This window comes from Mycobacterium sp. NGS69, from assembly GCF_059812165.1.
The window spans coordinates 1-56,197 of the sequence record NZ_JCALCD010000002.1 but is presented as its reverse complement, the minus strand read 5'-3'; the positions used below and the strand labels follow the sequence as shown (position 1 = coordinate 56,197).

Sequence of the window (56,197 nt, the reverse complement as noted above, 5' to 3'; positions counted from 1 at the left end):
GGCGTTGTCGCAGACGGCTTCGCTGGACGGGCCGATCCCCCGCGACCACGTCGCCGACCAGATCCTGCGCGAAACCCTGCTCACCGTGTCCAGCGACTGGCCGTTCATGGTGAGCAAGGACTCGGCCGCCGATTACGCGCGCTACCGCGCCCATCTGCACGCGCACGCCACCCGCGAGATCGCCGGTGCGCTGGCCTCGGGCCGGCGTGACGCAGCGCAGCGGCTGGCGGACGGCTGGAACCGCGCCGACGGCCTGTTCGGTGCCCTGGATGCGCGTAGGCTGCCCCGGTGAACGCCTCCCCTTGCCGCGAGGGTCCCCAAACGTACGGCGACACGCCGGTGTGTGCGGCATTTTGGGGCCCCTCGCGCCACCGAATGGGGGCCCACGCGTGAAGATCCTGATGGTGTCGTGGGAATACCCGCCGGTGGTCATCGGCGGGCTGGGCCGCCACGTCCATCACCTTTCGACCGCGCTGGCCGCCGCCGGCCACGACGTCGTCGTCCTGTCGCGCCGACCGTCGGGCACCGATCCCAGCACGCACCCGTCGTGCGACGAAATCAGCGAGGGCGTCCGGGTGATCGCGGCCGCACACGATCCGCACGAATTCACGTTCAGCAACGACATGATGGCCTGGACCCTGGCGATGGGTCACTCGATGATCCGCGCCGGTCTGCCGCTGAAGAAGCACGGCAGCGACCGGTCGTGGCGCCCCGACGTGGTGCACGCGCACGACTGGCTGGTCGCCCACCCGGCCATCGCCCTTGCCCAGTTCTACGACGCGCCAGTCGTTTCCACGATCCACGCGACCGAAGCCGGCCGGCATTCCGGATGGGTGAGCGGGCCCATCAGCCGGCAGGTGCACGCGGTCGAGTCGTGGCTGGTGCGCGAATCCGATTCGCTCATCACGTGTTCGGCGTCGATGGCCGACGAGATCACCGAGCTGTTCGGCCCGGGCCTGGCCGGGATCACGGTGATCCGCAACGGCATTGACGCGGCGCGCTGGCCGTTCGCACCCCGCCGGCCGCGCACCGGGCCGGCCGAGCTGCTCTACCTCGGGCGCCTCGAGTACGAGAAGGGCGTGCACGACGCCATCGCCGCGCTGCCGCGGATCCGGCGCAGCCACCCGGGTACCACCCTGACCATCGCCGGGGAGGGCACCCAGCAGGATTGGCTCATCGAGCAGGCCCGTAAACACCGGGTGCTCAAGGCGATTCGGTTCGTCGGGCACCTCGAGCACGCCGAGTTGCTGGCGCTGCTGCATCGGGCCGACGCCGCGGTGCTGCCCAGCCACTACGAGCCGTTCGGGCTGGTGGCCCTGGAGGCCGCCGCGGCCGGCACCCCGCTGGTGACCTCGAACATCGGCGGCCTGGGCGAGGCGGTCATCAACGGGCAGACCGGGGTGTCGTTCCCGCCCCGCGACGTGGCGGCGCTGGCCGCGGCCGTGCGCACCGTGCTCGACGATCCCGACGCCGCGCAGCGGCGCGCCCGCGCGGCCCGCGAACGGCTCACCTCCGACTTCGATTGGCGGACCGTGGCCATCCAAACCGCGCAGGTGTATCTGGCGGCCAAGCGCGGCGAGCGGCAGCCGCGGCCGCGGCTGCCCATCGTGGAGCACGCGCTGCCCGACCGCTAACGTCGAAAGATGGGCCTGGAATATTCGAGCGTGGTCGATGCACCGCTCGACGAGGTCTTCGCCTGGCACGCCAGGCCGGGCGCCTTTCACCGGCTGTCGCCGCCGTGGCAACCCATGCGGCTGGTCAGCGAGGCCGCCTCGCTCGAGGACGGCCGCGCCACGCTGGCGCTGCCCGGCGGGCTGCGGTGGGTGGCCGAGCACCAAGCCGATTCCTACGATCCGCCGAGGCGATTCGCCGACGCCATCGGCGGCGCGGGACTGGCGTCGCTCCCGGCCCGAATGGTGGTGCGGTGGAAGCACACCCACGAATTCGAGGACCTCGGCGGCACCCGGACCCGGGTCATCGACCGGGTGGACACGCCGGTCCCCGGGTCGTTGTTGCGCCCCATGTTCGCCTACCGGCACCGTCAGCTGGCCGACGACCTGGCCGCACACCGGGTGGCCGCCGCGAACGGCCTGACGCCGAAGACCGTCGCCGTCACCGGATCGTCGGGGCTGGTCGGCTCGGCGCTGACGGCATTCCTGCGCACCGGCGGGCACCGCGTCATCTCGCTGGTTCGCCGAAGCGCCACCGGCGACAACGAGCGTCAGTGGAATCCCGATGACCCCGACCCGGAGCTGCTCGCCGGGGTCGACGCGGTGATCCACCTGGCCGGCGCCTCGATCGCCGGCAGGTTCACCGAGGCGCACCGGAATGCGATACGCGACAGCAGGATCGGACCGACCCGCCGCCTGGCCGAACTGGCGGGCCGTACCGGACCCGCGCCGGCCGCACTCATCTCGGCTTCGGCGATCGGGTACTACGGCTACGATCGCGGCGACGAATCCCTCACCGAGGAGAGCGATCGCGGCGACGGGTTCCTGGCCGACGTCGTCGCCGAGTGGGAGGATGCGACGGCGCCCGCGGCCGCGGCCGGGGTGCGGGTGGTCCGGGTGCGCACCGGCATCGTGCAATCGCCTCGCGGCGGCACCCTGCGGTTGATGCGTCCGCTGTTCGGCGCGGGGCTTGGCGGCCGCCTCGGCGACGGCCGGCAATGGCTGTCGTGGATCGCCATCGATGACCTGGTCGACGTCTATCACCGCGCGCTGTGGGACGGCGAACTGTTAGGCGCGGTGAACGCCGTTGCACCGCAACCGGTTCGCAACTCCGAATACACCCGCACCCTCGCCCGGGTGCTGCGCCGGCCCGCGGTCTTGCCGGTGCCGGCGCTCGGTCCCCGGCTGCTGCTGGGCGAACAGGGCGCCCGCGAACTCGCCTGCGCCAGCCAACGCGTGATTCCGCGCAAGCTCGCCGCGGCCGGGCACCGGTTTCGCCAGCCCGACCTCGACGCGGCCCTGCGTCACCTGCTCGGGCGTTAGCCCGCGTCCCTGCCCTCGCGGCTGCGCCGGTAGGCGCGGGCCCGCAGATCGGCGAGCCATTCCGGGTAGAGGCTCACCCCCGGCGCGGTGTTGGCGACCGGATCGAACGACACGTCCGGATCGGGGTCGCGGACGCCGGTCAACTTCAGCCGCGCCAGCGGCGCGAAATCGGCCCTGCCGCAGGCCTGGTCGATCGCAAAGTCGACGCCGCCCGCGCTGATCGCCTGCTCGACACTGCCCAACGCCAGCCCAAAGCCGTCGACATCGCTCATGCCCCGGGCCCTCAGCCACCACACGCTGCCCTGGTAGGAGAACGGCATCAGGCTGGTCAGCGTCTGCCCGGCCCACGACGTGGTCGGCCGCAGCGCCACGGCCCGCGCCAGCACACCCGAACCCGCCGAGACGAGCAGGATGTCCCACGGCGTCGCCGCCACCTGCCGGGGTGCGACGCGGATCGCCAGGCCGATGAAGTCGGGCAGCGCTGCGGGCGTGCCGGCGGCCTTGGAGATTCGAGCGACAACATCGGACGACGGGATCGGCAGCCCCTCGGCCGCCGGCGCAACGCGTTCCAGCGAGCCTTCCGCGAGGACGCCGACCGGATGGAAAAACCTGCGGCCGCGCAGAGCGGATCCCCAGTGAAAGGGCCTGGCCAGGAGGTCGGAAACGTTCACCGGCGGTGTGTTCCCGTTCTGCGCCGGCAGAAACACCGACCCAGGAAGCCGGAAAACGAAGAGGGCGGGCTCGGACCCCGGGTGTAACGGCTGGCCGCGCGGACCGGCCCGAAATACGTGGTCGCATTCGGCCACCTAGGCGCGGCTTCGGGGCTAGCATCTAAAGCAGGTTGAGTTCACAGCTTCTTTCTTGGAGCGGTGCGTAGCACACGTGTCGTCCCTTCACCACAGCCGATTGGCGCACCACATGACTGCTCACCAGTCCACGGATTCACCGGACAAACACCAACCCGCCAGCTGCCGCTACATGACCGATTTCAACGGTGCGCGGCTCTTTGTCTACGCGCGCAGCCTGGGCACCGTCCTGCGGGTCGATGGCGAGATCGACGCATCGAACGCCGACCAGTTCGCCCCCGCGATCCGTCGCTTTTCCCGCTTGAAGACCCCGCTGATCCTGGACATGAGCCAGCTGGACTTCATCAGCCTTGACGGTTTCCGGGCGCTGCTGGCGCTCAATCACGAGCATCAGCAGGCGCGGGTGCACTGCAGCGTCGTGGCCGGCGCCGCGATGCGCCCGATGCTTCAAATCGTCAGCGACCACGGTTTGCCCGTGGTGGGATCGGTGGCCGAAGCCCTCCAGCTCATCGACGACCTCGTAAAAGCCAGGCGTCAGTTGCTCTCGGGAATAGTCCGGGATCGGCGCTACCGGCACGAAGCGACGCGAGCCGCCGCCATCCCCTCCTGACGCCATCGGGCATCGGCGACGCATACCTCACCCCCACCGGCGACCGCCGGGCAGTCAATGGCGCCCGGGCACTGGCGAACCGGTCGATCATTCAGTAAGTTAATGTTTCAATAACTTAAACTAGCGTGCATCGACCGGGTGTCCCGCCCGACGCATGTTCGCCGTCGCCACGTGTTTTGTTTCGTCACAAAAGGGGTACCGCGCGTGAATCCGAGCCGTTCGAGCCAGCGGCTGACCGACCCTGCGAGGGAGGCTTCGGTGGGAGCTGTGCACGCATTTCCGGGTGTGCGCCTTGCCGAAGCCACCCTGCCCGGGCCCGCCGCCCTGCCCCCTTCCGGCCAACTCGAGGCCTGGCGAGCGGGTTTGCGGCAGGCGGTGCTCTCCCGCGTCGTCGAATTCGTCGCCGACCGCTGCGTCGAGGCGCTGGGCCCATCCGGCCTCGACGTGGCCGGCGACATGTTGATGGAATTCGTCAACGGCGGCAAATGCCTGCGGTCGACGTTCATGTATCTGGGCTGGCTGTGCGGCGCGCCGGCCAGCGATGCGGCGCTGTCGGCCGCGGCCAGCCTGGAGCTGCTGCATGCGTTTGCGCTCCTGCAGGACGACGTGATGGACGAGTCGACCGCGCGACGGGGGCGCCCCGCCGCGCACGTCCAGTTCGCCGCGTGGCATCGCCGGCGCGGATTGTCCGGCCCCTCGCGCCGGTTCGGTGAGTCGTCCGCCATCCTGCTCGGCGACCTGTGCCTGATCTGGGCCGAACAAATGCTGCGCGACAGCGGCCTTAAGCACCATCAGTTGCAACGCGCGTGGCCACGCTACGACGCCATGCGCACGGAGCTGGCGGTGGGCCAATTCGCCGATCTTGCAACGGATATGCGCGATCTGCCCACGCTGGAAGCCGTGCTGGAGGTGGCCCGGCGGAAGTCGGGAAACTACACCGTGCGCCGGCCCCTGGAGATCGGCGCCGCGACGGCGGGCTGCGACGAGCGGGTGCTGGCGGCGCTCGGCGCCTACGGCTCGGCCATCGGCGAAGCGTTCCAGCTGCGCGACGACGTCCTCGGCATCTTCGGATCCCCCGCGACGACCGGCAAACCCACCAACGACCTGATCGAGCGCAAGGCCACCAGCGTGGTGGTGGCCGCCCACCAGTTGGCCGACCCGTCGACGCGGCTGCAGTTCCGGGAACTGATGACGACCGACCGGCTTGACGAATCAGCCCTCGACCGCTGGCGAAATCTGATACTCGCCACCGGGGCCGTGCATTACATCGAAGAACTGATCGCTGAGCGCGTCGACGAAGCGGTAAACGCCTTGGATTGCACCGCCTTTGGCGACCACCTCACGGCCGCGCTGGTCGACATGGCGGGCCTGTGCACGCGGCGCGCGGCATGAGCGCCCGCACCGTGCCCGGGCGAACCGACCACGTCGTCGTGGTCGGCGCGGGATTCGCGGGGCTGGCCGCCGCGCTGCACCTGGCCGGGCGGGGCCGTGAAGTCACCGTGGTGGAGCGCCAACCCTGGCCCGGCGGGCGGGCGGGCCGGCGCGACGTCGACGGCTACCGCATCGACACGGGCCCGACGGTGCTCACCATGCCGGACCTCATCGACGAGGCCTTCGCCGCCGTGGGCGAAACCTTCACGGACAGGGTCGAATTGTTGCCGGTCGACCCGGCCTACCGGGCGCGATTCGCCGACGGCAGCACCATCGACGTCCACACCGACGCCGATGAGATGGCCGCCGCGGTGCGCGAGTTCGCCGGGCCGCAACAGGCCGACGGCTACCGGCGGTTGCGCGACTGGCTGAACCGGTTGTACCGCACCGAATTCGACGGCTTCATCGCCGCCAACTTCGACTCCCCGCTGTCGCTGCTGAATCCTCGGCTGGCTCGGCTGGCCGCGCTCGGCGGCTTCCGCCGCTGGGACACGATGGTCAAGCGCCACATCAGCGACCCCCGGCTGCGCCGGGTGTTCACCTTCCAGTCGCTGTACGCCGGCGTCGCACCGCAACATGCCCTGGCGGTCTACGCGGTGATCGCCTACATGGACACGGTCGCCGGCGTGTTCTTTCCACGCGGTGGCGTGCGGGCGCTGCCCGACGCCCTGGCGGCGGCGGCCGCCGACGCCGGAGTGCGGTTCCGCTACGGGTCAACGGTCACCAAGCTGGAGCGCAGCGGCCAGCGGATCACCGCGGTCCACACCGACCTGGATCGACGCATCGCCTGCGACGCGGTGGTGCTGACGACCGAGCTGCCGCAGACCTACCGGCTGCTCGGCCGCCAACCACGCCGGTTGCTTCCGCTGCGCGCGGCGCCCTCGGCGGTGGTGCTGCACGTGGGGTGCCCCGCCGTGGCCGCGCAAACCGCGCACCACACCATCCTTTTCGGCGCGGCGTGGGAGCGGACGTTCACCGACATCATTCGCGACGGCCGGCTCATGGCCGACCCGTCACTGCTGGTCACCCGGCCGACGGCCACCGACCCGAGCCTGGCGCCCACCGGCCGGGACCTGCTCTACGTGCTGGCCCCGGCCCCCAACCTGGCGCGCCGCGCCATCGACTGGATGGCCACCGGCGACGCGTACGGGGCCTCCCTCCTCGAGGTCGTGCAGGACCGGCTCCTGCCCGGGTTGCGCGACGACGCCCGGTTGCTGCATGTCGACACCCCGGCCGACTGGGCCCGCCAGGGCATGGCGGGCGGCACGCCGTTCGCGCTGGCCCACACGTTCGCCCAGACCGGCCCCTTCCGGCCGGCCAACACGGTGCGCGGCATCGAGAACGCGGTGCTGGCCGGGTCGTCGACCCTGCCCGGTGTGGGCGTGCCCACCACCCTGATCTCGGGGCGACTGGCGGCCGATCGCATCACCGGCCCGACCGATCGGACGACGACGCGGACGCTCGACCTGAAAGCCGGATCCCGATGATCCGCACCGAGCTGGACGCCGCCGGGATCGACGAAGACCGCCTGCGCGCGGCATATCGGCGGTGCCGGCGGATTGCCGCCGAAAACGGTCGCACGTATTTCCTCGCCACCCGATTGCTGGCCCCCGACCAGCGCCCGGCCGTCCATGCGTTGTACGGCTTCGCCCGCCACGCCGACGACATCCTCGATGAACTCAATCCGGCCCTGGACGTCGCCGAGCGGGCGGACCGGCTGCAGCGGCTCTCGGATCGCTTCTTCGACGGCGGTGAGCACCACAACGAGCCCGTCCTCGCCGCCGTCGGCCACACCGCGCGCCGCTACGGGATCCCCGCCGAGCTGTTCGCCGACTTTCTGGACTCCATGCGGATGGATCTCACCGTCACCGATTATCCCGACCGGGGCGCGCTCAACCGCTACATGCGTGGCTCCGCGGAAGTCATTGGGCTGCAGATGCTTCCGATCCTGGGGACCGTGTGTCCCGTCGACGAGGCCGCCCCGTACGCCGCGGCGCTCGGCCGTGCGTTTCAGCTCACCAACTTCCTGCGCGACGTCGACGAGGACCTGGCGCGGGGCAGGGTCTACCTGCCCGCCGACGAACTCGCGGCCTTCGGCGTGGACCGGGAGCTGCTGGCGTGGTGTCACGTTCACCGGCGCACCGATCCCCGCGTCCGGTCCGCGTTGGAGGCCCAGCACCAGATCACCCGCGAGATCTACCGTTTCGCCGCCGATGGCATCGCCCTGCTGGCGCCGCGTTCCCGGCCGTGCGTGGCGACCGCCCTGACGCTCTACTCCGAGATCCTCGATTGCATTGAAGCCAGCGATTTCTCGGTGTTCACGCGGCGCGCCACCGTCGGCACGACGCGTCGGCTTCAGGTCGCCGGCGGCGCCCTGGTGCGGTCGTGGCGGGCCCGGATGAGGGGCGCGTCGTGAGCGATCGGTGGCAGTACCTGATCGTGCTCGGCCTGTGCCTGGCGATCACGGCGCCGCTGGAGCTGTTCGGCGCCGGCGTGTATCGCCAGCCGCGCCGGCTCGCGCGCGCCGTGCTTCCGGTCGCGGCGGTGTTCCTCGTCTGGGACGCGGTGGCGATCGGCGCCGGGGTGTGGACGTATTGCGACAGCTACATCGCCGGCATCCACATCCCGTTCGGGGTGCCGATCGAGGAAGTGTTGTTCTTCCTGGTGATTCCGGTGTGCGCTCTGCTGACCTACAACGCGGTGACCGCCATCCTCGAACGAGTCAGGCACCGATGACCGGCCTCGGCTACACGGTGCCGGCCGTCGCGGCCGTCCTGGTCGTCATCGCGCTGGAGCTCGCGCTGTTGCACACGGGGTTGTTCCGGCGGCCGGCCTACTGGTTGTCGATGGTGATCGTGCTCGGCTTTCAGGTTCCCGTCGATGGCTGGCTGACCAAACGCAGCGCGCCGATCGTGATCTACAACGAGCGGCAGACCAGCGGCGTGCGATTTCCGTTCGACATTCCCGTCGAGGACTTCCTGTTCGGCTTCGCGCTGGTCACCGCCGTGCTGCTGTTGTGGGAGCGACAACGTGCGCGTCGATAAGGCGGGCCTGCCCCGCGACGAGGTGCCCGGCGCCTTCGACGTCGGCGCCGCGGCGTACGACCGGTTGGTCGGCGCCAACCCGTACTACCACGCGAACCTGGCGCGCTCAGCGCGCCGCATGCGGCTGCCCGGACGGGGACGGGGACTGCGCCTGCTCGACGCGGGCTGCGGCACCGGGGCGTCGACGGCCGCGCTGCTGGCGGCGGCTCCCGAGGCGGAGATCGTCGCCGTCGACGCCGCCAAGGGAATGCTCGATGCCGCACGGGCAAAAGCGTGGCCACCGTCGGTCCGGTTCGTGCATGCCCGCATCGAAGAACTCGACGAGCACGGCGTCACCGGACCGTTCGACGGCATCCTGGCCGCCTATCTGCTGCGCAATCTCGCGGACCCGGACCGTCAACTGCGGGAGTTTCGCGCGCTCCTTGCGCCCGGCGGCGTCCTGGCGGCGCACGAGTACTCGGTGCGCGATTCGGTTGCCGCAACCCTGATTTGGCACGCAGTGTGTTGGGGCATCATCATCCCCGCCGGCTGGTGGCGCACCCGCGACAGCACGCTGTACCGGCACCTGTGGCGCAGCGTCCTCGCGTTCGACGGGGCGTCGCGATTGCGACGACGGGTGCGCGACGCCGGATTCATCCGGGTGCGAAGCCTCACCATGCCCGGCTGGGAACACGACGTCGTGCACACCTTCCTCGGGGAGGCGCCCCGATGACCGACCGCCGCCGCCACATTCACCCCGCCCCGCCGGGGCTGCCCGACGCGGGCGCGCTCGCGTCGCGGCCGCGCGCCGTTGTCGTCGGGGCGGGCATCGCCGGCCTGACGGCCGCCACCGCCCTCGCCGAACGCGGCGTTGCCGTGGACGTGGTGGAACGCGAGGGATACCTGGGCGGCCGGGTGGGCGGCTGGACCGAGCACGTCGACGGCGCCGAACTCGCGATGAACCGCGGGTTCCACGCCTTCTTCCGGCAGTACTACAACCTGCGGGCCCTGCTGCGCCGCGTCGACCCGCAGCTGGGGATGCTCGCCGCCGTCGAGGATTACCCGCTGATCGACGGCGCCGGACGACGGGACACGTTCCGCGGCCTGCCCCGCACCCCACCGTGGAACGCGCTGGCGTTCGCGCTGCGCAGCCCCACGTTTTCTCTCGGCGACCTGGCGCGCATCAACGCGCGGGCCGCCGCACCGCTGGCCGCGGTGTCGGTGCCAGACATCTACCGGCGGCTCGACCACATCGACGCCGAAACCTTCTTGAAGAGCATCAACTTTCCCCAATCCGCGCGCCACCTCGCGTTCGAGGTGTTTTCCCGCAGCTTCTTCGCCGAGCCGGCGCAACTGTCCGCCGCCGAACTGGCGACCATGTTCCACATCTACTTCCTGGGCTCCAGCGAGGGCCTGGTCTTCGACGTGGCCACCGCGAACTTCGATGTGGGCCTGTGGAATCCGCTGGCGGACTACCTGCGGGAGCGGGGCGTTCGGATGCACCTGGGCGCGCGCGTGTCCAGCGTCACCCCCGGCAGCGCGAAAACGCTTCGCGTCCAAGCCGATTCGGGTGAGCGCTGGGACGCCGACGCCGTCGTCCTGGCCCTCGACGTGGGTGGCCTGCAGCGGGTGGTGGGCGCGTCGCCCGGGCTCGGCGGCGATCCGTGGCGCGCGCGGATCCGGCGGCTGCGCACCGCACCGTCGTTCGTGGTGCATCGGCTCTGGCTCGACCGGCCGGTCGAGTCGCACCGGCCGGCGTTCCTCGGCACCGCCGGTCACGAGCCGGTCGACAACATCAGCGTCCTGGAGCGCTACGAGCGCGAGGCCGCCGCGTGGGCGCGGAGCCACGGTGGATCCGTCGTCGAATTGCACTCGTACGCGGCCGGTTCCGAGTCGCCCGCCGGGGCGGCGCTCGGGCCCCTGCACGAGCTGTATCCCGAAACCGCGCCGGCGCGTGTGGTTTACGAACGCGAACTGCGCCGCAGCGATTGCCCGCTGTTCGCCCCCGGAACGTACGCGCTGAGGCCGACCGTGGCCACGCCGCAGCGCGGGCTGGTGCTGGCCGGCGACGGCATCCGGGTCGACCTGCCGGTGGCGCTGATGGAGCGCGCGGCCACCACCGGGTGGTCGGCCGCCAACCGGCTGCTGGCGTCGTGGGGGCTGGCCGGTCACCAACTGTGCACGGTTCCCGTCCGCGGACGGTCGGCGCTGCTGCGCTCGCTGGCCGAGCGCCGGGGACCCCGTCGATGAGCGTCGGGGACCGCCTGCGCCGCCGGTGGAAAGACTGGCCCGTCGGCGTGATACGGCCTGTGCCGTGGACACAGCAGCGCCCGACCTACCGGGACGCGCGGCCGGCGATCATCGACGCCGCCTTGGAACGCTCGGGGCGCCGGCCGACGGGAAACTGGTTTGTGTTCGCGGCCAGCCGCGAGGTGGTCGCCGGTCGCGCCTACGGCGCGCGGGTCGCCGGTATCGACCTGGTGGCCTGGCGCGACAAGCGCGGCAGCCTGCGGGTCGGCCCCGCAACCTGCCCCCACCTGGGCGCCGACCTCGCGACGGGCCTGGTGCGCGGGGGCGTCCTGTACTGCCGATGGCACGGGCTGGCCCTCGACGGCGATGCGTGCGAACTGCGCTGGAAGCCGTTTCCCAGCCACGACGACGGCGTGCTGGCGTGGGTGCGCCTGGATTCGGCGGGCGCGGAGGCTCCGATGGACGAGCCGGTGGTCGTGCCGAGGCCCACCACCGACACGTTGGCGGCGGTCACCCGCATGGTCGGGCACTGCGAACCGACCGACGTCGTCGCCAACCGGCTCGACCCGTGGCACGGCGCGTGGTTTCACCCGTATTCGTTCACCCGGCTGGAGGTGCTCGCCACGCCCACCGAGGAGGACGACCGCTTCCTGGTCTCGGTGACCTTCCGGATGGGTCGCTTCGGGGTGCCGGTCATCGCCGAATTCACCGCCCCCGAGGCGCGCACGGTGGTCATGCGCATCATCGAGGGCGAGGGAACGGGCAGCGTGGTCGAAACGCACGCAACGCCAATGGGTTTGGGGCGCGACGGCCGGCCACGCGTCGCCGTGATCGAGGCCATCGTCGCGACTTCGCGGCGCCCCGGTTTCAAGGCGGCGCGCCGCGCCGGCCCGTTGATCACGCCGCTGATGCGCCGTGCCGCGACCCGGCTGTGGCGCGACGATCTGGCCTATGCCGAACGCCGCTACCAACGACGCACCGGTGGCTAACATGGACCTACCGCAGCACGTGCCAACGGCGGAAGTCCGAACCAGCGATGAAGAAAGCGCACTTCGCCTTCTTTAAAAACCTCGTGATCGTCAGCGTCGGCGCGCACTTCGCCTACCTGTGCTACCTGCCCAGCGGCGGGTTTTTGGCGCTGCGCTGGCCGCGCACCATCTGGCTGCACCTGGCGAGCGTGGCCTGGGGTCTGCTGGTCGTGACGCTGCCGGTGCCGTGTCCGCTGACGTCGCTGGAAGATTGGGCGCGCGCGAGAGCCGGGATGGAACCACTGCCGAACACCGGGTTCGTCGACCGCTACGTCGCGGGTGTGCTCTATCCGCCGGGCCGGACCGGCACCGCGCAGGCCGTCGCCTTTCTCGCCGCCGCGACGTCATGGATCGCCCTGGCGAGGAAGGCGCGGGCCACCTCGCTCTCCGCCGGGAATGATTCGTGAAAGCCTTGCGCCCACGGGTCGGACATCGAGAAGTGGCGCGGGACCGCCGGGTTCGATCCGGGCGCGCGGCAGGTCGCGCTAGGTCCTCGGTGAGCGCACCGATACGCTGGTTGGCCTGATGAAGGATGCGGGTAGGTGAGCAAGCGCGGCGCACAGGATCCACCGGCGCCCCGGGCCGAGCTGGAGCGGCAGCTGTCGGCCGACATGCGGTCGATCACGGCGCAATCGGATCGCATCGGCCGACACTTCGCGCGCACGAACGAGGTGGGCAGCAGCGATTTCCACGCGCTGCTGCACATCATGGTCAGCGAAACCGCGGGAAAGCCGTTGACCCTGGCCCAGCTGAAGCAGCGCATGGACGTGTCGCCCGCGGCCATCACATATCTCGTCGACCGGATGATCGAGGCGGGCCACATTCGGCGGGAGCCCGACCCCGCGGACAGGCGAAAGTGGCTGCTGCGCTACGAGGAAAGCGGCATGACGTTGGCGCACGCCTTCTTCCGGCCGCTCGGGATTCACCTCAGCAAGGCGATGGCGGACCTGAGCGACAAGGACCTCGATGCCGCCCATCGGGTTTTCACGGCGATGATCACCGCGATGTCCACGTTCGAGGACGAGCTCGCCAACGAGACGTCGAAACCCTCAGCACAGCCCGGGCGGGACGCCGCGGTCCCCCGGCGCCGGCGATCCCCCCGGTAGAACCCGACCCAGCAGCCGCTGCTCGATCAGGTCGGCGCCACGGGCCACACCGCCGGTCGCGGCAAAGCCGGCGGCGACCCGGCGGGCACCCTCGGCCATCGTCGTCGCCTGGCAGATGGCGGCGCGCAGGCGCGCCGCGGTCAGCCTCTTGGCCGGCAGCCGGGTGCCACATCGCGCCATCTGCACGCGGCGCGCCACTTCGGCCTGATCGCGCGCAAAGGGCACCGCGCAGACCGGGACACCGCGGTCCAGCGCCTTCACGGTGGTTCCCATCCCGCCGTGGGTGACGGCGCAGATCGCACGGTCGAGGACCGCGCCGTGCGGCACGAAACGGCACACCGTGGCGTTCGGCGTCCGTGGTAGGCCGTCGGGCACGCCGGCCGGGAACGTCGCGACGACGTGGACCGGTTCATCGGCCAACGCCTGCAGGGCGATTCGGCCGAGCCACGCGTCGGCCTGCGCGATCGAGGAGGTGCTGACCAATACGATGGGCCGGTCGATGTCGGCCACCCAATCGGGGACATCCGCGGGGGCCGTGTCGAATTCACACGCACCGATGAAGTGCACGTCGCGCCAATCGGGATGCGGGTACTCGAACGGCTCGCCGCCGACGGCCAGCAGCAGCGGCGCGCGGCGCATCAGCCCATCCACCGATTTCACTTTCGGCACACCTAATTCCGCGCGGACGGCGTTGACCCGCGGCACTACCCGGCGGTCGAAGAGGTGGTTCACAAACGGGCGCATCGACGCGTCGCGGACCATGCCGACTACTCCCGGCAGCGGCCGCAGGCCCGGACCGAACGGAGGCGCCGCGCGGGACCGCAGGTAGGGCGTGAACGGGGAGAACACCAGCCACGGAACACCGCTGGCCTCCGCTGTCGATATCGCTCCCCAGCAGTTCGCGTCGACGATGACCGCGTCGGGCCGCACCCGCGCCAGCGTGCCGCGCAGGTCGCCGACCTCGATCACCGCGCGACGGCACAAGACGTCGATCGTCTCCGCGAGGACGCCTAACGCGTTGGGCGCCAGCCAATCCCGGCCGGCGATGGCCTCGATCCGCGGGTCGACCGGCTCGGTGTCGATGCCGACCGCCCGCATGGCGTGCACGCCGGCGGCCAGGGTGACCAGGTGAACCCGGTGCCCGCGCCGCCCCAGTTCCCGCAGCAGCGCGGCGAGGGGATAGAGGTGGCCCAGCGCGGGCGACCCGTAAGCCAGAATCACTGCCATGGGCCGGTCGCTCTTATGAAACGGCCGTCACGCCAACGTCTCGCAGTGCACCCAGGTCGGCCGCCCCGCACCCGTGCAGGCAGATGCGCAGCTCGTCGATGAATCGCTGCAGCCAGGCCGCCGCCGCGGCCGCCGATTCGATCGCCGCGGGCAACAGCGGCCGCGCCACGGCTACCACGTCGGCGCCCAGGGCCAGCGCCTTGGCGGCGTCCATGCCCGTCCGGATCCCACCCGAGGCGACCAGCGGGATGTCCGGCAGCGCCGCGCGCACCTCGGCGATCGCCTGCGCGGTGGGTATGCCCCAGTCCGCCAGGTCCGGGTAGCGCACTTCGCCGTAGCGGACCAACTGCTCGACGCGTGACCACGAGGTTCCGCCGGCGCCGGCCACATCGACGGCCGCCACCGGCGGCTCGGAGGACAAGCGCAGCAATTGGCCGATCGCGGCGGCGCCGATCCCGTGACCGACCTCCTTCAGCAGCACCGGGTAGCCCAGCGCGCCGGCCACGTCATGCAGCCGGTCCAACGATCCCGCGAAGTCGGTGTCGCCGCCGTGCTGGATGGCCTCCTGCAGCGGATTGGTATGCACCGCAAGCGCATCCGCACCCACCCGATCGAGCGCTCGAACGATGTCCGGCACCGCATCCTTGGTCAGCTGGGACAGGCCGATGTTGCCCAGCAACAGCACGTCCGGTGCCACGTCGCGCACGGCGAAGCTGGAGGCGGCACCCTCCCCCAGGACGCTGTCGAGCATCACCCGCTGCGAGCCCAGCATCATTCCGATGCCGAGCCGCTGTGCCGCCGCGGCCAGATTCCGGTTGATGGTGCCCGACAGCTTCGCCCCGCCGGTCATGGCGCCGATCAGGATCGGCGCCCGCAACCGTGCCCCGAGGAATTCGGTGCGCAGGTCGACGTCGTCGAGGTTGGTCTGGGTCAGGGCGTTGTAGGGCAGGGCGTAGCGTTCCAGGCCGGTCGTCACGCCGTGGTAACCCACGTCGCCGTCGAGGCACACGTCGATGTGGCGACGCTTGCGGGTGGTCATCTCGCCGCGGTCGGCGGTCATGGCGCGTCAACCCCGCGCCGGCGGTTCAGCAGCCAGATGTGGGCGGACAGCACGTCGATCAAGCCGGCTCGACCGGCACGGCAATCTCGTTGCGGCGCAGGGCCGGGACGGTCCAAGGCGGATCGTAGAACCAGGCCGCCGGCGTATCGACGGCCTGGAATCCGTACTCGCGCAACGTGGACATCAATTTATCGGTGTGCGCCGCGAGGGCACGGCGACTGCGGCTGCCCGTGAAGCGGTGCACCGCGACCGTCTCCGCCGGCACGGCCGCCAGCCTGACTTCGCCGTCGTCGGGATCGGGCAACGAGTCCAGCGTCTTTTCGGCGGGCATGAAAAACCGGATCACCCATTTGCGGTCGCCCGCCGCCTCCTGGGCCACCGGGGCGGTCATCGCGATCTTCTCGTGACCGCCGTTGCCGCCGAAGATGTAACCGGCGAGCCGGCGAAACCCGGTATAGCGGGCGGCCTCCTCGTCCGCCACGACCGTCGTCTCCGCGGCTATGCGGGCGCCGTAGTGCCGGATCTCGACGTCCCGGGTCAGCTGCTCCGCACGGTAGTCCGGCTCCTTGGTGCCGTGGCGGTAGCCGACCACCGTGCCGGCCGCATCGATTACCTCGCCGAGCAACGCTCCCATCGACCCGAACACATCCCTCACCTCTTCCTGCCACATGTCCTTAGGTGGTACCCCGCCTGCAGGCAGCCTAACGGAATTAGCACATTTAGTTAAGTGCTTGAATGTTTAAGAATCTTAACATAACCTCGGAGGGACGTCAGCCCACACCACCGACCGCGGCCGGCCGGTGCACCGCGGATCACCCTAAGGGCGGTACATGCTAGCGAGAATGGCCCGACTCGCCGTCGCCGCGCCACGACGCATCGTCGCCATCACCGCCTTGTTCATGATCGCCGCCGCCGTTTTCGGCATACCCGTCGCGACCAGGCTGTCCGCCGGGGGATTTCTCGACCCGGCATCCGAATCGGCTCGCGCCGCCGCGACGCTGTCCGAGAAGTTCAATCAGGGTGGCATGGATTTGGTGCTGCTGGTGAATTCGGCGGGCGGCGCCGGAGGCGGGCCCGCACAAGCCGTCGGCACCGACATCGCCCGACAGCTTTCCCAATCGCCTTACGTGGCGCGGGTGATTTCACCCTGGGACGCGCAAGCCAGCCCCGGCTTGTTCAGCGCCGACGGAAAGACCGCGATGATTCTCGTCGCACTCACCGGCGACGAAAACAGCGCGCCCCGGCATGCCCGGACGCTGGCGGAGCGGTACGCGCACGACCATCAGGGCGTCACGGTGCAAGCGGGAGGGTCGGCGCTGGTCTACGAGCAGATCAACCGGCAGACCGAGAAAGACCTGCTGCGGATGGAATTGATCGCGATACCGCTGAGTTTCATCGCGCTGGTGTGGGTCTTCGGCGGGCTGCTCGCGGCGGCACTGCCCGTGGCGGTCGGCGGAGTCGCGATCCTGGGTTCGCTCGCCGTGTTGCGGGTGATCGCTTCGATCACCAACGTGTCGAGCTTTGCCCTCAACGTCACGGTGGCATTGGGTTTCGCCCTGGCCGTCGACTACAGCCTGCTGATCGTCAGCCGGTACCGCGACGAACTGGCCGCCGGTGCCGGACGGGACGAGGCGCTGGTGAAGGCCCTGACGACCGCCGGCCGAACCGTGATGTTCTCGGCGATCACTGTGGCGCTGGCGCTGACCGCGACCGCGCTGTTTCCCATGTACTTCCTCAAGTCCTTCGCCTATGCCGGGACGGCGGTGGTGGGGTTCGCCGCCTTGGCCGCGGCGGTCGTCGCGCCGGCCGCGATCGCATTGCTCGGAGAACGCCTCGACGCCTTCAACGTGTGGGCGCTGGGCCGCAGGCTCTTCCGGCGGCCGGCACCGCAGGGGCGGACGTTGGAAGCCAGCTTCTGGTACCGCACGACGAAAGTGGTCATACGGCGGGCGATCCCGGCCGGTTTGGCGGTCACCGCGGTCCTGCTCGCGCTGGGCGCACCCTTCCTCGGCGTCAGGTGGGGCTATCCCGACGACCGGGTACTGCCGACGTCGTCGTCGGCGCGGGCCGTAGGCGACCGAATCCGCGGCGACTTGCGCACGACGTCCGAGATCAAGGTCGTCCTCCCCGAAACCGCCGGCCTCACAACCGCGGACCTGGACGACTACGCCATGCGGTTGTCCCTCGTTGCCGACGTGGCGGCGGTGTCCGCGCCAACCGGCACCTTCGTCGCCGGTCAGCCGCAAGGCCCGCCATCGGCCGCGGCCGGAATGGCAGGCGGCAGCGCCTATCTGACCGTTGACAGCGCCGCCCCCCTTTACGGTCGGGCGTCCGAGGCGCAATTGGCCCGCCTGCACGAAATCGCGCCGCCGGGGCACCGACCGGCGCAGTTCACCGGTACGGCACAAACCAATCGTGATTGCGTGAACGGGATTACGAGCCGCTTGCCGATTGTGTTCGGTTTCATCGCGGTCGTGACGCTGGTGCTGCTGTTCCTGCTCACCGGCAGCGTGCTGCTCCCGATCAAGGCGGTTCTGCTCAACATGCTCTCGCTCACCGCCGCATTCGGCGCCCTGGTGTGGATCTTTCAGGATGGCCACCTGGGGGCGGTAGGCACCACGCCGACAGGCACGCTGGCCGCGAACGTCCCGGTGCTGATGTTCTGCATCGCCTTCGGTCTGTCGATGGATTACGAGGTTTTCCTGCTTTCCCGGATCCGCGAGTACTGGCTCGACTCGGGCCGAACGCGTGCGGACAACGACGAAAGCATCGCGCTCGGCATCGCCCGCACCGGCAGGGTGATCACCGCCGCGGCGCTGCTGATGTCGATCTCTTTCGCGGCCCTGATTTCCGCGGGGGTGTCCTTCATGCGGATGTTCGGGCTGGGCCTGACCGTTGCCGTCCTGGTGGACGCGACGCTGGTGCGGATGCTGCTCGTGCCGGCGTTCATGCACGTGCTCGGCGGCCTGAACTGGTGGGCGCCCGAACCGCTGGCGAGATGGCACCAGCGCACCTTCAACGGGGCGAGCCCAATTCGCCCTGGAAGTGGCGCATTGCGCTGATCAGCGCGGCGAAGACCCGGTGCGCCGCGGCCAAATCCGCGTCGGGTAAGTCGTTGAGCGCGGCGCGGGTGTGCACCCCCAGCGGGGTGAAGAACGAGCGCGCGGTGTCCAGCCCGGGATCCGAGTAGCGCAGAATGACCTTTCGCCGGTCCTCGGCGTGGGTGTCGCGCCGGATGTGGCCGGAATTGATCATCCGCTCGACGAGATAGGTGATCGCCGCCGCGGACAGGCCCATCTTCTGACGCAACTCCCCCGATGTCAGCGGAGCACCGGCCGTTTCGGCCACCAGGATATGCAGCAGGGCGCGAAAGTCGCTGGTGCCCAACCGATGCGCCGCGGCGAAGACCCGACCCATTTGGTCGGACTCGGCGGTCAGGGCGCGCGCGTCGGCCGCGATCAGCGCCTCGAGCCCAACACGCTCGGTGGTGGCTTCCATCAGAATCGCAGCATACCGCGTCAAAACGGGATTGTTAATTTGATTAATGGTTAAGCGACTGAAATAATTGCTGTCGTGGGCTGGGACGCTGTCGCCGCTGCCGTGACGGGCCGGCGTTCGTGGCTGCCCGGATTCGGCGCGCTATTGCTGGGTATTGGCTTCATCGTGTTCATCGGCGGAAACGCGGCGGCGGGCCGCGCGCCGCTGTCGGTGCCCAGCGGCTCGGATTCCGCCAAGGTCGACGCCCTGGTCCGCCAGTTCCCCGGCGGTGACCGGGCTCCGCTGATCGTCGTGGTCAGCCGCGCCGACGGCGCGTCGCTGGACCCCGCGGACCTGGGCGCCGCCCACGCGGCCCGCGACCGGATGCTCGCGCTCAACCACGATGCCGACGCGGCACCGGTGACGGTCTCGGGCGACGGCAAAGCGGCCATCGGCGTGGTCTCCGTGTGTGCCGACCTGTCGGGTCTGGAACTCAACGACACGGTCGCCGGCCTGCGCACCGCCGCCGACGCCGGGCTGCCCCCGGGCCTGCGGGCCCACGTCACCGGCGGGCCGGCCTTCGGCGCGGACATCGCCAACGCGTTCACCGACGCCAACGTCGCCCTGCTGGCGGTGACGGCGTCCGTGGTGGCGCTGCTGCTGATCGCCACCTACCGCTCGCCTGTGCTGTGGCTGACACCGCTGCTGGTGATCGGGTTCGCCGACCGGGTCGCTGCGGCGCTGGGCACGGCGGTGGCGTCGCTGACCGGGCTGAGCTTCGACGGCGCCACATCCGGGATCACCAGCGTGCTGGTGTTCGGCGCGGGTACCAACTACGCGCTGCTGCTCATTTCGCGCTACCGCCAGGAACTTTCGCGTCACCCCATGCATCGCGACGCGCTGCGCCGGGCCGTGCGCATGGCCGCGCCGGCCATCGTGGCCAGCAACGCCACCGTGGTGCTGGCGCTGCTGACCCTGCTGTTCGCCTCCACCCCGAGCACCCGCAGCCTGGGCGCCCTCGCGGCGTGCGGACTGGTCGTCGCCGCGGTGTCCGTCCTGGTGGTGCTGCCGCCGGTGCTGGCGCTGAGCGGGCGGCGGTTGTTCTGGCCCTTCGTCCCGCGCGACGATAACGGGGCCGCAATCGATTCGGGGCCATGGCACCGGGTGGCCGAGCGGGTGGCCCGGCGCCCGGCCGCGGTGGCGGCGGTCGCGATCGCGGTCCTGGCGGCCCTTGCGACCGGTCTGCTGGGGACCCGAATCGGCCTGTCGCAGACCGAGCAGTTCCGGGTCCGCGCGGATTCGGTGTCCGGCTACGACGTTGTGGCCGCGCATTTTCCGGGCGGCCTGGCCGGCCCCACGGTGGTGGTCGCCCCCTCCGGCGAGGCGGCGCGGGTGCAGCGGGCGATCGCTGCCACGCCGGGCGTGGTCTCGGCGACCGAGACGGGCCGGTCGGCAACAGCACTGACGAAGTGGTCGGTCTTGATCGACGCCCAACCATCCTCCGGCGCGGCGTTCACAATCGTTGCCGCGCTGCGGCATTCGACCAGGGCCGTCGCCCCCGGCGCGCTGGTCGGGGGCCCCGACGCGCAGGCACTCGACATCCGCGACGGTGCCGCGCATGATCGACTGGTGCTCATCCCGGCGATCCTGGCGGTGATCCTGGGCGTGCTGTATGCGCTGCTGCGCTCTGCCCTGGCTCCGCCAATCCTGCTTGCCGCAACGATTCTCGGCGCGCTGGCCGCGCTGGGCGTCGGCGGCTGGGCCAGCATGCACGTCTTCGGGTTCCCCGCGCTGGACAACAGCACGCCGCTGTTCGCCTTCCTGTTTCTGGCCGCCCTCGGCGTGGATTACACCATCTTCCTGGTCACCCGCGCCCGCGAGGAGGCCGCGCGTCATGGCGCGCGGGACGGCATGGTGCGCGCGGTGTCGGCCACCGGCGGCGTCATCACCAGCGCGGGCATCGTTTTGGCCGCCGTGTTCTGCGTGCTGGGGGTGCTGCCGTTGATCGTCCTGACGCAGCTGGGCATCATCGTGGGCCTCGGCATCCTGCTGGACACCTTCGTGGTGCGCACCCTGGTGATACCCGCGCTGTTCGCCCTCGTCGGCGACCGCATCTGGTGGCCCACCGATCCCACCCAACCGGAAGGAAGCAGAGCGTGAAACCCTCGATTCTGGCCGCGACCACCGTCGCCGTCGCCGTAGCCGCCGGCACCGGAAGCATCGCCAGCCCAAAGCGCGTGCCCGCCTGGTACTCCCGGCTCCGCAAGCCGCCCTATCAGCCGCCCGGCATCGCGTTCCCCCTCGTCTGGACCACGCTCTACGGAGACATCGCGGCGACGTCCGCGGTGGCCATCGACCGGTTGCGGGCCGCGGGACAGACCGGGGCCGCCCGCCGCTACGCCGCGGCGCTCGGCGTGAACCTGGCGCTGAACGCCGGCTGGAGCTGGCTGTTCTTCCGCTATCACAAGCTCGGCGCTTCCGCGCTGGTCGCCGCGGCACTGACGGCCAGCAGCGCCGACCTCGCGCGCCGGGCCGCGCAGGCCGACCCGCGGGCCGGCCTGGCGCTGTCCCCCTACGCGCTGTGGTGCGCATTCGCCACCGTCCTGGCCACCCACGTGTGGCGGCTCAACCGCTGAATCATGCCGACGCTGTTGTGGTTTCGCCGAGACCTGCGGTTGAGCGATCACCCCGCCCTGGCCGCGGCCGCCGAAAACGGCGCGGAGGTGCTCGCCTGTTTCGTCCTCGATCCGCGGCTCGAGGCCTCGTCGGGCGCGCGCCGGCTGCAATTCCTGGGCGACTCGCTGCGCGTGCTGGGCGAGGACCTCGACGGCCGGCTGCTAGTGGCCCGCGGGCGGCCCGAGACGCTGATCCCGCGCATTGCCAAGGAAATCGGCGCGACGTCGGTGCACGTGTCGCAGGACTTCGCGCCGTACGGAAGGCGCCGCGAAGAACGGGTGGGCGCGGCGCTGAATTGCGTGCCGTTGGTGGCGACGGGGTCGCCGTACCTGGTTTCACCCGGCCGCGTCACGAAGGCCGACGGCTCCCCCTATCAGGTGTTCACGCCGTTTCTGCGCCGGTGGCGCGAGGTCGGCTGGCGGGCGCCGGCGAAATCGACCGCCGACTCCGCCCGCTGGCTCGATCCGGCGCGGGTGGGGATCGAGCGGTGCGAGATCCCCGACCCCGGCGCCGCGCTCGACGTGGCGGCCGGTGAGGGCGTGGCGCGCACGGCCTGGAAGTCGTTCGTGGACAACGGCTTACAACGCTACGACCGCGACCGCGACCGGCCCGACCTGGCGGGCACCAGCCGGATGTCGGCGCACCTGAAGTTCGGGTGCATCCATCCCCGCACCATGGTCGCCGACCTCGACCTGCGTGGCGCCGGGGCGCAAGCCTTTCTGCGGGAGTTGGCATTTCGCGACTTCTACGCCGACGCGCTGTACCACCGGCCGGCCAGCGCGTGGCGCAACTGGAACAGCCGGTTCGACGACATCCCGACCGACACGGGGCCCGAAGCCAGGCGGCGCTTCGAGGCGTGGAAGGCCGGCCAGACCGGGTTTCCCTTCGTCGACGCCGGGATGCGTCAGCTTCGCGAGACCGGCTTCATGCACAACCGGGTGCGGATGATCGTCGCGTCGTTTCTGGTCAAGGACCTTCATCTGCCGTGGCAGTGCGGCGCGGAATGGTTCCTCGATCAGCTCGTCGACGGCGACATGGCCAACAATCAGCACGGCTGGCAGTGGTGCGCCGGATCGGGCACCGACGCCGCGCCGTACTTCCGGGTCTTCAACCCGAGCGCGCAGGGCGAGAAGTTCGATCCGGCGGGCGACTACATCCGGCGCTGGGTTCCCGAATTGCGCGGGGTCGACGACGCGCACCTGAGGAAAGGCGAACGGCCGCACGGATACCCGGCGCCGATCGTCGACCACGGCGCCGAGCGCGCCGAGGCGCTGCGCCGCTACCAGAGCATCTGAGCGATTTCTTGGACCCGAAGCTGGTTGGCATGCAATTATCAGCCGACTCACAGTTCTCGTCGATCTCGCCCACGGGAGGCGCCATGGCTCGCTCGGTCGTTCGGACGTTGTTGGTTGCGGGTGCTGCCGCGGGGCTGATGGCCAGCGCCGGCGCCTGTTCGTGTTCGGTCTCATCGAAGCACGCGGTGAGCAAGGGCGACGTCGCCAACCAGATCACCTCCAAGCTGACCGACGCCGCGGGCAACAAGCCCGAATCGGTGGACTGCCCGAACGACCTGCCGGCCGCGGTCGGGGCGCAGCTGAACTGCACGATGAAGGTCAAGGACCAGACGTTCAACGTCAATGTGACCGTGACCAGTGTCAACGGCAACGACGTCAAGTTCGACATGGTCGAGACGGTCGACAAGAACCAGGTCGCCAAGATCCTCAGCAACAAGCTCACCCAGCAGGTGGGCCGCAAGCCCGACTCGGTGACGTGCCCGGACAACCTCAAGGGCGTCGAGGGCGCGACGCTGCGGTGCGAGCTCACCGACGGCGGGCAGAAGTACGGCATCGCCGTCACCGTCACCAGCGTCGACGCGGGCGACGTCAGCTTCGACTACAAGGTCGACGATCACGCCGAATAAGGCGAACTAACGGGCCGCCTTCTTGCGTTCGATGTCGGCCAGCGCGGCGGCCAGCTCGGCGCGCTGCGCGGCCGAACTCTCCCAGGACAGCTGCCGGTTCTTGACCACCTTGGCCGGCGCACCGACCGCGATCGAATAGTCGGGGATGACACCGCGCACCACCGCGTGCGACCCCAGCACGCAGCCGCGCCCGACGGACGTGCCGCGCAGCACGGTCACCTTGACCCCGACCCACGTGTCCGGCCCGATCCGCACCGGGGACTTGACGATGCCCTGATCCTTGATCGGCATGTTGATGTCGTCCATGCGGTGGTCGAAATCGCAGACGTAGCACCAGTCGGCCATCAACACCGAATCGCCCAACTCGATGTCGAGGTAGGTGTTGATCACGTTGTCGCGGCCGAGCACCACCTTGTCGCCGAACCGCAACGAGCCCTCGTGTGCGCGGATGGTGTTCTTGTCCCCGATGTGCACCCAGCGGCCGATCTCCAGCTCGGAGAGTTCCGGTGTCGCGTGGATCTCCACGCCCTTGCCCAGGAACACCATGCCGCGGGTGATGATGTGCGGGTTGGCGAGCTTGAACTTCAGCAGCCGCCAGTAGCGCACCAGGTACCACGGGGTGTAGGCGCGGTTGGCCAGCACCCACTTCAGCGAGGCCAGCGTGAGGAACTTGGCCTGGCGAGGGTCCCGCAGGTTCGATCCACGCCAACGGCGGTGAAGCGGAGCATTCCACATGCTCGTCATGGCCGGAAAGCCTATCGGAGCCGCCACGCGTTACCCTCACCTGGACTCGACCGTCGCCCCCGCGTAGAAGGATTTGGAAACCCGAGGTGCTTGCCCGACATCTCCTGCGTGGGCTTCGGCGCGGCTCGTGCGCGGCGCTGGCCGCCGCGCTCGCGGTGGGGCTGGGCGGCTGCGGCAACACCGACTCGTGGGTGGACGCCTCGGCCGCGCAGGGCTGGCCGGCGCAATACGGCGACGCCGCCAACAGCAGCTACACCGCGACCGGCGGGGCCACCAAGCTGTCGCTGCAGTGGACCCGGTCGGTCAAGGGCGCCCTGGGCTCCGGCGCGGCGCTCAGCGCGCGCAGCTATCTCGCGCTGAATGCTCAGACCCCGGCCGGGTGTTCGCTGATGGAGTGGGAGGCCGATCACAACGGCCGCCAGCGCTGGTGTGTGCGGCTGGTCCAGGGCGGCGGCTTCGCGGGCCCGTTGTTCGACGGCTTCGACAACCTCTACGTCGGCCAGCCGGGCACGTTCTTCTCGTTTCCGGTCACCCAGTGGACGCGGTGGCGTCAGCCGGTGATCGGGATGCCCACCACCCCAAGATTTTTGGGGCACGGCCAGCTGCTCGTCACCACGCACCTGGGGCAGGTGCTGGTTTTCGACTCGCACCGCGGCGAGGTGGTCGGCAGCCCGCTCGATCTGGTGGAGGGCGTCGACCCCACCGACGCGGCGCGCGGGCTGGCCGACTGCGCGCCCGCCCGGCAGGGCTGCCCGGTCGCCGCGGCGCCGGCCTTCTCACCGGTCAACGGGACCGCGGTGGTGGGTGTCTGGCAGCCGGGCGCACCGGCCGCGGGGCTGGTCGGTCTGAAGTACCACCCGGGCCAGACACCGCTGATCACCCGGGACTGGACCAGCGACGCCGTCGGCGCCGGTGTCATCGCCAGCCCGGTGCTGTCCGCGGACGGGTCGACGGTCTACGTGAACGGCCGCGACCAGCGGCTGTGGGCGCTGCACGCCGCCGACGGGAAACCGAAATGGTCTGCGCCGCTGGGCTTTTTGGCCCAGACGCCGCCCGCGGTCACCCCGCAGGGGCTGATCGTCTCGGGCGGCGGCCCCGACACGCGGCTGGCGGCGTTCAAGGACGCCGGCGACCACGCCGACGCGGTCTGGCGCCGCGACGACGTCACCCCGCTGTCGTCGTCGAGCCTGGCGGGCGGTGGCGCCGGATACGCCGTCGTCGGCGGTCCACCCGCGGACGGCGCGCCCGGGATGTCGGTGCTGGTCTTCGACCCGGGCAACGGACACACGCTGGGCAGCTACCCCCTTCCGGCCGCCAGCGGGTATCCCGTCGGGGTGTCGGTCGGCAACGATCGCCGGGTGATCGCCGCCACCAGCGACGGCCAGGTCTACGGTTTCGGGCCGGCATGAACACGCGCAGCCGCCCGGCGAACGTCGCCGCGACCGTCGTCCTGCTGATCGTCCATGGATTCCTGCTGGCGGCGACGGTTGTGTTGCTCGGCCTGTTCGTCATGGGGACCGACCCGTGTGGGGCCGTTAAGTGTGGCGATCCCGCCTGGATCGACCGCGCCATGATGCTGGGCATTTGGGGCGGCGCCGCCGTCCTGGTCGTCGACGTCGCGGTCGCGGCGTTCCTGCTCATCCGGCGCCGAACGGCCTTCTTCGTCTCGCTCATCGGGTGTGTGGTGCAGGTCGGGCTGACGATCGGCGCCGCGGCGATGGAGTCGCTGGCCGGCCCGGTGTGAGTCCGGCTAGATCGCCAGCGGCGGGATGGCGCTGCGGGGCACCTGCGCCTGGGTCGGGCCGCCGAACGCCGGCAGCATCTCGCCCGGGGCGAAGTAGAAGATCAGTTGGTCGTCGGTGATCGCGAAGTTCTGATAGTGCGACGGGTCGAGCCCGGTCGACGGCAATATCACCGCGCCCAGCGGGTTTTGCCGGTTCAGGTCGCGCTGGACGATGGGAAAGATGCTGTCCAGCGGCGGCGGGCCGGGCGCGAACAGGTTGTCGAAGGTGATGGGTTGTTTGGTCCCGAGGTTGTAGTTGAACGCCTTGTACCAGGTGGTCGGCCGGGAACCGCCCAGGTCCTGGAAGAACTTCAGCACGACGCTGCGGGTGTTGTGGGGCGGCTGGCCGGCGGTGTGTTGCTCGGTGGTGGCCTCCATCTGGTAGGGCTGGTCGCGCGTCCCGGATCCCTGCGCGACGTTGACGAACCCGTCGCGGTTCTGCGTGATGTAGTCGGCCAAGGCCTGCTCGTCGGGGTAGTCGGCGGGGAACGTCATGTTGAGCGTGTAGGTGGGGCCGGTGGCGCGCACCTGGCACAGCTGCCCGGCCTCGACGGTGCCGCCCAGGCTGGCGCACGACGCCGGCTCGGAGACCGCCCGAGGGGCGGCCGGCAAGCCCAACATGACCGGGGCAGCCAGCACCGCGGCAGCTATCAGGAAACGCATCGTCGAATTGTCCTCGCAGATCAAGGGCGGGGCGCCTACCAGGGGTGACCCCGTCAGCCTACCGGGACGCCCGGCAGACGAAGGCCGTCGCACGACCGGCGGCCCCGGAGCCGATGCGGGTGATGACCACCGACAGCGGCCGGTCACCGCGCGGCCGCAGCCGTCGCCGCAGCGCGTCGGGGTCGACGCGCACGCCGCGGACCAGGATCTCGAGCGCCCCGCAGCCCAGCGCCGCCAGGGCGTGGCGCAGCCGGCGCTCGTCGAACGCGACCTGCTCGAGCACCTCGAAGCCCCGCAGCCCCGCCGGCAGCCGATCCCCGGACAAGTACGCGATGTCGGGGTCGAGTTGCCACAGCCCGTGCCGGGCGCCGTAGTGGCGCACCAGACCGGCCCGCACCACCGCCCCGTCGGGGTCGACGATCCAGCGCCCGGGCGGGGCCACCGGGCACTCGTCCGGTTCGGCGTCGGTGATCTGTTCCCCGCGATCGAGGACGCTCGCCCGCCGACGCACCCCCGGTCGCGACAGCCCGGCCGACCACAGGCACGCTTCCCGGACCGATCCGTGATACGACGTCACCTCGATCTCGCCGTCGAAACCGCTCAGTTCATCGAAATCGATTCCGGGAGCACACTTTACGACGAGGTCGCGGTCGGAGTAGGTGCCCAGCACCCGGCCCAGGGCGGGCGCGTAGTCATCGATGCGCAACCGCCGCCGCCCCCCGAGGCGGCGCGCCGGGTCGACGAGGACCACCGCGTCGCGGGTCACCGGGTGCAGCGCGTCGGCGCGGCACAGATAGGCCGCGGCGCCCAGGTTGTGGCGCGCCATCGCCAGGCGCACCGCGTCGATGTCGCTGCCCACCGCCCGCACGCCGGCGCGGCGCAGCGCGGCCAGCTCGGTGCCGATCGAACAGGTCGCGTCGTGCACGAGACGGCCGACAAGCCGCCCGGCCCGGTGCAGGGCCACCGGCGCGGCGGTGGCCTGCTGCAGCGCCTCGTCGGTGAACAGCCAGCCGGAGACGTCCAGCTCGCCCAGCTTCTCTGCGGCGCGGCGGCGCAGCAGCGTCGTCTCCACCAGCACCGGCGCCCGATCCCCGAACCGGGCGCGGGCAGCCGCGATGTCCGCGACCCGCGTCGCGTCGGTCAGCGCGAATTCGGCGACGGCGGCCAGCGCCGCGGCACCCGGTTCCGACCGCAGGTAGGCGACGTCGTCGGTGCCGAAGGTCAGCCCGGCACTCAGGAGGGTTTGACCCCGGTGACCATCACGTTGTAGAACCAGCCCTTCGGCACCACATGCCGCCACATGTTGGCGTCCACCCAGCTCAGCGTCTTCCAGCCGGTGAAGGCGAATTTCGCCCAGCCCCAGCCCAGCCGCCCTGGCGGGACCGCGCACTCGAACGTGCGCAGCGGCCAGCCCAGCATCGCGGCGGTGAACTCGACCGTGGCGGTCTGCACGTCGATCGCGCCGGCGCCCTCCGCCATCCGCTCCAGGTCTTCCGGCGCGAAGGTGTGCAGGTCGACGAGGGCCTCCAGCGCCGCCGCGCGCGACGACTCGTCCAGCTCGGCCTGCGGGCGCCGCCAGCCGCCCAGGCCCGGCAGCCGGGTGACGTTGGTGACGACGCGCCAGGTCAGCGTCGAGAGGGCGCGCGCATACACCTCCCCGGCGTTGCTCGGCTCCCCGGCGAAGACGAACCGGCCGCCCGGGCGCAGCACGCGGACCACTTCGCGCAGCGACAGCTCGACGTCGGGGATGTGGTGCAGCACCGCGTGGCCGACCACCAGGTCGAAGGTGTTGTCCTCGTAAGGGATGCCCTCGGCGTCGGCGACCCGGCCGTCGATGTCCAGACCCAGCGATTGGCCGTTTCGGGTGGCGACCTTCACCATGCCGGGCGACAGGTCGGTCACCGACCCGCGCCGCGCGACCCCGGACTGGATCAGGTTAAGCAGGAAAAAGCCTGTCCCGCAACCTAATTCGAGCGCACGGTCGTAGGGCAGCTCCCGGAGCACCTGCTCCGGGACGGTGGCGTCGAAGCAGTCCCGGGCGTACTCGACGCATCGCTGGTCGTAGGAGATCGACCATTTCTCGTCGTAGTTCTCCGCCTCCCAGTCGTGGTAGAGCACCTGGGCCAGCTTGCTGTCATGCCGCGCCGCCTCCACCTGCTCGGCGGTGGCATGCGGGTTGGGAACGGCGTCGGTCGAACTCGTCGTCATGCAGGGCAGCCTAATCGGCGTCCGGTGCCCGATCGAAAACGGCGTTGATTCTGGCTTTGGCGGTGGCCAGCGCCTGGGCCGGCCCGTCGAGGAAGCGGCGCGCCCACGCCGCCGCCGCGTCGTAGACGTCGTCGGGGGCCACCATCTCGTCGATCAGGCCCAGCTCCAGGGCCTCCTCGGCGTCGAAGAAGCGCCCGCTGAACACCAGCTCCTTGGCCCGGCTCGTGCCGGTGGCCCGGGCCAGCCGGGCCATCGCGCCGCCGTCGGGGACCAGGCCGGCCAGTATCTCGGTGGCGCCGAACTTGACGTTGTCGCCGCTGACGCGCCAGTCGGCGGCCAGCGCGAGGGCGAGGCCGGCGCCCAGCGCGTAACCGGTGATCGCGGCCACGGTCGGCTTGGGGATCGCCGCGACGGCGTCCAGGGCTTCCTGCCGGACCCGGGCCGCGGTATCGGCCTCGCCCGCGCTCAGCGTTTCGAGCTCGGGCGCGTCGTCGCCGGCGGAGAAGATCTCATGGCCGCCGAACAGGATCACGGCGGCGACATCGTCGCGGCGCCCCAGCTCGTCGGCCGCGGACACGATCTCGCGGTAGACCTGCCGGGTCATCGCGTTGGTGGGAGGCCGCGACAGCAGCAGCATGGCCAGGCCGGCGTCGCGCGACCCGTCGCTGACCACGACGCTGACGAACTCCCTCAAAGCGGCCACTCCATGGCCCCGCCCGATTCGCGCGCCCGGTGGTAACGGTCGGAGTCGAAGAACTCGAAAACCCAATTGTCGCCCCGCTTTTCGAGCAAAGGCTGCACGGTCACGATCTGGCGTTCGACGGCCAGCACGTCGGCGACGCTGCGGCCGGCCAGCGAGTCCAGCTGGGTCCAGGTCGGCGGGAGCAGGATGTTCCGGCCGGCCTCGAAGTCGTCGATGGCGTCCCGCGGCAGCGCCCAGCCCGAACGGTCGGATTCGGTGTTCTGGCCGTCGGCCCGTTGGCCCTCCGGGAGGGCGGCCACGAAGAAGTAGGTGTCGTAGCGGCGGGTGCGCTCGGCTTCCGGGGTGACCCAGTTGGCCCACGGCCGCAGCAGGTCGGAGCGCAGCACCAGGTTTTCGGTCCGCAGGAAGTCGGCGAACGACAGCGTCCGCTCGTCCAGCGCGCGGCGCGCGTCGGCGTAGACCGAGGCGTCCCTGACGATGCTGTCCGGATCGTCCGCCGGTCCGGCGAACAACACGCCGGACTCCTCGAATGTCTCCCGGGCCGCCGCGCACACCAGCGCCTCGGCCAGGTCGGTCTCGATGCCGAACCGCTGCGCCCACCACTCGGGCGGCGGGCCGGCCCACGCGATGTCGGCGTTGCGGTCGCGGTCGTCGACGCCGCCGCCCGGGAACACGATCACGCCCGGGGCGAACTCCATCTTGGAATGGCGGCGCATCAGAAAGACCTTCACGCCGCCGGGTGCGTCGCGGATCAGCATCACGGTGGCCGCCGGGCGCGTCGGCAGGGGTTCGGGGCGTTCACTCATAAGAGCCTCCGGTGGGCCGCGCGGGTGCGAACGCGTCGGGCGAAATAGCGCCCGTCGACGACGTCGAGGGCGATCGACTGGCCGAACGCCGCGGACAGGTTCTCGGCGGTCAGCACGTCGGACAACAAACCCGCGGCGACCACCTTGGCCTCCGACAGCAGCATGCAGTGGCTGAAGCCGGGCGGCACCTCCTCCACATGGTGGGTGACCAGCACCAGCGCGGGCGCGTCGGGGTCCGCGGCCAGATCGGCCAGCCGGGCCACCAGCTCCTCACGGCCGCCCAGATCCAGGCCGGCGGCGGGCTCGTCGAGCAGCAGCAGCTCCGGGTCGGTCATCAGGGCGCGGGCGATCAGCACCCGTTTGCGCTCCCCCTCCGACAGCGTGCCGTAGGTGCGGTCCGCGAGGTGCTCGGCGCCAAGGCTTTCCAGCATGTCGATCGCCCGGCGGTAGTCGACGTCCTCGTAGCGCTCCCGCCAACGGCCCAACACCGCATAGCCCGCCGAGACGACGAGGTCGCGCACCAGTTCGTCGGTGGGGATCCGCTGCGCCAGCGCCGACGAGCTGAGCCCGATGCGCGATCGCAACTCCGACACGTCGACCCGGCCCAGCCGCTCGCCGAGCACGAACGCGACGCCCGACGACGGGTGCTCGCTGGCGGCGGCGATGCGCAGCAACGACGTCTTGCCGGCGCCGTTGGGCCCGATGATCACCCAGCGCTCGTCGAGTTCCACGGCCCAATCCAGGGGCCCGACCAGGGTGCGTCCGTCGCGCTGCAGCGACACGTTTCTGAAGTCGATCAGCAGATCGGGGTCGGCTGCCTCACTTCCGTTCTCGGGCACCCGCCCATCGTGCCGTACCGCGATCACCACTAGTCCGGCGGGATCTCCACCCGGCGCACCTGGCCGTCGACCGCGTCGGCGGCCTCGATCTCGCTGCGGGTCACGCCCAGCAGGAACAGCACGGTGTCCAGGTAGGGGTGGCTCAACGACGCGTCGGCGACCTCGCGCAGCGCCGGCTTGGCGTTGAACGCCACACCGAGCCCGGCCGCGGCCAGCATGTCGATGTCGTTGGCGCCGTCGCCGACGGCGACGGTCTGCTCCATCGGCACCCCGGCCTGCTCCGCGAATTCCCGCAGGGCCTCCGCTTTGCCGGCCCGGTCGATGATCGGGCCGACGACCCGGCCGGTGAGGGTCCCGTCGACAATCTCCAGCTCGTTGGCGGCGACGTAGTCCAGCGCCAGCTCCTCCGCCAGCGGCTCGATGATCCGCCGGAACCCTCCGGAGACCACGCCGCAGCGAAAACCCAAGCGCCGCAACGTGCGCAGCGTCGTGCGGGCCCCGGGCATCAGCTCCAGCTGGGCGGCGACCTCGTCGATCACCGTGGCGGGCAGGCCTTTGAGGGTCGCCACCCGCTGCTCGAGCGACTCCGCGAAGTCGAGCTCGCCGCGCATCGCGGCCTCGGTGATCGCGGCGACGGCGCCCTGCGCGCCCGCCCGCGCCGCCAGCATCTCGATGACCTCGCCCTGGACCAGCGTCGAGTCGACGTCGAAGACGATGAGCCGCTTGCCGCGCCGTTCCAGGGTGTAGCCCTCGACGGCGATGTCGACGCCCTCTTCACCGGCCACCCGCGACAGCGTGTTGCGCAGCGGCCCGTCGGCGCCGGGCGGCACCGACACCCGCAACTCCAGGCCGGTCACCGGATAGTCGGAGACGCCGCGAATGAGGTCGATGTTGACGCCCAGCGCCGCCGCCTCCCGGGCGACCGCGCCGAACGCCCGGGCCGTAATCGGCCGCCCGAGCACGAAGATGGTGTGCGTGGACGGATCCCGGATGATCGGCACGTCTTCGCTGGGTTCGATGCTGACATCGAGACCCTTTGCGCGGACGGCGGATTCGACGTCACGGCGCAGCGCGGGGCCGTCGGCGACCTCGGGCGGGCAACACAGCAGGACCCCGAGCGTCAGGCGCCCGCGGATCACCACCTGTTCGACGTTGAGTAGCTCGACCCCGTGCCGCGACAACACCTCGAACAGCGCCGACGTCACGCCTGGCTGATCCACGCCGGTGACGGTGATCAGCACCGACACCTTGAGTGGTGAGTTCACTCCCGGCTGCCGCCGCTACTGCTCAGCAGTGGAGCGATCCGCTTCGGTGCGTGGGCCGAATCCCTTCGGCGACTCCAGCGCCGTGGCGTGACGGCCCACGTGCGCCTCGGCGCGCAGCCGTTCCACCATGTGCGGATAGTGCAGCTCGAATGCCGGGCGCTCCGAACGGATCCGGGGCAGCTCGGTGAAGTTGTGCCGCGGCGGCGGGCAGCTGGTCGCCCACTCCAGCGAGTTGCCGTAACCCCACGGGTCGTCGACGGTCACGACCTCGCCGTAGCGCCAGCTCTTGAACACGTTCCACACGAACGGGAACATCGACGCGCCCAGGATGAAGGCCCCGATCGTCGAGACCACGTTGAGCGTCGTGAAGCCGTCGGTGGGCAGGTAGTCGGCGTAGCGGCGTGGCATGCCCGCGTCGCCCAGCCAGTGCTGCACCAGGAACGTGGTGTGGAAGCCGATGAACGTCAGCCAGAAGTGCAACTTGCCCAGCCGCTCGTCGAGCAGCCGGCCGGTCATCTTCGGGAACCAGAAATAGATGCCGGCGAAGGTGGAGAACACGATGGTGCCGAACAGCACGTAGTGGAAGTGCGCGACCACGAAGTAGCTGTCGCTGACGTGGAAGTCCAGCGGCGGGCTGGCCAGCAGGACGCCCGTCAGGCCGCCCAGCAGGAAGGTGACCATGAAGCCCATCGAGAACAGCATCGGCGTCTCGAAGGTCAACTGGCCCTTCCACATCGTGCCGACCCAGTTGAAGAACTTGATCCCCGTCGGCACCGCGATCAGATACGTCATGAACGAAAAGAACGGCAGCAGAACGGCTCCGGTGGCGAACATGTGGTGCGCCCACACCGCGACCGACAGCGCCGCGATCGACAGCGTCGCGTACACCAGCGTGGTGTAACCGAAGATCGGCTTGCGGGAGAACACCGGAATGATTTCGCTGACGATGCCGAAGAACGGCAACGCGATGATGTACACCTCGGGGTGGCCGAAGAACCAGAACAGGTGCTGCCACAAGATGACACCGCCGTTGGCCGGGTCGTAGACGTGCGCGCCCAGGTGACGATCGGCGGCCAGCCCGAACAGCGCCGCCGTCAGCAACGGGAAGGCGATCAGCACCAGGATCGACGTAACCAGGATGTTCCAGGTCATGATCGGCATCCGGAACATCGTCATTCCCGGTGCGCGCATGCAGACCACCGTGGTGATCATGTTGACCGCGCCCAGGATGGTGCCCAGGCCGGCGACCGCGAGGCCCATGATCCACAGGTCACCGCCGGCGCCGGGCGAATGGATCGCGTCCGACAGCGGGGTGTAGGCGGTCCAGCCGAAATCCGCCGCGCCGCCCGGGGTGATGAACCCGGCGGTAGCGATCAGAGCGCCGAACAGGAACAGCCAGAACGAGAACGCGTTCAGCCGCGGGAAGGCGACGTCCGGCGCGCCGATCTGCAGCGGCAGCACCAGGTTGGCGAAGCCGAACACGATCGGGGTGGCATAGAACAGCAGCATGATCGTGCCGTGCATGGTGAACAGCTGGTTGAACTGTTCGTTCGAGAAGAACTGCAGGCCCGGCGTCGCGAGCTCGGTGCGCATCAGCAGCGCCAGGAACCCGCCCAGGAAAAAGAAGATGAAGCAGGCGACGCAGTACATGATGCCGATCATCTTGTGATCGGTGGTGGTGATCAGCTTGTAGACGAGGCTCCCTTTGGGACCCGTCCGGGCCGGGTATGGACGGACGGCCTCGAGTTCTCCCAACGGCGGGGCTTCGGCTGTCAACAGCTCCTCCAAACATCGTCGGACAGGGCCCGAACCCAGTATTGACTCCGAATCTTAGCCCCCGGAGAACCGCCCGTCAGGGGCAGTCCTACAAACTGTCGTAAAAGGTTCCGAACTCGCCGGATGTTAGCGTCGGACCCGTGCTGGAAAGGCGATCGATCACGGCCGCAGCCGTTCTGGCCGTGGCCGTCCTGGCCTGCGGTGGATGCGGTTCCGGCGGCTCCGGCACCGACGCGTCGAGGCGATCGCTGGTCACCCCCACCACCCAGATCGCGGGCGCCGGCGTGTTGGGAAACGATCGCAAGCCCGACGAGTCGTGCGCGCGCGACGCCGCCGCGGCCGATCCCGGGCCGCCCACCCGGCAGGCCCGCAACGCCGCGGGCGTCACCCCCGACACGGTCGCCGTCCCCGCGGAGGCACGGCGCATCGTGGTGCTCTCCGGTGACCAGCTCGACGCCCTGTGCGCGCTCGGCCTGCAATCGCGGGTGGTCGCCGCCGCGCTCCCGGACGGGTCGTCGGGCCAGCCGTCGTATCTGGGCGCTGCGGTGCACGGCCTGCCCGCCGTCGGCACCCGCACCAATCCCGACCTCGGCGGCATCGCCGCGGCCCACCCCGACCTGATCCTGGGATCGCAGGGCCTGACCCCCAAGCTGTACCCGCAGCTCGCCGCGATCGCCCCGACCGTGTTCACGGCGGCGCCGGGCGCGGCCTGGGAGGACAACCTGCGTGGCGTCGGCGCCGCCACCGCGCGCGGCGCCGCCGTCGACGCCCTGATCAATGGCTTCACGCAGCGGGCCACCCAGATCGGCGCGGCGCACGACGCGTCCCACTTCCAGGCGTCGATCGTGCAGCTGACCGCCACCACCATCCGGGTATACGGGGCCAACAACTTCCCGGCCAGCGTACTCGGGGCCGTCGGGGTGGACCGGCCGGCCGCCCAGCGGTTCACCGACAAGCCCTACATCGAGATCGGCGCCACGGACGCCGACCTTGCGAAAAACCCGGACCTCTCCGCCGCGGACGCCGACGTCGTCTACCTGTCGTGCGCCACCCCGGCCGCAGCGGACCGCGCCGCCACCGTGCTGGACAGCAATCCGTGGCGCAAACTGTCGGCCAATCACGACAACCGGGTATACGTCGTCAACGACGAGGTGTGGCAGGCCGGCGAGGGCCTGATCGCGGCCCGTGGCATCGTCGACGACTTGCGCCTGCTCAACGCCCCGATCAACTAGCCGAGTGGCCCGGAAATATTACCTTAGCTAAACTTCTCTAAGACGAATCGAAAGCAAAGAGGGACATTCATGAGCACAGTTTCGGCGTACGCCGCCACGTCGGCGACCGAACCGCTGACCAAGACCACCATCGAACGTCGCGACCCCGGCCCGCGCGACGTCGTCATCGACATCAAGTTCGCCGGGATCTGCCACTCGGACATCCACACCGCCAAAGGCGAATGGGGCCAACCGAATTACCCCGTGGTCGTCGGTCACGAGATCGCCGGCGTCGTGACCGAGGTGGGCGCCGAGGTCACCAAGCACAAGGTGGGCGACCACGTCGGCGTGGGCTGCATGGTGAACTCCTGCGGTCAGTGCAGCAGCTGCAAGGCCGGGCTCGAGCAGTACTGCAAGCCGGGCGCGACGTTCACGTACAACTCCACCGACAAGGACGGCACGCCCACGCAGGGCGGGTACAGCCAGGCGATCGTCGTCGACGAAAACTTCGTGCTGCGCATCCCCGACTCGCTGCCGCTGGACAAGGCCGCGCCGCTGCTGTGCGCCGGCATCACGCTGTTCTCGCCGCTGCGGCACTGGAAGGCCGGGCCGGACACGCGGCTGGCGATCGTCGGGCTGGGCGGCCTGGGGCACATGGGCGTCAAGCTCGGCGCCGCGATGGGCGCCGAGGTCAGCGTGCTGTCGCAGTCGCTGAAGAAGATGGAAGACGGCCTGCGCCTGGGCGCCAGCCACTACTACGCGACGGCCGACCCGGACACCTTCAAGAAGCTGCGCGGCAGCTTCGATCTGATCCTGAACACCGTGTCGGCGAACCTGCCGCTCGACGACTACGTGAGCCTGCTCGACGTCGACGGCACCCTGGTCGAGTTGGGCATCCCCGAGCACCCCATGCAGGTGCACGCCTTCCCGTTGGCGCTGGCGCGGCGCAGCCTGTCCGGCTCCAACATCGGCGGGATCGCCGAGACGCAGGAGATGCTGGACTTCTGCGCCGCGCACGACGTGACGCCCGAGATCGAGGTGATCGAGGCCGACTACGTCAACGAGGCCTACGAGCGGGTGCTCGCCAGCGACGTGCGCTACCGCTTCGTCATCGACATCTCGACCCTGTAGGGGTTAGGAGACGCCCTCCGCCACGTCGTCGCGCCGGCACGCGATCTCCTCGGCGGCTTCGCCGTGCTCGTCACCGGGGATAACCTCGCTGACGTCGATCCCGGCCAGCGGCCAACCGGCGGCGGCCAGCGTGGCGGCCACCCGGATGATGTTCTCCCGGCCGGGGTCGTGGTGGGTGGTCTGGGTGATGAACTCGGAGATCTCGTCTTTGCTGATCGGCCCGTCGCCTTCGGCGCGGTGCTTCGCGATGACGTTGTGCACCACTTCTTCGAGCTGATCCTGGGTCAGCGGCGTGCTCCTGAGCAGGGCGAACAAGGCCACCTGGTCCGGCCCGGGGACGCCCTGGGGGTACCCGACGTCCAGCCAGCGGATCACTGACTTGAGAAACTTGGCGTGCTTGTGGTTCGCGTGGTTTGAAGTCACCTAATAAGTCTCACGTCGGCGCGCTTGCGGGGCCCCGCACCGGACCCACTATTCATGCGCCGTTCATCAACCGCTTTAGAAACCCTGGCACACGATGCAGTGCGGATTCGGCCCACGACGACTGCGGACCAGGCATACGATTTCGGAGTCACTGGTGGCGGCAAACAGCCGGGTTTTCCTGGCTGGCTGGGGGTGCGAAATGTCGTTTGTGATCGCGGGGCCGGAGCTGATGACGGCAGCGGCATCGGATTTGGCCGGAATCGAATCCGCGCTCAGCGCGGCCCATGCGGCGGCGGCAACCCAGACGACGGCGATGGCCGCCGCCGGCGCGGACGAGGTGTCGGCGGCCATCGCGGCAGTGTTTTCCACGCACGCGCAGGGGTATCAGGCGCTCCGTGCGCAGGCGGCGGCGTTTCATGACGGATTTGTGCGGGCGTTGGCCGCGGGCGCGGGCTCGTATGCCGGAGCCGAGGCCGCCGCCGCCACGCCCCTGCAGGGCCTGCTCGACCTGATCAACGGCCCGTTCGTGACGGCGACCGGGCGCCCGCTGATCGGCAACGGCGCCAACGCGGCCCCGGGGAGCGGGGCCAATGGCGGGGCCGGCGGGTGGTTGATCGGCAACGGCGGCGCCGGCGGGTCCGGCGCGGCCGGCGGCAAGGCCGGCGGTAACGGCGGGCCCGCCGGGCTGATCGGCAACGGCGGGGCCGGCGGGGCCGGCGGCGCCTCAGGTGTCAGCGCCGGCGGGGCCGGCGGCCGCGGCGGCGACGCCATGCTGTTCGGCACCGGTGGCCCGGGCGGGTTCGGCGGGTTGTCAAATGCCGCCGGCCAACCCGGTGGGGCCGGGGGGGCCGGCGGCAACGCAGGCATGCTCTTCGGCGCCGCCGGGACCGGCGGCGCCGGCGGGATGTCAGCGCTCGGCAACCAAGGCGGGGCCGGCGGGGCCGGCGGGACCGGCGGGCTGTTCACGAGAGGCGGGGCCGGCGGGGTCGGCGGGTCCGGCAGCGGGGGGGCCGGCGCCGGGGTCGGCGGGGCTGGCGGGGCCGGCGGGACTGGCGGGCTGTTCAGCGGCGGCGGTGCTGGCGGGGCCGGCGGGGACGGGAGCACCACCGGCGGCGCCGGCGGGGCCGGCGGCAATGCCGGCATGCTCGCCATCGCTGCGGCCGGCGGCGCCGGCGGCAGCGGTGGGTCCGCATCACCAAGCGCCCTCAGCGCCGGCGGGGCCGGCGGGGCCGGCGGGAGCGGCGGCTTGGTCTTCGGCGCCGGCGGCACGGGCGGCGCCGGAGGGTTCGGCCTCAACGCCGGCGGCGCCGGAGGCGCCGGCGGCAAGGCCGGGCTGGTCGGCAACGGCGGTGACGGCGGCGCCGGAGGCGGCTCCACCTTCTCCTTCAGCGCCGGCACAGGAGGGACCGGCGGGAACGCCGTGCTGATCGGTAACGGAGGTAACGGGGGCAATGGCGGAACCCCTGGCGGCGATCACGGCGAAGGGGGCAGCGGCGGGCTGCTGTTCGGACTCAGCGGGTTGAACGGGTTGCCGTAGCTAAGGTCGGTCACCCGTTCTCGTCGCGCAAAGCTTGCATCGCCAAGTCGTTGAGCAACTGCCGGCCGGCGTCGGTGCGTAACACAGGCAGCATCGCGGAGACAACACCAGCGGCGGTGAGCGCCAGGCGTAGCAGACCGTCGGGCGCCGTAGCCGCGTCGCCGAGCACCTCATACTCGGCCCTGGGATCTCCCGAATGTTGTGCCATGGCCATCCGGGCCACGAGCCGGTTGTCGCGGTCGAGACCGGTCTCGTCGTCGCTAGACGCCAAGCGAAGGGTTTCGCCGATCTCAGCGACTTCGTCGGGTTCGCAGAGCTGAGCCATCAGTTGCCACAGGATCGAAATGGTGGCGCGGATCAGCTGCGGCAGCCGCCCGGCCGGGATCACCTCGTCGTCGACGATGACGCGCATACCCGCCTCGTCGCCGCGCTCGCCGTGCTGAATCAGCGCCAACGCGCGACGGAAGTCCGCCGCACCCACGGGGTCGTCACTGCTCACGCTGTTCATCCTGCCCGGCCTGCAACGCCGATGATGTACGACGACGGAACTCGGCCGGCTCAGAGGGCCTGGAAGGTCAGAGCGACGCCGTTCATGCAGTACCGGAGACCGGTCGGCCGCGGTCCGTCGTTGAACACGTGGCCGAGGTGACCGCCGCATTGGCTGCACAGAACTTCGGTGCGCATCACGCCCAGGCCGGCGTCTGGGCGTTGCAGCACCGCGTTGTCCAGGGCCTTCCAGAAGCTCGGCCAACCGGTGCCGCTGTCGAACTTCGTGTCCGAGGAGTAGAGGTGCAGCCCGCAGCCCGCGCAGCCATACACGCCGCGACGGTGTTCGTCATTGAGTGGGCTGGTGAACGGAGTCTCGGTGCCCGCGTTACGCAACACGTTGTATTGGGCCGGGGTCAGCAGTCTTTGCCACTCGGCGTCGCTGTGGGTCACGGCGAAGCCGGTATCAGGCGATGCCGACGAAGTACCCTCGGCGAAGGCCCCGACCGTGAGCATCGACATCACGCCTGCGCTTGCCCCGGTGAGAAATCGCCGTCTCGTCACGTCCACAGCATCAGTGTGACGAGTTGACCCGGGCGACGTCGAACTGTCTAGAAGTCCCAGTCCTCGTCCTCGGTGACGACGGCCTTGCCGATCACGTACGACGAGCCCGAGCCGGAGAAGAAGTCGTGGTTTTCGTCGGCGTTGGGTGACAGCGCCGACAGGATCGCCGGGTTCACGTCGGTCTCGTCGCGCGGGAACATCGCCTCGTAGCCGAGGTTCATCAGCGCCTTGTTGGCGTTGTACCGGATGAACTTTTTGACGTCCTCGGTCAGCCCGACCTCGTCGTAGAGGTCCTGCGTGTATTCCACCTCGTTGTCGTAGAGCTCGAAGAGCAGTTCGTAGGTGTAGTCCTTGATGTCGGCGCGCCTGGCGTCGTCGGCCAAGGCCAAGCCACGCTGGAACTTGTAGCCGATGTAGTAGCCGTGCACGGCCTCGTCGCGGATGATCAGCCGGATCAGGTCCGCGGTGTTGGTCAGCTTGGCCCGGCTCGACCAGTACATCGGCAGGTAGAAACCGGAATAGAAGAGGAAGCTTTCCAGCAGCACCGAGGCCACCTTGCGCTTGAGCGCGTCGTCGCCCCGGTAGTAGTCGATCACGATCTGGGCCTTGCGCTGCAGGTTGACGTTCTCTTCCGACCAGCGGAAGGCGTCGTCGATCTCGGTGGTCGAGCACAGCGTGGAGAAGATCGAGCTGTAGCTCTTGGCGTGCACCGACTCCATGAACGCGAAGTTGGTGAGGACGGCCTCCTCGTGCGGCGTCAGGGCATCCGGAATCATGCTGACCGCGCCGACCGTGCTCTGAACGGTGTCCAGCAGCGTCAGGCCCGTGAACACCCGCATCGTCAGCTGCTTTTCACTGTCGGTGAGCGTGCCCCACGACGGCAGGTCGTTGGACACCGGCACCTTCTCGGGTAACCAGAAATTTCCGGTCACCCGCTCCCAGACCTCGGCGTCCTTGTCGTCTTGCACCCGGTTCCAGTTGATCGCCGAGGTCCGGTCAATCAGCTTCATGTTCGTCACCAGAACCCTTCTTCACCAGCCGGTTTTGCCTTCGATGTCTAGGGCACAAACACTACCCCTGGGGTACGACAAGGCGGTGGAACACAACAACTTGTGTCTGCGTGTCGCGGCGTCAGTCCAATCCGACCTCTCGCAAGGTGTGCGTCAACCCGTCCTCGAGGGTGCGCAGCGCGATGTCGGTGAGGCGGCTGAGTTCGTCGATGTCCTCACCGCCGTTGCCCATCCAGGCCTCGAGCGACGCGAACACGGCGGTCGCCAGGCTGTTGGCCGCGATGTCGGCGATCATGGCCCCGTCGGCGGTGGGTGCCGATCGTTGGTGGATGAAGCGGGCGATCTCGTCGGCCACCTGATCGCGCATCCGGCGAATGTGCGTGGTGATGATGTCCTGGTCGAGGTCGCGCGACCGGATGGTGGCCGCTTCGCGGACCATCGCGAAGTCAAAAGGGAACGCGTCCACGGCTTTTCGCACCGACGCCGTGATGGGCTCGCCGTGCGGGCGCAACGCCAGCGCGCGGGCGAACCATTCGAAGCCGATGTCGTAGTCGGCGAAGATCACCGCGTGCTTGGACGGGAAGTGCCGATAGAAGGTCCGCTCGGTCACCCCGACGTCGGCGGCGATGTCCGAGACGCTGGTTTGGTGCACGCCGTCGGCGACGAAGCGCTTCATCGCCGCCTGTTGCAGCGCCTGGCGGGTGCGCTGGCTACGAGATTCCACGGGAGTAAGCAGACACCAAATGTCACCATTGACGCAAATATGTCACATATGACATTGTGCCTTCAGTCGGGCGGATCATCACCGGAGGAGTCACCATGGCTGACTACGACGCGATCATCATCGGGGCTGGCCACAACGGCCTGGTCGCCGCGAACGTGCTGGCGAAGGGCGGCGCGAAAGTGCTTGTCCTGGAACGGGCGCACTTCCTCGGCGGGATGGCCGCCACCCGCGAACTGTTCGACGGATACAAGCACAGCGTCGGCGCGTGGGCCGTGCTGATCTGGCGCCAGGAGATGACCGAACGGCTCGAGCTGACCAAATGGGGCTTCGAGCTGATGGATCAGTGGACATCGACGTGCACGTTCGGCGACGCCGCCGACACCCCGTTCGTGATGTACAACGACCTCGAGCGCATGGCGCGCCACCTGCTCGACGACCACGGCGCCGACACCGCGGCGGCCCTGGGCGGCCTGTTCGCCCACATCGGCCGCTTCGCACCGTATTTCGTCGACTCGGCGTTCGGCCCGCCGCTGGACATCATCGAGGTGATCGCCTCCCAGCCCACGCCCGCAGACCGCCACGATTTCGCCCAGATGTGGTACGGCAGCACGATGGACACGGTCCGGCGCTTCCTCGCGCCCGACCAGGCCCGCTGCATCCAGGGGTCGCTCGCGGCGATGTCGATCGACGCGTTCGACGGCGGACCCTGGACCCCCGGCTCGAACGCATCGACCTTGTACCACTACCTGATTGGCGGCGGCAACGTCGAATACATCATGCCGCGCGGGGGCATCGGCGCCCTGAGCGCGGCGCTGTGCCGGCGCGCCGAATCGCTGGGCGCCGAGGTGCAGATGAAACAGCACGTCAAGGACATCCTGGTCACCGACGGACGCGCCACCGGCGTCCAATTGCGGGATGGCACAACGATTTCGGCCGACGTGGTGCTCTCGTCGCTCGACCCCTGCACCACGTTCGTGAACCTGGCCGGCGCGCAGAACTTTCCGCCCGACTACATCCGCAAGATCAAGGAGATCAACTTCAACCTGGGATACATCCAGGCGCACCTCACCATTGACCAAGCGCCCCAATGGATCGAGCGCCTGCAACCCTACATGCACGACAACGGCCAGTGGTGTCCCACGGTCGCGTACGCGCCGTCGCCGGAGTACATCAGCGACGCGTGGGAGCAGTACCGCAAGGGGCAGCTTCCGGACGCGCCGCCCACCTACCTGTACATCCCCAGCATGGTCGACTCGTCGTTGGCGCCGGAGGGCAAGCACAGCGCGACCATCTTCACCCCGTACTTCCCCACCGGGCTGGACGCCGACGAAAACCGTAGCTGGAAGGAGCAATACGCCGACACCTGCGTGCGCATCTTCGACAGCTTCGCCCCCGGGTTCGCCGACTCCGTCACCAATCGCGTCGTGTTCTCCAACCGCTACTTCGGCAGCACCTTCAGCGCGCACGCCGGCGACTACTCGCACGGCCTGCTGCAGCCCAACCAGCTGTGGACCGGCCGCGTCGTCGAGGGCGCCGACAAGTTCGCCACCCCGGTGGACGGGCTCTTCCTGTGCGGCCAGTGCACGCATCCCGGCCCGGGCGTGACCGGCATCCCCGGCTGGAACGGCGCGGAGGCGGCCCTCAAGCACCTCAACGCCCGCGTCGCGTAGGGGCATTGCAAAGCCCGAATTTGGATGTACCATTTGGTACATGTTTACCGAAGACAGCATCGAGATCGACGCGCCGCCGCAGGTCGTGTGGGACGTCTTCAGCGACGTCGAGCGCTGGCCCGAGTGGACCGCGTCGGTCACCTCCCTGGCCGGGCGGGACGGTTCCGCCCTGGCCGTGGGCAGGCGGTTCTCGATCAAGCAACCCGGCCTGCAGAAGCTGACCTGGAAGGTCGCCGAGATCGAGCCCGGCAGCTCCTGGACGTGGGTGACCCGTTCCCCCGGCGTGCAGGTGACCGCTCGCCACTACGTCACCACCCTGCCCGGCGGCCGCACCCTGGTGCGCCAGGAACTCGATCAGCGGGGCGCCCTCGGCGCGCTGGTGGGGCGGTTGACGGTCAAGCGGACCAAGCGCTTCCTCGCGATGGAGGCCCGGGGCCTCAAGGCCCGGTCTGAGCAGGTCAGCCGCGCCAATGGCCCGCACGCCTGACCTGGCGCGGCGCCGCGAATTACTGGATGCGCTGTTCGACGAGTTCGCCGCCAACGGCATCGGCGACCGGTCGCTGCGCGATGTCGCCGCCGCGGTCGGCACCAGCCACCGGATGCTGTTGCACCACTTCGGTTCTCGCGAAGACCTGTTGATCGCGATCGTCGAGGAGGCCGAGCGCCGCCAGATGGCGCTCGTACCCGACCTGCCGCAGAGCCCGGCCGACGGTTTCGCCGCGATGTGGGCCGACCTCCGCCGCCCCGAACTGCGCCAGCTGGAGCGGCTCTTCTTCGAGTGCTACTCACGCGCGGCCCAGGGCGAAAAGCCGTTCACGCGAATGGTTCCCGGCGCCGTCGACGGCTGGCTGCGCGAGGTCGAATCGGCCGCGGCCGGCGTTGAATACGACGGCGCGATGGCGCGGCTCGGGCTGGCCGTCACCCGCGGCCTGCTGCTGGACCTGGTGGCCACCGACGACGAGGCCGGCGTGGATGCCGCCGCACAGGCGTTCATCACGCTTTTGGCAACACCGAGATGAGCGTGTCGATGAGCTCCTCGGCGTTGGTGTGCCACTTGTCCAAATCCATGTGGCCGGTCAGATCCAGGCCCGTCATGCCGTGCGCGCTGGTCAACAGCAGCGCCCCATAGCGCCTGGCCTGTTGGGGGCCGGTGACGCGCCCCACCATGTCGAGAAACAGGGCCTGAGTGCGCTCGGCGGCGCGGACCGCCTCGGTCAGGTCACCGCCGGGCGGCGTGAACATCAGGCGGTACAGGTGGGGCCGGGCACGGCCCATGGTGACCAGCGATAGCAGGGCCGAACGCAGGGCCTCCTCCGGCGAGTCGTCACCGGCCGCCAAATCCTCCAGCACGTCGCCCAATTCGCTCAGCGCGTTGGTGGCCAAGACCGTGAGCAGCGACTCCTTGTCGGCGAAGTGGCGGTAGGCCGCCGAGTGCGAAACCCCGGCCCGAGCGCCCACCTCACGCAGCGTGACGGCCTCGACCCCGCCGAGGTCGAGCAACGCTCCCGCGGCCTCGAGCAGCGAACTGCGGGTCGCCGCCGCGCTTTCCGCTCGAGTCGTCACCCGCAGAGCATAAGCCCGACGCCCAGTTGACAATGTCAACTCAAACGCTTAACTTCAGTTGACAACGTCAACTCAAATCTCCCCACCGGATGGAGACCGCCATGAATTCGTCCAATCCCCCCGACCCTGATCAGCTGATCGTGGTGACCGGCGCGTCCACCGGGATGGGCGCGGCCACCGCAAGGGAACTGGCCCGCAGGGGTTTTCACGTGCTCGCCGGTGTCCGCCGCGCGGCCGACGCCGACGCGCTGCGCGCCGACGGGCTGGAACGGCTCGAACCCCACATCCTGGACATCACCGTCGAATCCGACATCGCCGCGATCGCCGACCGCGTCGCGAACGATCCGCTGCGGCGTCCGCTTCGCGCGCTGGTCAACAACGCCGGGATCGCGATCAACGCGCCCGTCGAGACGCTGCCGATTACCCAGTGGCGCAAGCAGTTCGAGGTCAACCTGTTCGGGCACATCGCGATGACCCAGGCGCTGTTGCCTGCCCTGCTGCTGAGCTCGGGCACCGTGGTGAACATCAGTTCCGTCGGGGGCAAGGTCGTCTTGCCGACGTATGGCGCGTACGCCGGTTCGAAGTTCGCGCTCGAGGCGGTCAGCGACGCCCTGCGCCGGGAGGTCGGCGAGCTCGGGATCAAGGTCGTCGTCGTCGAGCCCGGCGCGGTCAAGACCGAGATGGCGGAGCGTGGGATCGCCACCGCGGAGCGACTGATGGCCGACATGACCCCCGCCCAGCTCGCACGCTACGACCGCCTGGCCGCGGCCGTCACGGCCCAAGCCCGATCCTTCGGCGAGGACGGGGTTTCGGCCGAACACGCCGCGAAGGTGATCGGTAAGGCCGCGACCGCGGCTCGTCCGCGGACCCGCTACACCATCGGCCGCGACGCCGCGATCCTCGCGCGGGTCAGCCGTGTGGCGTCCGACCGGATTCTGGACCGCATTGTGCGGCTGAGCCTTCGGTCGTTTGCGAAAAGCTCAGCCGCGAACGGCCGCCGCGCGGCGGTCGTCGGCGCGTGAGCCGGTGTTGACCCCGAAGAACTGGTACTCCTCCGGTTTCACCCCACGGGTGGCCCGCCAGTACTCCCAGGTGTAGCCGCCCCACAGCACGGTGTTCTTGCCGTGCTCGTCGAGGTACCAGCTGCTGCAGCCGCCGCTGTTCCACACCGAGTGCGAAAGCCGTTGCTGCAGTTCGTCGTTGAACCGGTCCTGCGCCTCGCGGGTGGGCGCCAGCGCCTGCGCGCCCATCTTGTCGCATTTCGCGATCGCGTCGGCGACGTAGTGGATCTGGGATTCGATCATGAACACCACGGAGTTGTGACCGAGCCCCGTGTTGGGTCCCAGCAGGAAGAACAGGTTCGGCACGTCGGCGACGGTGATGCCCCGATGCGCACCGATGCCCTCGCGGTTCCAGCGGTCGACCAGGTCCTCGCCGTGTCGCCCCTTGATCTGGACGTAGGTGTAGGAGTCGGTGACGTGGAAGCCGGTGCCGTAGACGATCACGTCCACCTTGCGCTCCCGACCGTCGGCCGTGACGATCCCGTCGCGCGTGATCCGGGTGATGCCGTCGGTGACCAGTTCGGTCTTCGGGTCGGCGACGGCGCCGTAATACGTGGAGGAGTTCAGGATTCGCTTGCAGCCGATGCGGTAGTGCGGGGTCAGCTTGCGGCGCAGCTCGCGGTCCTTGACCGAGCGCCGGATGTTGTATTTCGCGTAGGCCTCGATGATCTTCAGCGCGTTCGGCCGCTTCGTCATGCCGAAGGCCAGCGCCTCCTGGCCCCAGTAGATCGCCATGCGCACCGCCGCACGCAGGCCGGGAACGTTCTCCATGGCCCGCCGCAGCGCCACGGGCAGCTCGGGGTTGGACCGCGGCACCACCCAGGGCGGGGTGCGCTGGTAGAGCTGCAGCTCGGCCACCTGCCCGACGATCTCGGGCACGATCTGGATCGCGCTGGCGCCGGTGCCGATCACGGCCACCCGCTTGCCGGTCAGGTCGACGCTGTGGTCCCACTCCGCGGAATGGAAAGCGGGACCGGCGAATTCGTCGCGGCCCTCGATGTCGGGGAACGACGGGACGTGCAACGCGCCGGCACCGGAGATGAGGAACTGCGCGACGTACTCACGTCCGTCGGTGGTGAACACGTGCCAGCGGTTCTCGTCGTCGTCCCAGTGGCCCCGGTCGACCAGTGAGTTGAACACGATGTAGCGGCGCAGCCCGTATTTCTCGGTGACGCCCTTGAGGTAGTCCCAGATCTCGGGCTGATACGAGAACGGGTTCTTCCAGTCGGGCTTGGGCTCGAAGGAGAAGGAGTAGAGGTGCGACGGGATGTCGCAGGCGCAGCCGGGATAGCTGTTGTCGCGCCAAGTGCCGCCGACGTCGCCGGCCTTCTCCAGGATGACGAAGTCCACGCCCTGTTGCTGCAGCCGGATGCCCATGCCCAGGCCGGAGAAGCCGGTCCCGATGATCAGGGCGCGGGTGTGCACCGGCTCCTGCGCCTGTTGCGTCGGCCCGGCTTGTGTCATGGCATCGGTCACGGCGGATCGGTCTTCCTGTTGGCTCACGCAAATACCCAGTACCCAGGGTATCGGATAGGGCGAGTGTTGACGATCGCCGGGACGATGTCAACGTGCCGAAAGTCCTCAGCTGGCGGCGGGGCTGCTGGGCACCACGCTGTGAATCGGCTGGTCGGGATTCATCGCGATGCCCAGCGCGTCGGCAGTGCCGACGATGACGCCCATCATGATGGTGGTCAGGTGGGCGACGAATCGCTCGCGCGGCATGCGCCGCGGGCTGTCGGCCTCGGGGCCCAGCCACCACTCGGTGGCCGAGGCGGCCGAGCCGAAGGCGGCGTTACCGGCCAGTTCGATCGCCGCGTGGTCCAGCTCCATCTCCCGCAGCTCGTTGTCGAACATGTCGGCCACGGCCAGGGTGATGCCGCGGCCCTCCTCCAGGATCTTGGGGCTCGCGGCGGAGCGGCCCTGGATGAACACCCGCAGCACGTTGGGGTGCTGGTCGACCAGGTTGACGTACTCCTCGACGGCGCGCCGGATCACCTCGCGCGCCGAATCGGTCTTCAGGTCGATCGACGGGAAGATCGCCCCCCACAGCATGTCGCGCAGGCGCTCGCCGATCGCCTGGAACAGATCGGACTTGTCGTGGAAGTGCCGGTAGATCTTGGGCTTGGCGGTGCCGGCCTCCTCGGCGATCTCCCGCACGCTCAGCTCGGGCCCCAGGCGGTCGATCGCCCGGAACGCCGCGTCCACGATCTCGCCGCGCACCTTCTTGCGGTGTTCGCGCCACCGTTCGCTGCGCGCGTCGACCTTCACCCCGGGCTTCACGCTCGGATGGGGAGGTCGAGGAATTCTCACCACATCAAGCACCATACCGCGCAGGAGCCGCTGACCTGGGCAGACCGGCGCCGCCGCGACGCGCGCGGCGCCCTACAGCATGCAGCTGACGCAACCCTCCACCTCGGTGCCCTCCAGGGCCATCTGGCGCAACCGGATGTAGTACAGCGTCTTGATTCCCTTGCGCCAGGCGTAAATCTGCGCCTTGTTCACGTCGCGGGTGGTGGCGGTGTCCTTGAAGAACAGCGTCAGCGAGAGCCCCTGGTCCACGTGCTGGGTGGCCGCGGCGTAGGTGTCGATGATCTTCTCGTAGCCGATCTCGTAGGCGTCCTGGTAGTACTCCAGGTTCTCGTTGGTCATGTAGGGCGCCGGGTAGTAGACCCGCCCGATCTTGCCCTCCTTGCGGATCTCGACCTTGGAGACGATGGGGTGGATCGAAGACGTGGAGTGATTGATGTAGGAGATCGACCCGGTCGGCGGCACAGCCTGCAGGTTCTGGTTGTAGATGCCGTTGGCCTGGACCGACTCCTTCAGCCGCTTCCAATCGTCCTGAGTGGGGATGCGGATCTCGGCGTCGGCGAACAGCTGGCGCACCTTGTCGGTCGCCGGCTCCCACACCTGCTCGGTGTACTTGTCGAAGAACTCCCCCGAGGCGTACTTGGACTTCTCGAAACCCTTGAAGTGGGTGCCGCGTTCGATCGCGATGCGGTTCGACGCCCGCAGCGCGTGGTAGAGCACCGTGTAGAAGTAGATGTTGGTGAAGTCGATGCCTTCCTCGGACCCGTAGAAGATGCCCTCGCGGGCCAGGTAGCCGTGCAGGTTCATCTGCCCGAGGCCGATCGCGTGGGAATCATTGTTGCCCTGCTCGATTGAGGGCACCGACGTGATGTGCGTCTGGTCGCTGACCGCGGTGAGCGCGCGGATGGACACCTCGATCGTCTGGGCGAAGTCCGGTGAGTCCATCGTCTTGGCGATGTTCAGCGACCCCAGGTTGCACGAAATGTCCTTGCCGACCTTGGCATACGACAGGTCGTCGTTGAACAACGACGGCGTGGACACCTGCAGGATCTCCGAGCACAGGTTCGAATGCGTGATCTTGCCCTCGATGGGGTTGGCCCGGTTCACCGTGTCCTCGAACATGATGTACGGGTAGCCCGACTCGAACTGCAGCTCGGCCAGCGTCTGGAAGAACTCGCGCGCCTTGATCTTGGTCTTGCGGATGCGCGCGTCGTCGACCATCTCGTAGTACTTCTCAGTCACCGAGATGTCGGCGAACGGCACGCCGTAGACGCGCTCGACGTCGTACGGCGAGAACAGGTACATGTCCTCGTTCTTCTTGGCCAGCTCGAAGGTGATGTCGGGGATCACCACCCCCAGGCTCAGGGTCTTGATGCGGATCTTCTCGTCGGCGTTTTCCCGCTTGGTGTCCAGGAAGCGATAGATGTCGGGGTGATGCGCCTGCAGGTACACCGCGCCGGCGCCCTGGCGCGCCCCCAGTTGGTTGGCGTAGGAGAACGAGTCCTCCAGCAGCTTCATGATCGGGATGACACCCGAGGACTGGTTCTCGATGTTCTTGATCGGCGCGCCGTGCTCGCGAATGTTGGAGAGCAGCAACGCGACACCCCCGCCGCGCTTGGACAGCTGCAGGGCGGAGTTGATCGATCGCCCGATCGACTCCATGTTGTCCTCGATGCGCAGCAGGAAGCAGTTGTGTACTACCGTGCCGCGAATCGTGTACGTATGCGTGTCCTCGACGTGGAGGTTGTACACCTTGGAGGGAACCTCATCTGTGCGCCTCAATTCGCGAATGCCGTAGACGTGCCTTCCGTATACGACCCGATAGGTCGTGCGCGAGGTCCCCTTCTGGCCGACGTAGTTGTGAAGGTTCTTGCCGACGTCGAAAATGAAGTCTTCGTTGGCCCCGGGCAGACCGGGCACGAACACCTGTCCCGTCGCATTGCCCGATTGGTTGGTGTATTGACGGACCCTGGACACAATCCCGTTGCGGCGCAACAGTAGCTGCACCTGATCGATCAGCTCCGGATTCACCAGGTCGAGCACCATGCCGCCGGCGGTGCTGCACCCGTCTCCGCGGAACAAACCGGCCAGCAATCCACGCTGAAACTCTTCATCGGCCGTTAAGACGTCGTGGGACAACCGCTTTGAGTGATATCCCGTGCCGACCAGGGAGAGGAACAGCGACACAACGACCTTGCTGTTGCAAATCATGCGCACCGACTGGTCGGACACACTCTGGTGTACGGCGAGGTCGGCTGCAAAGACTCGCTTGAATGCTGCCGCCAACTCCTGCTGGTACAAGAGTTCGTGCGTGCCGATCGTGAAGTGGATACCGTTGGGAGTCCTGCCCGTAGGCCCCGATCGCTTAGAGATATGGCCTTCGGCGACGTACCAGCCAAGGAGAAGGCCGAGGTCGTACGACTCTTCAACATAGCGATTGACCGACACGAAGCGCATATGGTGGCGCTGCTTGTTGCGGTGTTTCCGATCGGTGTTGACCTTGCGTATCAGCCCGTCGACCTCTTCATACTCGCCTGCGCCGGCGTACTCCATCAGGTCGTAGAGACGCCGCGACCGTTCCTCCAGCGGTGCTGCCGTCACGATGAAGTCGGTGGGACGAATGTCTTTGGCAGCCAACCAAACGAATCCGTTGAAGGAGTCGGCTCCGTCGCCATCGATAAGTGTCTGCACATCACGCGTGGTCCACACCAGGATCGGATGCTCGGGAGTGCACAGGATTGGCTCCTTGTGCCCGAAGTGTGAAATCGAGATGAGTGCTTGGTCGTTGGGGTTCTCGATTACGGACTCGACGACGGAGAAGGATCCGTCGTGCGAAAGCACCCGGTCACCTGCGCGCAAAGTCTCGATGGCCTGCGGGCCCTCGGGGGTGTCCACGGGGGTTCCGGCAGGAAAACACGAAACTGGCTCACCGCGCTGCTTTTTCCCCGAGTTCAGGAACGTCGGGGTGGCCGGCTGGAACCGTCCTTCGATGATCTCGTCGACCAGCTTCTCGGCCAGCCCGGTGTCGCCGGACGCCAACGTCAGCGCCACCATGACGACGCGGTCCTCGAAGCGCTCCAGATAGCGCTTCCCGTCGAACGTCTTCAGCGTGTAGGAGGTGTAGTACTTGAACGCGCCGAGAAACGTCGGGAAGCGGAACTTCTTGGCGTAGGCGCGGTCCAGCAGCTCCTTGACGAAGTTCCGCGAGTACTGGTCGAGAACCTCACGCTCGTAATAGTTCTCGCGGATCAGGTAGTCGAGCTTCTCGTCCTGATTGTGGAAGAAGACGGTGTTCTGGTTGACGTGCTCCAGGAAGTACTGCCGCGCCGCGAGCACGTCCTTGTCGAACTGAATCCTGCCGTCCTTGTCGTACAGGTTCAGCATCGCGTTCAGAGCGTGGTAGTCCGTTTCGTCGGACGACGCATGCGTGCCGGCGGCTACAGGCTCTGCAGTGACGGTTGGTGGCACGTCTGTTCCTTCCAGAAGTCGGCGAGACCGGCGCGGACGGCATCCACGTCGTCGGGGGTCCCCATCAGTTCGAAGCGGTAAAGATAGGGAACGCCGCACTTGCGCGAGATGATGTTGCCCGCGTACGCGAATGCGATCCCGTAGTCGTTGTTGCCCGCGGCGATGACGCCGCGGATCAACGACCGATTGAGCTCATTGTTCAAGAAGGCGATGACCTGTTTAGGGACATACCCCGCGGCGTTGGTGTCCAAGTCGTGCCGTCCGCCGCCGTACGTCGGCACTATCAGCACATACGGCTCGCCGACCTCAATGCGCCCGTGCAGCGGTATCCGCGTGGCGGGAACACCCAGCTTCTGCACGAAGCGGTGGGTGCTCTCCGACACGGAAGAGAAATAGACCAGGTTGCGCGACTGCACCGCAACCTCCTTACTTATCGTCCACTGTCGCCACGCACTCCGCTCGGCGCCAGCCGCGCAAGATTTGTGCATCTCGCTACTCAACTGGCGACGAGTGCGACGAGTTGAGCTGCTGGAAGGGCGGCCATCATGTTGACGGCGAATGGCCAAACGATGTTGTTCACGACGTTTTTCCACATGCTCTTGTGCGAGCTGTTTGCCGCCCCTCGGACTACAGCCCCTGCCAAGCGCTCAAGAGCGTCCTGAAGGCTGAAGTCACCGACCGCTGCGTAGTTGTCGACGCACCATCGAACGTGGGCAATGACGTCATTAATGTGAGTGCTCAGCGTAAGTGGCAGCGACTTATCAGCAGTCAATACCTCGGAGACGCTGTCAATGTATTCGTTGATTCTGTCGAGGCCGTCGTCTTCGAGTGTCGGCACCACGTCATCTAAGCGCTCAGCAAGCATCTCAAGGGTATCGATGCTTCGCTGGTCTATTGTTGCCGTGCCTGCACCAACCCACCCGCTCTTATACGCGAAAACGATTTGGTACCACGCCGGGAGAGCTGCCCGCGCTACACGCATGTTTCGACCCTGGCTTTCCAGCAAGCGCAGAAGCTCATCGATCTCTCCTAGATGACGAACTGCCAATTCATGGTCTTGCCAGTTCTCTCCGTTGAGACCGCGAGCTGTTGCGGCGTCGGTGTTGTGCGCACCACGCCAAGTAAGAAATCTGGCGTGTAGTAGCTGCGCTGGGTTGGTCATTCGAAAAGTCCTCTCTCTAACTCACAGTCGTCGATGCCGGTCGATGTCGGGATGGCGGCATCTCACAGCAGTCCCGCGTCGTAACGCGAGGTTTACGCCGTGCGGATTCCGCTTCGACCCTGTCATGCAGGCTGACCTTGTCGTATAGAGATGTTGCCCATTCGGCCCTAGCGAGTCGGGTGACGGCGACGGCGGCCTGGCGGTTTGTTGCGAAGCCCCTGCGGAGACAGATGCACGTTTGGCGTAGGAGGCACGTAAGCGGCGATTACCGTCTGCAATTAGCCCGATCTCTGTGCCCGACGTCTCCACTACTACCGCACATATCAACATTGTCAGCCGACCAACGTTGCCCCAGATGCCGCGATTTCGTGGCCCGCGAGCGCCTTGATGCGATCGGGCCGGAAACCCGACCAGTGGTCGTTGTCCGCAACCACGACGGGAGCCTGCAGGTAGCCCAGCGCCATCACATAGTCCCGCGACTCGGAGTCCAGCGTGATGTCGACCTTCTGGTAGGCAATGCCCTGCTTGTCCAGGGCCTTGAAGGTGGCGCTGCACTGCACGCACGCGGGCTTGGTGTAGACGGTGATGCTCATGGATGCCGCTCCTTTGCGGAAGGTGGGGAACCTGTAACGGACTGGCAACTACCTGGGTATTGCAACGAACTCGGTCTTCGCTGTGTTTCGGCGGCCCGTCAGGACCCCAGATTCCCGTCTTGCGGCGCTGGACGGCGAAGGCGCCGCCTTCGACATCTTCGAGCCGATTCGGGGAAGTCCCCAAGCCCGGCCAGCGTGGGGATCCTGGGATCTGCCGGTGCCTCGAAACACTACACCTAGTGGCCGACAAGTTGTCTAGATACAAGATGTTCTGAATAACAATTCTGAAATTCCCTGGTCGTAAGGCCTCCCGGCGCGACTCGCCCGGCGTGTCGCAGATCACAGGTTGGTCTCGGGTCGACATGCGAACCGGTATATCAGCGGCCACCGACAGAAGCGGCCCGATCGCCGGGCCGCGCCCACCCCGGCCCCGATCACCAGCAAAGCCGCCAGCGCGGGCTGGCGGCTTCGGCTATTCGACTAACGAAACGTCGCTGGTGGCCGGGAAGCGGCTTGTTCGTTCCCGCCAAATTCAGCCGACTTCGGCGGCCAGCTTGCCGACGACGTCGCGCACGTTGGCCGAGAGCTCCGCGTGCTCGGCGGGCGCCTTGCCGTCCAGGGTTTTGAAGGGCACCGAGAGCTTGATCGCGTCGACCACCCGGGCGCCGGCGATCCCGAACGACTTGCGGGTCTCGTCGTGCGCCCACACCCCGCCGTACCGACCGAAGCCACCCCCGATGACCGCTAGGGGCTTGCCCTTCAGCGCGCCGTCGCCGAAGGGACGGGACAACCAGTCGATCGCGTTCTTGATGACCGCCGGGATGCTGCCGTTGTATTCGGGGGTGACGACCAGTGCGGCGTCCGCCTCGGCCGCGGCGGCGCGCAGCGCGGTCACCGGGGCCAGCGGCGGGGCGTCGGTGGTCATCGCGTCGTCGATCTCCTCGTTGTAGAACGGCACCTCGCCGAGTCCCTCGAAGATCGTGACGGTCACGCCGTCGGAAGCGACCGCCCCCGCCAGTTCGGCGATCTGGCGGTTGATCGACGCCGCGCGCAAACTGCCCACTAACGCCAAGATCTTGATCTCTGCCACTGTTCGTCCCTTCGGCTGTTGGTGTACATCCTCGCACGCCCCAACCGGACCATAGTCCGATTTATTCCGACGGCGCTAAAGTGCGGGTGTGAGCAGTGTCGAGCGGTCGCGCGAGTTGCCCGTGTCGGTTCCCCAGGAACGGGGCGACGCGGCGCGCAACCGCGCGCTCCTGCTTCAGGCCGCCCGCAGGCTGGTCGCCGAGCGCGGCGCGGACGCGGTCACCATGGACGACGTCGCCGCCGCCGCGGGCGTCGGCAAGGGCACGCTGTTCCGCCGCTTCGGCAGCCGCGCGGGCCTGATGATGGTGCTGCTCGACGAGGACGAGCGGGCCAGCCAGCAGGCTTTTCTGTTCGGGCCGCCACCGCTCGGGCCCGACGCCCCACCGCTGGATCGGCTGGTCGCCTTCGGCCGCGAGCGGATGCGCTTCGTCCACACCCACCACGCGCTGCTGTCGGCGGCCAACCGCGACCCGCAGCTGCGCCACGCCGGGGCGGGCGCCGTGCAGCGCACGCACGTGCGGGTGCTGCTGTCCTCGGCGGGCACCACCGGCGATCTCGACGTCCAGACCGACGCGCTGCTGGCCCTGCTCGACGCCGATTACGTCGAACACCAACTCACCGGCGGGCACACCATGGACACGCTGTGCGACGCGTGGGAAAGCCTGGCGCGCAAGCTCTGCGGGCGGTGACGGCCGCGTGAGCTGGGTCCTGCACGTCGACCTCGACCAATTTCTGGCGTCGGTCGAGCTGCGCCGCCACCCCGAACTGGCCGGGCTGCCGGTCATCGTCGGCGGCAGCGGTGATCCGACCGAACCGCGCAAGGTGGTCACCTGCGCCTCGTACGAGGCCCGCGAATTCGGCGTGCACGCCGGCATGCCGTTGCGCACCGCCGCCCGCCGCTGCCCTGACGCGACTTTCCTGCCGTCGGACCCGGCCGCCTACGACGCGGCCTCCGACCAGGTGATGGGCCTGCTACGCGACCTGGGGCACCCGGTCGAGGTGTGGGGCTGGGACGAGGCGTACGTCGGCGTCGACGGCGGGGATCCGACCGAGGTGGCAGAACAGATCCGAACGGTCGTCGCGTCGGAAACCGGGCTGTCCTGCTCGGTCGGAATCAGCGACAACAAGCAGCGGGCAAAGGTCGCCACCGGCTTCGCGAAACCGGCCGGCATCTTCGCGCTCACCGAGGCGAACTGGATGACGGTGATGGCGGACCGCCCGGTCGACGCGCTATGGGGCGTGGGTCCCAAGACGGCGAAAAAGCTTGCGGCCCTTGATATCACCACGGTGCGTCAGCTCGCGCACGCCGACGCCGAGCTGCTGACGTCGACATTCGGCCCGCGCACCGGCCTGTGGCTGCTGCTGCTGGCCAAGGGTGGCGGCGACGCGCAGGTCAGCGCCGAACCGTGGATACCCCGGTCGCGCAGCCACGTCGTCACCTTTCCGCGCGACCTCACCGATCGGGCCGAAATGGACGCGGCCATAACGGGATTGGCGCGCCACGCTTTGGACGACGTGCTGGCGGGCGGACGGATCGTCACCCGCGTGGCCGTCACCGTGCGGACCGCGACGTTTTACACCCGAACCAAGATCCGCAAGCTGCCCGCCCCCACCACCGACGCCGACACCATCACGCAAGCGGCCCTGCGCGTGCTGGACCTTTTCGAGCTGGACCGCCCGATTCGGTTACTCGGCGTGCGACTCGAGCTGGCCATGGGACACTAGTGTCCTGAGTCATTAATTTGGGTGCAGTAGTTGCTGATGCTGGCCAGGATTTGGTCGGCGGTCTTGGTCCAGACGTAC

Annotated in this window: 55 protein-coding genes and 4 pseudogenes (1 of these 59 cut by a window edge); 30 read left to right on the top strand and 29 right to left on the bottom strand. The window is 68.8% G+C overall.

The genetic code is table 11. The features are described 5' to 3' along the window. The 3 genes from AC5Y2S_RS05470 to AC5Y2S_RS05460 form a co-directional block, all read left to right on the top strand. A protein-coding gene (locus tag AC5Y2S_RS05470) for a 1,4-alpha-glucan branching protein domain-containing protein (protein ID WP_499955646.1) crosses the window boundary here: on the top strand, positions 1-292 show its end. It extends 1,259 nt beyond the left edge of the window; 292 of the gene's 1,551 nt are visible here — the last part of the coding sequence; the start codon falls outside the window, past its left edge; its stop codon occupies positions 290-292. A gap of 97 nt (positions 293-389) precedes the next feature. Continuing rightward, entirely contained in the window at positions 390-1,634 is a 1,245-nt protein-coding gene (locus tag AC5Y2S_RS05465; protein ID WP_499954490.1) for a glycosyltransferase family 4 protein, read from the top strand. Positions 1,635-1,643: 9 nt separating this feature from the next. Beyond that, the gene (locus tag AC5Y2S_RS05460; RefSeq protein ID WP_499954488.1) at positions 1,644-2,993 is read left to right on the top strand and encodes a TIGR01777 family oxidoreductase; all 1,350 of its coding nucleotides are present in this window, start codon (positions 1,644-1,646) and stop codon (positions 2,991-2,993) included. On the opposite strand, the gene AC5Y2S_RS05455 is transcribed toward AC5Y2S_RS05460, so the two are convergent. Beyond that, positions 2,990-3,664, bottom strand: a complete 675-nt coding sequence (locus AC5Y2S_RS05455; RefSeq protein WP_499954486.1) for a phosphodiesterase — start codon at positions 3,662-3,664, stop codon at positions 2,990-2,992. The two genes, AC5Y2S_RS05460 and AC5Y2S_RS05455, sit on opposite strands and share 4 nt — an antisense overlap. Positions 3,665-3,971: 307 nt before the next feature. Between AC5Y2S_RS05455 and AC5Y2S_RS05450 the strand changes: the two genes are divergently transcribed. The 11 genes from AC5Y2S_RS05450 (at position 3,972) to AC5Y2S_RS05400 (ending at position 13,247) form a co-directional block, all read left to right on the top strand. Beyond that, on the top strand, positions 3,972-4,409 hold the full coding sequence (locus AC5Y2S_RS05450) for an STAS domain-containing protein (protein ID WP_499955644.1): 438 nt from the start codon (positions 3,972-3,974) through the stop codon (positions 4,407-4,409). 306 nt (positions 4,410-4,715) lie between these two features. After that, a complete protein-coding gene (locus AC5Y2S_RS05445) occupies positions 4,716-5,801 on the top strand; it encodes a polyprenyl synthetase family protein (RefSeq protein ID WP_499955642.1) in 1,086 nt (361 codons plus the stop codon). After that, complete coding sequence (gene crtI, locus AC5Y2S_RS05440; RefSeq protein ID WP_499954485.1) at positions 5,798-7,327, top strand: phytoene desaturase family protein; 1,530 nt, start codon at positions 5,798-5,800, stop codon at positions 7,325-7,327. The genes AC5Y2S_RS05445 and crtI overlap by 4 nt, the downstream gene beginning before the upstream one ends. Continuing rightward, positions 7,324-8,256, top strand: a complete 933-nt coding sequence (locus AC5Y2S_RS05435) for a phytoene/squalene synthase family protein (protein ID WP_499954483.1) — start codon at positions 7,324-7,326, stop codon at positions 8,254-8,256. Before crtI ends, AC5Y2S_RS05435 begins: the two co-directional genes overlap by 4 nt. Further along, complete coding sequence (locus AC5Y2S_RS05430; RefSeq protein WP_499901087.1) at positions 8,253-8,576, top strand: lycopene cyclase domain-containing protein; 324 nt, start codon at positions 8,253-8,255, stop codon at positions 8,574-8,576. The genes AC5Y2S_RS05435 and AC5Y2S_RS05430 overlap by 4 nt, the downstream gene beginning before the upstream one ends. Continuing rightward, positions 8,573-8,884, top strand: coding sequence for a lycopene cyclase domain-containing protein (locus AC5Y2S_RS05425; RefSeq protein ID WP_499954481.1), 312 nt, complete (start codon positions 8,573-8,575; stop codon positions 8,882-8,884). Before AC5Y2S_RS05430 ends, AC5Y2S_RS05425 begins: the two co-directional genes overlap by 4 nt. Beyond that, positions 8,871-9,596, top strand: coding sequence for a class I SAM-dependent methyltransferase (locus tag AC5Y2S_RS05420; RefSeq protein WP_499954479.1), 726 nt, complete (start codon positions 8,871-8,873; stop codon positions 9,594-9,596). The genes AC5Y2S_RS05425 and AC5Y2S_RS05420 overlap by 14 nt, the downstream gene beginning before the upstream one ends. Further along, the gene (locus AC5Y2S_RS05415) at positions 9,593-11,113 is read left to right on the top strand and encodes an FAD-dependent oxidoreductase (RefSeq protein ID WP_499954477.1); all 1,521 of its coding nucleotides are present in this window, start codon (positions 9,593-9,595) and stop codon (positions 11,111-11,113) included. Before AC5Y2S_RS05420 ends, AC5Y2S_RS05415 begins: the two co-directional genes overlap by 4 nt. Next, positions 11,110-12,102 (top strand): Rieske (2Fe-2S) protein, encoded by a 993-nt coding sequence (locus tag AC5Y2S_RS05410; RefSeq protein WP_499954475.1) that lies wholly within the window; start codon positions 11,110-11,112, stop codon positions 12,100-12,102. The genes AC5Y2S_RS05415 and AC5Y2S_RS05410 overlap by 4 nt, the downstream gene beginning before the upstream one ends. 47 nt (positions 12,103-12,149) lie before the next feature. Continuing rightward, positions 12,150-12,548: a DUF2784 domain-containing protein gene (locus AC5Y2S_RS05405; RefSeq protein ID WP_499901092.1), complete on the top strand. Its 399-nt coding sequence runs from the start codon at positions 12,150-12,152 to the stop codon at positions 12,546-12,548. 135 nt (positions 12,549-12,683) lie between these two features. After that, positions 12,684-13,247, top strand: a complete 564-nt coding sequence (locus AC5Y2S_RS05400) for a MarR family winged helix-turn-helix transcriptional regulator (protein WP_499954473.1) — start codon at positions 12,684-12,686, stop codon at positions 13,245-13,247. Here AC5Y2S_RS05400 and AC5Y2S_RS05395 read toward each other — a convergent pair. From AC5Y2S_RS05395 to AC5Y2S_RS05385, 3 genes are read right to left on the bottom strand one after another with little or no spacing between them, the layout of a single operon-like run. Continuing rightward, positions 13,191-14,474 carry a glycosyltransferase gene (locus AC5Y2S_RS05395; protein WP_499954471.1) on the bottom strand — a complete coding sequence of 428 codons (1,284 nt, stop codon included), beginning with the start codon at positions 14,472-14,474 and terminating at the stop codon, positions 13,191-13,193. The two genes, AC5Y2S_RS05400 and AC5Y2S_RS05395, sit on opposite strands and share 57 nt — an antisense overlap. A 13-nt stretch (positions 14,475-14,487) precedes the next feature. Beyond that, positions 14,488-15,534, bottom strand: a complete 1,047-nt coding sequence (gene fni / locus AC5Y2S_RS05390; protein WP_499954469.1) for a type 2 isopentenyl-diphosphate Delta-isomerase — start codon at positions 15,532-15,534, stop codon at positions 14,488-14,490. 58 nt (positions 15,535-15,592) lie between these two features. Further along, on the bottom strand, positions 15,593-16,168 hold the full coding sequence (locus tag AC5Y2S_RS05385) for an SOUL family heme-binding protein (RefSeq protein WP_499955640.1): 576 nt from the start codon (positions 16,166-16,168) through the stop codon (positions 15,593-15,595). Between the two features lie 196 nt (positions 16,169-16,364). Here AC5Y2S_RS05385 and AC5Y2S_RS05380 point away from each other — a divergent pair, with 196 nt between their 5' ends. Then, positions 16,365-18,596 carry an MMPL family transporter gene (locus AC5Y2S_RS05380; protein ID WP_499954467.1) on the top strand — a complete coding sequence of 744 codons (2,232 nt, stop codon included), beginning with the start codon at positions 16,365-16,367 and terminating at the stop codon, positions 18,594-18,596. On the opposite strand, the gene AC5Y2S_RS05375 is transcribed toward AC5Y2S_RS05380, so the two are convergent. After that, positions 18,550-19,032 (bottom strand): MarR family winged helix-turn-helix transcriptional regulator, encoded by a 483-nt coding sequence (locus tag AC5Y2S_RS05375; RefSeq protein WP_499954465.1) that lies wholly within the window; start codon positions 19,030-19,032, stop codon positions 18,550-18,552. The two genes, AC5Y2S_RS05380 and AC5Y2S_RS05375, sit on opposite strands and share 47 nt — an antisense overlap. 75 nt (positions 19,033-19,107) lie before the next feature. On the opposite strand from AC5Y2S_RS05375, the gene AC5Y2S_RS05370 reads away from it, so the two are divergent. The 4 genes from AC5Y2S_RS05370 (at position 19,108) to AC5Y2S_RS05355 (ending at position 23,608) form a co-directional block, all read left to right on the top strand. Then, positions 19,108-21,171 carry an MMPL family transporter gene (locus AC5Y2S_RS05370; protein WP_499954463.1) on the top strand — a complete coding sequence of 688 codons (2,064 nt, stop codon included), beginning with the start codon at positions 19,108-19,110 and terminating at the stop codon, positions 21,169-21,171. Next, entirely contained in the window at positions 21,168-21,647 is a 480-nt protein-coding gene (locus AC5Y2S_RS05365; RefSeq protein WP_499954461.1) for a TspO/MBR family protein, read from the top strand. Before AC5Y2S_RS05370 ends, AC5Y2S_RS05365 begins: the two co-directional genes overlap by 4 nt. A gap of 3 nt (positions 21,648-21,650) precedes the next feature. Next, a complete protein-coding gene (locus tag AC5Y2S_RS05360; RefSeq protein WP_499954459.1) occupies positions 21,651-22,982 on the top strand; it encodes a cryptochrome/photolyase family protein in 1,332 nt (443 codons plus the stop codon). An 83-nt stretch (positions 22,983-23,065) separates the two neighbouring features. Beyond that, entirely contained in the window at positions 23,066-23,608 is a 543-nt protein-coding gene (locus AC5Y2S_RS05355; RefSeq protein WP_499901099.1) for an anti-apoptotic protein, read from the top strand. A gap of 6 nt (positions 23,609-23,614) precedes the next feature. Here the strand turns inward: AC5Y2S_RS05355 and AC5Y2S_RS05350 are convergent, their stop codons facing one another. Beyond that, positions 23,615-24,352, bottom strand: a complete 738-nt coding sequence (locus AC5Y2S_RS05350) for an acyltransferase (RefSeq protein WP_499954457.1) — start codon at positions 24,350-24,352, stop codon at positions 23,615-23,617. 86 nt (positions 24,353-24,438) lie between these two features. On the opposite strand from AC5Y2S_RS05350, the gene AC5Y2S_RS05345 reads away from it, so the two are divergent. Both AC5Y2S_RS05345 and AC5Y2S_RS05340 read left to right on the top strand, forming a co-directional pair. Beyond that, positions 24,439-25,761 (top strand): outer membrane protein assembly factor BamB family protein, encoded by a 1,323-nt coding sequence (locus AC5Y2S_RS05345; protein ID WP_499954455.1) that lies wholly within the window; start codon positions 24,439-24,441, stop codon positions 25,759-25,761. Further along, positions 25,758-26,096 carry a hypothetical protein gene (locus AC5Y2S_RS05340; protein ID WP_499954453.1) on the top strand — a complete coding sequence of 113 codons (339 nt, stop codon included), beginning with the start codon at positions 25,758-25,760 and terminating at the stop codon, positions 26,094-26,096. The genes AC5Y2S_RS05345 and AC5Y2S_RS05340 overlap by 4 nt, the downstream gene beginning before the upstream one ends. A gap of 6 nt (positions 26,097-26,102) precedes the next feature. Here AC5Y2S_RS05340 and AC5Y2S_RS05335 read toward each other — a convergent pair whose 3' ends face one another. From AC5Y2S_RS05335 to ctaD, 8 genes and pseudogenes are all read right to left on the bottom strand, one after another. Next, entirely contained in the window at positions 26,103-26,798 is a 696-nt protein-coding gene (locus tag AC5Y2S_RS05335; protein WP_499954451.1) for an esterase, read from the bottom strand. Between the two features lie 58 nt (positions 26,799-26,856). Next, the gene (locus AC5Y2S_RS05330) at positions 26,857-28,074 is read right to left on the bottom strand and encodes a class I SAM-dependent methyltransferase (RefSeq protein ID WP_499955638.1); all 1,218 of its coding nucleotides are present in this window, start codon (positions 28,072-28,074) and stop codon (positions 26,857-26,859) included. Further along, on the bottom strand, positions 28,032-29,006 hold the full coding sequence (locus AC5Y2S_RS05325) for a class I SAM-dependent methyltransferase (RefSeq protein ID WP_499954449.1): 975 nt from the start codon (positions 29,004-29,006) through the stop codon (positions 28,032-28,034). Before AC5Y2S_RS05325 ends, AC5Y2S_RS05330 begins: the two co-directional genes overlap by 43 nt. A 22-nt stretch (positions 29,007-29,028) precedes the next feature. After that, positions 29,029-29,700: pseudogene (locus AC5Y2S_RS05320) on the bottom strand (enoyl-CoA hydratase); the annotation flags it as partial. Continuing rightward, positions 29,697-30,515: an NUDIX hydrolase gene (locus AC5Y2S_RS05315; protein ID WP_499901102.1), complete on the bottom strand. Its 819-nt coding sequence runs from the start codon at positions 30,513-30,515 to the stop codon at positions 29,697-29,699. The pseudogene AC5Y2S_RS05320 and the gene AC5Y2S_RS05315, both read right to left, overlap by 4 nt. Then, the gene (locus tag AC5Y2S_RS05310) at positions 30,512-31,378 is read right to left on the bottom strand and encodes an ABC transporter ATP-binding protein (protein ID WP_499955636.1); all 867 of its coding nucleotides are present in this window, start codon (positions 31,376-31,378) and stop codon (positions 30,512-30,514) included. The genes AC5Y2S_RS05315 and AC5Y2S_RS05310 overlap by 4 nt, the downstream gene beginning before the upstream one ends. A gap of 5 nt (positions 31,379-31,383) precedes the next feature. Then, the gene (serB, locus tag AC5Y2S_RS05305) at positions 31,384-32,619 is read right to left on the bottom strand and encodes a phosphoserine phosphatase SerB (RefSeq protein WP_499954447.1); all 1,236 of its coding nucleotides are present in this window, start codon (positions 32,617-32,619) and stop codon (positions 31,384-31,386) included. A 15-nt stretch (positions 32,620-32,634) separates the two neighbouring features. Beyond that, positions 32,635-34,395, bottom strand: a complete 1,761-nt coding sequence (ctaD, locus tag AC5Y2S_RS05300) for an aa3-type cytochrome oxidase subunit I (RefSeq protein ID WP_499880005.1) — start codon at positions 34,393-34,395, stop codon at positions 32,635-32,637. Positions 34,396-34,538: 143 nt separating this feature from the next. Here ctaD and AC5Y2S_RS05295 point away from each other — a divergent pair, with 143 nt between their 5' ends. Both AC5Y2S_RS05295 and AC5Y2S_RS05290 read left to right on the top strand, forming a co-directional pair. Continuing rightward, positions 34,539-35,627, top strand: coding sequence for an iron-siderophore ABC transporter substrate-binding protein (locus AC5Y2S_RS05295; protein WP_499955634.1), 1,089 nt, complete (start codon positions 34,539-34,541; stop codon positions 35,625-35,627). Positions 35,628-35,696: 69 nt separating this feature from the next. After that, the gene (locus AC5Y2S_RS05290) at positions 35,697-36,737 is read left to right on the top strand and encodes an NAD(P)-dependent alcohol dehydrogenase (protein ID WP_499954445.1); all 1,041 of its coding nucleotides are present in this window, start codon (positions 35,697-35,699) and stop codon (positions 36,735-36,737) included. A gap of 3 nt (positions 36,738-36,740) precedes the next feature. On the opposite strand, the gene AC5Y2S_RS05285 is transcribed toward AC5Y2S_RS05290, so the two are convergent. Beyond that, positions 36,741-37,160 carry a DUF3349 domain-containing protein gene (locus AC5Y2S_RS05285; RefSeq protein WP_499954444.1) on the bottom strand — a complete coding sequence of 140 codons (420 nt, stop codon included), beginning with the start codon at positions 37,158-37,160 and terminating at the stop codon, positions 36,741-36,743. A 199-nt stretch (positions 37,161-37,359) separates the two neighbouring features. Between AC5Y2S_RS05285 and AC5Y2S_RS05280 the strand changes: the two genes are divergently transcribed. Beyond that, positions 37,360-38,697 (top strand): PE family protein, encoded by a 1,338-nt coding sequence (locus tag AC5Y2S_RS05280; protein WP_499954442.1) that lies wholly within the window; start codon positions 37,360-37,362, stop codon positions 38,695-38,697. A gap of 10 nt (positions 38,698-38,707) precedes the next feature. On the opposite strand, the gene AC5Y2S_RS05275 is transcribed toward AC5Y2S_RS05280, so the two are convergent. From AC5Y2S_RS05275 to AC5Y2S_RS05260, 4 genes are all read right to left on the bottom strand, one after another. Beyond that, entirely contained in the window at positions 38,708-39,205 is a 498-nt protein-coding gene (locus tag AC5Y2S_RS05275; protein ID WP_499954440.1) for a hypothetical protein, read from the bottom strand. Between the two features lie 50 nt (positions 39,206-39,255). Next, the gene (gene msrB / locus AC5Y2S_RS05270) at positions 39,256-39,699 is read right to left on the bottom strand and encodes a peptide-methionine (R)-S-oxide reductase MsrB (RefSeq protein ID WP_499955632.1); all 444 of its coding nucleotides are present in this window, start codon (positions 39,697-39,699) and stop codon (positions 39,256-39,258) included. 95 nt (positions 39,700-39,794) lie between these two features. Then, positions 39,795-40,769: a class 1b ribonucleoside-diphosphate reductase subunit beta gene (nrdF, locus tag AC5Y2S_RS05265; RefSeq protein ID WP_499901823.1), complete on the bottom strand. Its 975-nt coding sequence runs from the start codon at positions 40,767-40,769 to the stop codon at positions 39,795-39,797. Positions 40,770-40,878: 109 nt separating this feature from the next. Then, positions 40,879-41,481, bottom strand: coding sequence for a TetR/AcrR family transcriptional regulator (locus tag AC5Y2S_RS05260; RefSeq protein WP_499954438.1), 603 nt, complete (start codon positions 41,479-41,481; stop codon positions 40,879-40,881). Positions 41,482-41,576: 95 nt separating this feature from the next. Between AC5Y2S_RS05260 and AC5Y2S_RS05255 the strand changes: the two genes are divergently transcribed. Genes AC5Y2S_RS05255 through AC5Y2S_RS05245 form a run of 3 tightly spaced genes read left to right on the top strand, consistent with a single transcriptional unit; the run spans position 41,577 to position 44,170 of the window. After that, positions 41,577-43,151: a phytoene desaturase family protein gene (locus tag AC5Y2S_RS05255; protein ID WP_499954436.1), complete on the top strand. Its 1,575-nt coding sequence runs from the start codon at positions 41,577-41,579 to the stop codon at positions 43,149-43,151. Positions 43,152-43,191: 40 nt separating this feature from the next. Continuing rightward, positions 43,192-43,638, top strand: a complete 447-nt coding sequence (locus AC5Y2S_RS05250) for an SRPBCC family protein (protein WP_499954434.1) — start codon at positions 43,192-43,194, stop codon at positions 43,636-43,638. Continuing rightward, a complete protein-coding gene (locus AC5Y2S_RS05245; protein ID WP_499954432.1) occupies positions 43,622-44,170 on the top strand; it encodes a TetR/AcrR family transcriptional regulator in 549 nt (182 codons plus the stop codon). The genes AC5Y2S_RS05250 and AC5Y2S_RS05245 overlap by 17 nt, the downstream gene beginning before the upstream one ends. On the opposite strand, the gene AC5Y2S_RS05240 is transcribed toward AC5Y2S_RS05245, so the two are convergent. Further along, the gene (locus tag AC5Y2S_RS05240) at positions 44,145-44,714 is read right to left on the bottom strand and encodes a TetR/AcrR family transcriptional regulator (RefSeq protein ID WP_499954430.1); all 570 of its coding nucleotides are present in this window, start codon (positions 44,712-44,714) and stop codon (positions 44,145-44,147) included. The genes AC5Y2S_RS05245 and AC5Y2S_RS05240 overlap by 26 nt on opposite strands. Positions 44,715-44,815: 101 nt before the next feature. Here AC5Y2S_RS05240 and AC5Y2S_RS05235 point away from each other — a divergent pair, with 101 nt between their 5' ends. Beyond that, entirely contained in the window at positions 44,816-45,736 is a 921-nt protein-coding gene (locus AC5Y2S_RS05235) for an SDR family NAD(P)-dependent oxidoreductase (RefSeq protein WP_499954428.1), read from the top strand. Here the strand turns inward: AC5Y2S_RS05235 and AC5Y2S_RS05230 are convergent. From AC5Y2S_RS05230 to AC5Y2S_RS05190, 9 genes and pseudogenes are all read right to left on the bottom strand, one after another. Continuing rightward, a complete protein-coding gene (locus AC5Y2S_RS05230; RefSeq protein WP_499955630.1) occupies positions 45,695-47,239 on the bottom strand; it encodes a flavin-containing monooxygenase in 1,545 nt (514 codons plus the stop codon). The genes AC5Y2S_RS05235 and AC5Y2S_RS05230 overlap by 42 nt on opposite strands. A gap of 117 nt (positions 47,240-47,356) precedes the next feature. Continuing rightward, positions 47,357-48,088: a TetR/AcrR family transcriptional regulator gene (locus tag AC5Y2S_RS05225; protein ID WP_499954426.1), complete on the bottom strand. Its 732-nt coding sequence runs from the start codon at positions 48,086-48,088 to the stop codon at positions 47,357-47,359. Between the two features lie 69 nt (positions 48,089-48,157). Beyond that, a pseudogene (nrdE, locus tag AC5Y2S_RS05220) lies at positions 48,158-49,774 on the bottom strand (class 1b ribonucleoside-diphosphate reductase subunit alpha); the annotation flags it as partial. Between the two features lie 24 nt (positions 49,775-49,798). Further along, positions 49,799-50,986 (bottom strand): annotated as a pseudogene (locus AC5Y2S_RS05215) (LAGLIDADG family homing endonuclease); the annotation flags it as partial. 6 nt (positions 50,987-50,992) lie between these two features. Further along, positions 50,993-51,550 (bottom strand): annotated as a pseudogene (locus tag AC5Y2S_RS05210) (ribonucleotide reductase N-terminal alpha domain-containing protein); the annotation flags it as partial. Then, a complete protein-coding gene (gene nrdI / locus AC5Y2S_RS05205; protein ID WP_499954424.1) occupies positions 51,520-51,966 on the bottom strand; it encodes a class Ib ribonucleoside-diphosphate reductase assembly flavoprotein NrdI in 447 nt (148 codons plus the stop codon). The pseudogene AC5Y2S_RS05210 and the gene nrdI, both read right to left, overlap by 31 nt. 80 nt (positions 51,967-52,046) lie before the next feature. After that, positions 52,047-52,712, bottom strand: coding sequence for a hypothetical protein (locus AC5Y2S_RS05200; protein WP_499954422.1), 666 nt, complete (start codon positions 52,710-52,712; stop codon positions 52,047-52,049). Positions 52,713-53,044: 332 nt separating this feature from the next. Then, positions 53,045-53,305 (bottom strand): redoxin NrdH, encoded by a 261-nt coding sequence (locus AC5Y2S_RS05195; RefSeq protein ID WP_499954420.1) that lies wholly within the window; start codon positions 53,303-53,305, stop codon positions 53,045-53,047. A 532-nt stretch (positions 53,306-53,837) separates the two neighbouring features. Next, positions 53,838-54,395, bottom strand: coding sequence for an NAD(P)H-dependent oxidoreductase (locus AC5Y2S_RS05190; protein WP_499954418.1), 558 nt, complete (start codon positions 54,393-54,395; stop codon positions 53,838-53,840). Positions 54,396-54,483: 88 nt separating this feature from the next. Here AC5Y2S_RS05190 and AC5Y2S_RS05185 point away from each other — a divergent pair, with 88 nt between their 5' ends. Both AC5Y2S_RS05185 and AC5Y2S_RS05180 read left to right on the top strand, forming a co-directional pair. Then, entirely contained in the window at positions 54,484-55,083 is a 600-nt protein-coding gene (locus AC5Y2S_RS05185; protein WP_499954417.1) for a TetR/AcrR family transcriptional regulator, read from the top strand. 7 nt (positions 55,084-55,090) lie between these two features. Next, a complete protein-coding gene (locus tag AC5Y2S_RS05180) occupies positions 55,091-56,119 on the top strand; it encodes a DNA polymerase IV (protein ID WP_499954416.1) in 1,029 nt (342 codons plus the stop codon). Positions 56,120-56,197 lie beyond the last annotated feature (78 nt).

Coding starts and splice junctions, on each gene's coding strand:
- AC5Y2S_RS05460 (WP_499954488.1), top strand. CDS start 1,644: ATGGGCCTGGAATATTCGAGCGTGGTCGATGCACCGCTCGACGAGGTC.
- AC5Y2S_RS05450 (WP_499955644.1), top strand. CDS start 3,972: ATGACCGATTTCAACGGTGCGCGGCTCTTTGTCTACGCGCGCAGCCTG.
- crtI (WP_499954485.1), top strand. CDS start 5,798: ATGAGCGCCCGCACCGTGCCCGGGCGAACCGACCACGTCGTCGTGGTC.
- AC5Y2S_RS05435 (WP_499954483.1), top strand. CDS start 7,324: ATGATCCGCACCGAGCTGGACGCCGCCGGGATCGACGAAGACCGCCTG.
- AC5Y2S_RS05425 (WP_499954481.1), top strand. CDS start 8,573: ATGACCGGCCTCGGCTACACGGTGCCGGCCGTCGCGGCCGTCCTGGTC.
- AC5Y2S_RS05415 (WP_499954477.1), top strand. CDS start 9,593: ATGACCGACCGCCGCCGCCACATTCACCCCGCCCCGCCGGGGCTGCCC.
- AC5Y2S_RS05410 (WP_499954475.1), top strand. CDS start 11,110: ATGAGCGTCGGGGACCGCCTGCGCCGCCGGTGGAAAGACTGGCCCGTC.
- AC5Y2S_RS05405 (WP_499901092.1), top strand. CDS start 12,150: ATGAAGAAAGCGCACTTCGCCTTCTTTAAAAACCTCGTGATCGTCAGC.
- AC5Y2S_RS05395 (WP_499954471.1), bottom strand. CDS start 14,474: ATGGCAGTGATTCTGGCTTACGGGTCGCCCGCGCTGGGCCACCTCTAT.
- fni (WP_499954469.1), bottom strand. CDS start 15,534: ATGACCGCCGACCGCGGCGAGATGACCACCCGCAAGCGTCGCCACATC.
- AC5Y2S_RS05385 (WP_499955640.1), bottom strand. CDS start 16,168: ATGGGAGCGTTGCTCGGCGAGGTAATCGATGCGGCCGGCACGGTGGTC.
- AC5Y2S_RS05380 (WP_499954467.1), top strand. CDS start 16,365: ATGCTAGCGAGAATGGCCCGACTCGCCGTCGCCGCGCCACGACGCATC.
- AC5Y2S_RS05375 (WP_499954465.1), bottom strand. CDS start 19,032: ATGGAAGCCACCACCGAGCGTGTTGGGCTCGAGGCGCTGATCGCGGCC.
- AC5Y2S_RS05360 (WP_499954459.1), top strand. CDS start 21,651: ATGCCGACGCTGTTGTGGTTTCGCCGAGACCTGCGGTTGAGCGATCAC.
- AC5Y2S_RS05355 (WP_499901099.1), top strand. CDS start 23,066: ATGGCTCGCTCGGTCGTTCGGACGTTGTTGGTTGCGGGTGCTGCCGCG.
- AC5Y2S_RS05350 (WP_499954457.1), bottom strand. CDS start 24,352: ATGACGAGCATGTGGAATGCTCCGCTTCACCGCCGTTGGCGTGGATCG.
- AC5Y2S_RS05340 (WP_499954453.1), top strand. CDS start 25,758: ATGAACACGCGCAGCCGCCCGGCGAACGTCGCCGCGACCGTCGTCCTG.
- AC5Y2S_RS05335 (WP_499954451.1), bottom strand. CDS start 26,798: ATGCGTTTCCTGATAGCTGCCGCGGTGCTGGCTGCCCCGGTCATGTTG.
- AC5Y2S_RS05325 (WP_499954449.1), bottom strand. CDS start 29,006: ATGACGACGAGTTCGACCGACGCCGTTCCCAACCCGCATGCCACCGCC.
- AC5Y2S_RS05315 (WP_499901102.1), bottom strand. CDS start 30,515: ATGAGTGAACGCCCCGAACCCCTGCCGACGCGCCCGGCGGCCACCGTG.
- AC5Y2S_RS05290 (WP_499954445.1), top strand. CDS start 35,697: ATGAGCACAGTTTCGGCGTACGCCGCCACGTCGGCGACCGAACCGCTG.
- AC5Y2S_RS05280 (WP_499954442.1), top strand. CDS start 37,360: ATGTCGTTTGTGATCGCGGGGCCGGAGCTGATGACGGCAGCGGCATCG.
- AC5Y2S_RS05275 (WP_499954440.1), bottom strand. CDS start 39,205: ATGAACAGCGTGAGCAGTGACGACCCCGTGGGTGCGGCGGACTTCCGT.
- msrB (WP_499955632.1), bottom strand. CDS start 39,699: ATGCTCACGGTCGGGGCCTTCGCCGAGGGTACTTCGTCGGCATCGCCT.
- AC5Y2S_RS05255 (WP_499954436.1), top strand. CDS start 41,577: ATGGCTGACTACGACGCGATCATCATCGGGGCTGGCCACAACGGCCTG.
- AC5Y2S_RS05250 (WP_499954434.1), top strand. CDS start 43,192: ATGTTTACCGAAGACAGCATCGAGATCGACGCGCCGCCGCAGGTCGTG.
- AC5Y2S_RS05245 (WP_499954432.1), top strand. CDS start 43,622: ATGGCCCGCACGCCTGACCTGGCGCGGCGCCGCGAATTACTGGATGCG.
- AC5Y2S_RS05235 (WP_499954428.1), top strand. CDS start 44,816: ATGAATTCGTCCAATCCCCCCGACCCTGATCAGCTGATCGTGGTGACC.
- AC5Y2S_RS05230 (WP_499955630.1), bottom strand. CDS start 47,239: ATGACACAAGCCGGGCCGACGCAACAGGCGCAGGAGCCGGTGCACACC.
- AC5Y2S_RS05200 (WP_499954422.1), bottom strand. CDS start 52,712: ATGACCAACCCAGCGCAGCTACTACACGCCAGATTTCTTACTTGGCGT.
- AC5Y2S_RS05195 (WP_499954420.1), bottom strand. CDS start 53,305: ATGAGCATCACCGTCTACACCAAGCCCGCGTGCGTGCAGTGCAGCGCC.